At 40.7% G+C, this 57,671-nt stretch carries 54 protein-coding genes and 1 tRNA gene (1 of these 55 only partly in view); 42 read left to right on the top strand and 13 right to left on the bottom strand.

The features are described from left to right. From BMX21_RS02880 to BMX21_RS02790, 19 genes are all read left to right on the top strand, one after another. Positions 1-1,156 carry the 3' portion of an FtsW/RodA/SpoVE family cell cycle protein gene (locus BMX21_RS02880; RefSeq protein ID WP_022752664.1) on the top strand. It extends 17 nt beyond the left edge of the window, so only the last 1,156 of its 1,173 coding nucleotides appear in the window; its start codon lies beyond the left edge, outside the window; the stop codon is at positions 1,154-1,156. Further along, complete coding sequence (locus BMX21_RS02875) at positions 1,149-2,393, top strand: cell division protein FtsQ/DivIB (protein WP_092041102.1); 1,245 nt, start codon at positions 1,149-1,151, stop codon at positions 2,391-2,393. Before BMX21_RS02880 ends, BMX21_RS02875 begins: the two co-directional genes overlap by 8 nt. A gap of 131 nt (positions 2,394-2,524) precedes the next feature. Then, complete coding sequence (gene ftsZ, locus BMX21_RS02870; RefSeq protein ID WP_022752662.1) at positions 2,525-3,826, top strand: cell division protein FtsZ; 1,302 nt, start codon at positions 2,525-2,527, stop codon at positions 3,824-3,826. 92 nt (positions 3,827-3,918) lie between these two features. Then, positions 3,919-4,389 (top strand): transcriptional regulator NrdR, encoded by a 471-nt coding sequence (nrdR, locus tag BMX21_RS02865; RefSeq protein ID WP_022752661.1) that lies wholly within the window; start codon positions 3,919-3,921, stop codon positions 4,387-4,389. A 130-nt stretch (positions 4,390-4,519) separates the two neighbouring features. After that, positions 4,520-6,106 (top strand): ABC transporter substrate-binding protein, encoded by a 1,587-nt coding sequence (locus tag BMX21_RS02860; protein WP_242952856.1) that lies wholly within the window; start codon positions 4,520-4,522, stop codon positions 6,104-6,106. A gap of 71 nt (positions 6,107-6,177) precedes the next feature. After that, a complete protein-coding gene (locus tag BMX21_RS02855) occupies positions 6,178-7,122 on the top strand; it encodes an ABC transporter permease (protein ID WP_022752658.1) in 945 nt (314 codons plus the stop codon). Beyond that, entirely contained in the window at positions 7,115-7,927 is an 813-nt protein-coding gene (locus BMX21_RS02850) for an ABC transporter permease (RefSeq protein ID WP_092041099.1), read from the top strand. Before BMX21_RS02855 ends, BMX21_RS02850 begins: the two co-directional genes overlap by 8 nt. Before the next feature lie 112 nt (positions 7,928-8,039). Then, on the top strand, positions 8,040-8,861 hold the full coding sequence (locus BMX21_RS02845) for an ABC transporter ATP-binding protein (protein WP_092041094.1): 822 nt from the start codon (positions 8,040-8,042) through the stop codon (positions 8,859-8,861). A gap of 30 nt (positions 8,862-8,891) precedes the next feature. Beyond that, the gene (locus tag BMX21_RS02840) at positions 8,892-9,650 is read left to right on the top strand and encodes an ABC transporter ATP-binding protein (RefSeq protein ID WP_027203995.1); all 759 of its coding nucleotides are present in this window, start codon (positions 8,892-8,894) and stop codon (positions 9,648-9,650) included. Positions 9,651-9,699: 49 nt separating this feature from the next. Next, the gene (locus BMX21_RS02835) at positions 9,700-10,239 is read left to right on the top strand and encodes a YqeG family HAD IIIA-type phosphatase (RefSeq protein ID WP_022752656.1); all 540 of its coding nucleotides are present in this window, start codon (positions 9,700-9,702) and stop codon (positions 10,237-10,239) included. Further along, complete coding sequence (aroE, locus tag BMX21_RS02830) at positions 10,236-11,627, top strand: shikimate dehydrogenase (RefSeq protein WP_092041091.1); 1,392 nt, start codon at positions 10,236-10,238, stop codon at positions 11,625-11,627. Before BMX21_RS02835 ends, aroE begins: the two co-directional genes overlap by 4 nt. A gap of 93 nt (positions 11,628-11,720) precedes the next feature. After that, on the top strand, positions 11,721-12,158 hold the full coding sequence (locus BMX21_RS02825; RefSeq protein ID WP_092041088.1) for a type II 3-dehydroquinate dehydratase: 438 nt from the start codon (positions 11,721-11,723) through the stop codon (positions 12,156-12,158). Between the two features lie 377 nt (positions 12,159-12,535). After that, positions 12,536-14,002: a methyl-accepting chemotaxis protein gene (locus BMX21_RS02820; RefSeq protein WP_092041085.1), complete on the top strand. Its 1,467-nt coding sequence runs from the start codon at positions 12,536-12,538 to the stop codon at positions 14,000-14,002. A gap of 137 nt (positions 14,003-14,139) precedes the next feature. Next, positions 14,140-14,697: an elongation factor P gene (efp, locus tag BMX21_RS02815; protein ID WP_022752652.1), complete on the top strand. Its 558-nt coding sequence runs from the start codon at positions 14,140-14,142 to the stop codon at positions 14,695-14,697. A gap of 122 nt (positions 14,698-14,819) precedes the next feature. Further along, positions 14,820-15,782: a DUF5688 family protein gene (locus BMX21_RS02810; RefSeq protein ID WP_092041082.1), complete on the top strand. Its 963-nt coding sequence runs from the start codon at positions 14,820-14,822 to the stop codon at positions 15,780-15,782. 116 nt (positions 15,783-15,898) lie between these two features. After that, positions 15,899-15,970, top strand: a tRNA-Arg gene (locus BMX21_RS02805). A 41-nt stretch (positions 15,971-16,011) separates the two neighbouring features. After that, complete coding sequence (locus BMX21_RS02800) at positions 16,012-17,451, top strand: SH3 domain-containing protein (RefSeq protein ID WP_092041079.1); 1,440 nt, start codon at positions 16,012-16,014, stop codon at positions 17,449-17,451. Positions 17,452-17,938: 487 nt separating this feature from the next. Next, positions 17,939-19,285 carry an NADP-specific glutamate dehydrogenase gene (gene gdhA, locus BMX21_RS02795; RefSeq protein WP_092041076.1) on the top strand — a complete coding sequence of 449 codons (1,347 nt, stop codon included), beginning with the start codon at positions 17,939-17,941 and terminating at the stop codon, positions 19,283-19,285. 475 nt (positions 19,286-19,760) lie between these two features. Next, a complete protein-coding gene (locus BMX21_RS02790) occupies positions 19,761-20,525 on the top strand; it encodes a hypothetical protein (RefSeq protein WP_092041072.1) in 765 nt (254 codons plus the stop codon). A gap of 229 nt (positions 20,526-20,754) precedes the next feature. Here the strand turns inward: BMX21_RS02790 and ptsP are convergent, their stop codons facing one another. The 5 genes from ptsP to BMX21_RS02765 form a co-directional block, all read right to left on the bottom strand. Next, positions 20,755-22,461 (bottom strand): phosphoenolpyruvate--protein phosphotransferase, encoded by a 1,707-nt coding sequence (gene ptsP, locus BMX21_RS02785; RefSeq protein ID WP_092041069.1) that lies wholly within the window; start codon positions 22,459-22,461, stop codon positions 20,755-20,757. Positions 22,462-22,509: 48 nt separating this feature from the next. After that, positions 22,510-22,773: an HPr family phosphocarrier protein gene (locus BMX21_RS02780; RefSeq protein ID WP_022752646.1), complete on the bottom strand. Its 264-nt coding sequence runs from the start codon at positions 22,771-22,773 to the stop codon at positions 22,510-22,512. A gap of 282 nt (positions 22,774-23,055) precedes the next feature. Further along, complete coding sequence (locus tag BMX21_RS02775) at positions 23,056-25,110, bottom strand: PTS fructose transporter subunit IIABC (RefSeq protein ID WP_092041065.1); 2,055 nt, start codon at positions 25,108-25,110, stop codon at positions 23,056-23,058. An 82-nt stretch (positions 25,111-25,192) separates the two neighbouring features. Continuing rightward, a complete protein-coding gene (gene pfkB, locus BMX21_RS02770) occupies positions 25,193-26,104 on the bottom strand; it encodes a 1-phosphofructokinase (RefSeq protein WP_022752644.1) in 912 nt (303 codons plus the stop codon). Between the two features lie 23 nt (positions 26,105-26,127). Next, positions 26,128-26,874, bottom strand: coding sequence for a DeoR/GlpR family DNA-binding transcription regulator (locus BMX21_RS02765; RefSeq protein ID WP_022752643.1), 747 nt, complete (start codon positions 26,872-26,874; stop codon positions 26,128-26,130). A gap of 172 nt (positions 26,875-27,046) precedes the next feature. Here BMX21_RS02765 and fliY point away from each other — a divergent pair, with 172 nt between their 5' ends. From fliY to BMX21_RS02740, 5 genes are all read left to right on the top strand, one after another. Further along, entirely contained in the window at positions 27,047-27,670 is a 624-nt protein-coding gene (gene fliY, locus BMX21_RS02760) for a flagellar motor switch phosphatase FliY (protein WP_022752642.1), read from the top strand. 204 nt (positions 27,671-27,874) lie between these two features. Beyond that, positions 27,875-28,351 (top strand): MarR family winged helix-turn-helix transcriptional regulator, encoded by a 477-nt coding sequence (locus tag BMX21_RS02755; RefSeq protein ID WP_177173892.1) that lies wholly within the window; start codon positions 27,875-27,877, stop codon positions 28,349-28,351. Positions 28,352-28,450: 99 nt separating this feature from the next. Continuing rightward, positions 28,451-30,211, top strand: coding sequence for an ABC transporter ATP-binding protein (locus BMX21_RS02750; protein ID WP_092041061.1), 1,761 nt, complete (start codon positions 28,451-28,453; stop codon positions 30,209-30,211). A gap of 12 nt (positions 30,212-30,223) precedes the next feature. Next, positions 30,224-32,221: an ABC transporter ATP-binding protein gene (locus tag BMX21_RS02745; RefSeq protein ID WP_022752639.1), complete on the top strand. Its 1,998-nt coding sequence runs from the start codon at positions 30,224-30,226 to the stop codon at positions 32,219-32,221. A gap of 23 nt (positions 32,222-32,244) precedes the next feature. After that, positions 32,245-33,012, top strand: a complete 768-nt coding sequence (locus tag BMX21_RS02740; protein ID WP_092041059.1) for a hypothetical protein — start codon at positions 32,245-32,247, stop codon at positions 33,010-33,012. Between the two features lie 182 nt (positions 33,013-33,194). Here the strand turns inward: BMX21_RS02740 and BMX21_RS02735 are convergent, their stop codons facing one another. The 7 genes from BMX21_RS02735 to BMX21_RS02705 all read right to left on the bottom strand — a co-directional run bounded on the left by BMX21_RS02735 (position 33,195) and on the right by BMX21_RS02705 (position 38,313). Further along, positions 33,195-33,689, bottom strand: a complete 495-nt coding sequence (locus BMX21_RS02735; protein ID WP_022752637.1) for a hypothetical protein — start codon at positions 33,687-33,689, stop codon at positions 33,195-33,197. Between the two features lie 37 nt (positions 33,690-33,726). Then, positions 33,727-34,323: a hypothetical protein gene (locus BMX21_RS02730; protein ID WP_092041056.1), complete on the bottom strand. Its 597-nt coding sequence runs from the start codon at positions 34,321-34,323 to the stop codon at positions 33,727-33,729. Further along, positions 34,320-34,814: a DUF4860 domain-containing protein gene (locus BMX21_RS02725; protein WP_022752635.1), complete on the bottom strand. Its 495-nt coding sequence runs from the start codon at positions 34,812-34,814 to the stop codon at positions 34,320-34,322. The genes BMX21_RS02730 and BMX21_RS02725 overlap by 4 nt, the downstream gene beginning before the upstream one ends. Before the next feature lie 101 nt (positions 34,815-34,915). Next, entirely contained in the window at positions 34,916-35,269 is a 354-nt protein-coding gene (locus BMX21_RS02720) for a hypothetical protein (protein ID WP_092041053.1), read from the bottom strand. A 21-nt stretch (positions 35,270-35,290) separates the two neighbouring features. Then, a complete protein-coding gene (locus BMX21_RS02715) occupies positions 35,291-36,355 on the bottom strand; it encodes a type II secretion system F family protein (RefSeq protein WP_027203573.1) in 1,065 nt (354 codons plus the stop codon). 16 nt (positions 36,356-36,371) lie between these two features. Further along, positions 36,372-37,391, bottom strand: a complete 1,020-nt coding sequence (locus tag BMX21_RS02710) for a transglutaminase-like domain-containing protein (protein WP_092041046.1) — start codon at positions 37,389-37,391, stop codon at positions 36,372-36,374. Positions 37,392-37,497: 106 nt separating this feature from the next. Further along, positions 37,498-38,313 carry a histidinol-phosphatase HisJ family protein gene (locus tag BMX21_RS02705; protein ID WP_092041043.1) on the bottom strand — a complete coding sequence of 272 codons (816 nt, stop codon included), beginning with the start codon at positions 38,311-38,313 and terminating at the stop codon, positions 37,498-37,500. A gap of 513 nt (positions 38,314-38,826) precedes the next feature. Between BMX21_RS02705 and gap the strand changes: the two genes are divergently transcribed. The 12 genes from gap to BMX21_RS02645 all read left to right on the top strand — a co-directional run bounded on the left by gap (position 38,827) and on the right by BMX21_RS02645 (position 50,589). Next, complete coding sequence (gap, locus tag BMX21_RS02700; protein WP_027203570.1) at positions 38,827-39,852, top strand: type I glyceraldehyde-3-phosphate dehydrogenase; 1,026 nt, start codon at positions 38,827-38,829, stop codon at positions 39,850-39,852. Between the two features lie 115 nt (positions 39,853-39,967). Next, positions 39,968-41,206, top strand: a complete 1,239-nt coding sequence (locus BMX21_RS02695) for a phosphoglycerate kinase (protein WP_092041040.1) — start codon at positions 39,968-39,970, stop codon at positions 41,204-41,206. Between the two features lie 153 nt (positions 41,207-41,359). Further along, a complete protein-coding gene (tpiA, locus tag BMX21_RS02690; protein WP_022752628.1) occupies positions 41,360-42,106 on the top strand; it encodes a triose-phosphate isomerase in 747 nt (248 codons plus the stop codon). A gap of 99 nt (positions 42,107-42,205) precedes the next feature. Continuing rightward, complete coding sequence (locus tag BMX21_RS02685; protein ID WP_092041037.1) at positions 42,206-43,177, top strand: hypothetical protein; 972 nt, start codon at positions 42,206-42,208, stop codon at positions 43,175-43,177. Between the two features lie 176 nt (positions 43,178-43,353). Next, the gene (locus BMX21_RS02680; RefSeq protein WP_092041034.1) at positions 43,354-43,857 is read left to right on the top strand and encodes a metallophosphoesterase family protein; all 504 of its coding nucleotides are present in this window, start codon (positions 43,354-43,356) and stop codon (positions 43,855-43,857) included. Positions 43,858-43,961: 104 nt separating this feature from the next. Then, positions 43,962-44,486, top strand: coding sequence for a shikimate kinase (locus BMX21_RS02675; protein ID WP_092041030.1), 525 nt, complete (start codon positions 43,962-43,964; stop codon positions 44,484-44,486). Positions 44,487-44,627: 141 nt separating this feature from the next. Beyond that, a complete protein-coding gene (locus BMX21_RS02670) occupies positions 44,628-45,176 on the top strand; it encodes a TetR/AcrR family transcriptional regulator (RefSeq protein ID WP_022752624.1) in 549 nt (182 codons plus the stop codon). 30 nt (positions 45,177-45,206) lie between these two features. Then, positions 45,207-46,586 carry a BaiN/RdsA family NAD(P)/FAD-dependent oxidoreductase gene (locus tag BMX21_RS02665; RefSeq protein WP_092041027.1) on the top strand — a complete coding sequence of 460 codons (1,380 nt, stop codon included), beginning with the start codon at positions 45,207-45,209 and terminating at the stop codon, positions 46,584-46,586. A 34-nt stretch (positions 46,587-46,620) separates the two neighbouring features. Then, positions 46,621-47,280, top strand: a complete 660-nt coding sequence (cmk, locus tag BMX21_RS02660; RefSeq protein ID WP_092041024.1) for a (d)CMP kinase — start codon at positions 46,621-46,623, stop codon at positions 47,278-47,280. Positions 47,281-47,547: 267 nt separating this feature from the next. Further along, the gene (ispH, locus tag BMX21_RS02655; RefSeq protein ID WP_022752621.1) at positions 47,548-48,408 is read left to right on the top strand and encodes a 4-hydroxy-3-methylbut-2-enyl diphosphate reductase; all 861 of its coding nucleotides are present in this window, start codon (positions 47,548-47,550) and stop codon (positions 48,406-48,408) included. After that, on the top strand, positions 48,383-49,516 hold the full coding sequence (gene rpsA / locus BMX21_RS02650) for a 30S ribosomal protein S1 (RefSeq protein WP_092041021.1): 1,134 nt from the start codon (positions 48,383-48,385) through the stop codon (positions 49,514-49,516). The genes ispH and rpsA overlap by 26 nt, the downstream gene beginning before the upstream one ends. Before the next feature lie 287 nt (positions 49,517-49,803). Continuing rightward, positions 49,804-50,589, top strand: coding sequence for a CheR family methyltransferase (locus BMX21_RS02645; protein ID WP_022752619.1), 786 nt, complete (start codon positions 49,804-49,806; stop codon positions 50,587-50,589). 188 nt (positions 50,590-50,777) lie between these two features. On the opposite strand, the gene BMX21_RS02640 is transcribed toward BMX21_RS02645, so the two are convergent. Then, positions 50,778-51,953 carry a ribonuclease H-like domain-containing protein gene (locus BMX21_RS02640; protein WP_242952855.1) on the bottom strand — a complete coding sequence of 392 codons (1,176 nt, stop codon included), beginning with the start codon at positions 51,951-51,953 and terminating at the stop codon, positions 50,778-50,780. Between the two features lie 444 nt (positions 51,954-52,397). Here BMX21_RS02640 and rsxC point away from each other — a divergent pair, with 444 nt between their 5' ends. The 6 genes from rsxC to BMX21_RS02610 are packed head-to-tail and all read left to right on the top strand — an operon-like array spanning position 52,398 to position 57,570. Next, positions 52,398-53,717, top strand: coding sequence for an electron transport complex subunit RsxC (rsxC, locus tag BMX21_RS02635; RefSeq protein ID WP_022752617.1), 1,320 nt, complete (start codon positions 52,398-52,400; stop codon positions 53,715-53,717). A 12-nt stretch (positions 53,718-53,729) separates the two neighbouring features. After that, positions 53,730-54,680, top strand: a complete 951-nt coding sequence (locus BMX21_RS02630; RefSeq protein ID WP_022752616.1) for an RnfABCDGE type electron transport complex subunit D — start codon at positions 53,730-53,732, stop codon at positions 54,678-54,680. Further along, positions 54,677-55,345 carry an FMN-binding protein gene (locus BMX21_RS02625; protein WP_092041018.1) on the top strand — a complete coding sequence of 223 codons (669 nt, stop codon included), beginning with the start codon at positions 54,677-54,679 and terminating at the stop codon, positions 55,343-55,345. The genes BMX21_RS02630 and BMX21_RS02625 overlap by 4 nt, the downstream gene beginning before the upstream one ends. A 1-nt stretch (position 55,346) precedes the next feature. Beyond that, positions 55,347-56,171 carry an electron transport complex subunit RsxE gene (gene rsxE, locus BMX21_RS02620; RefSeq protein ID WP_022757193.1) on the top strand — a complete coding sequence of 275 codons (825 nt, stop codon included), beginning with the start codon at positions 55,347-55,349 and terminating at the stop codon, positions 56,169-56,171. Beyond that, the gene (locus BMX21_RS02615) at positions 56,168-56,752 is read left to right on the top strand and encodes an electron transport complex protein RnfA (protein WP_022752613.1); all 585 of its coding nucleotides are present in this window, start codon (positions 56,168-56,170) and stop codon (positions 56,750-56,752) included. The genes rsxE and BMX21_RS02615 overlap by 4 nt, the downstream gene beginning before the upstream one ends. A 20-nt stretch (positions 56,753-56,772) precedes the next feature. Next, positions 56,773-57,570 carry an RnfABCDGE type electron transport complex subunit B gene (locus tag BMX21_RS02610; RefSeq protein WP_092041016.1) on the top strand — a complete coding sequence of 266 codons (798 nt, stop codon included), beginning with the start codon at positions 56,773-56,775 and terminating at the stop codon, positions 57,568-57,570. The last annotated feature ends 101 nt before the right edge of the window (positions 57,571-57,671 follow it).

The raw sequence follows: 57,671 nt of genomic DNA, 5'->3' as shown, positions 1-57,671 counted from the left end.
AAGGGTAAGGGCAAGATTTAAAAAGACCTATTATGTCAACTACGGTCTCATTTTTATAGTGTTATTCCTCCTTGTATTCGGGCTTATCATGCTTCTGTCGACTAGCTCATATGAAGCTAATCTTAAGTTTGGTAATGCCTGGTACTATTTTAAAAGGCAGATGATTTCTACTGCGGCAGGACTTTTGGTCATGCTTGTTGTATCTTTTTGGCCCAATTATAAGATCTACAAAAAGGTGACGATACTGGCATATGGAGGCGCCTGTGCTGCACCATTTCTTGTAAAGACGCCGCTTGCCTATTCTGCTAACGGTGCTACCAGATGGATCAAGCTCTTTGGTATATCTATCCAGCCTGCAGAGATAAGTAAGATGCTTATGATAATATTCCTTGCGGGATTTGTATCACAGCTTGGTAAGCAGGTATCAACCAGGAGAGGGTTTAGCATAACGCTTATTATGTCGCTTGTTCCTGCTTTTTTGATCTATTCGCTCACAAGAAACCTTAGTTCGGCACTTATTGTTATATGTATAGCGATAGCGATGCTCTTTGTATCCTGTCCTGACTATAAGAGATTTATACTGCTTGGCGGAGGCGCTGCCTGCGTGGCGGCACTTGCCATATATTATGCGGTATCGTCTTCTGCATCATCTGCAGATGGTCTTAACTTTAGATTTAGGCGTATTCTGGCATGGATTCATCCTGAGCAGTTCGCAAGCAGCACGAGCCATCAGACCATACAGGCTCTCTATGCAATAGGTTCCGGAGGTCTTTTTGGTAAAGGACTTGGCGAGAGTATGCAAAAACTTGGCTTTCTGCCGGAAGCTCAGAACGATATGATCTTTTCAATAATATGTGAAGAACTGGGCCTTTTTGGAGCTATAGCTATCATGATAATGTTCATGCTCCTTGTATGGAGACTTAAGCTGGTAGCAGACTCGGCTACGGATATGTTCGGAGCGCTTCTTGTTATCGGAGTACTGGCGCATGTTTCTATACAGGTGATCCTTAATATAGCAGTTGTAACTAACAGTATCCCTAATACCGGTATCACACTGCCATTTATAAGTTATGGCGGCTCCGCAGTCGTGATGCAGCTTGTGGAGATAGGGATAGCACTGAACGTATCAAGGATATCTTCTGCTGAGTATGCATAAGAAAAAGAGTGCAGGTTCCGCCGGTGTAAGGGCTGTCAACAGGAGCCAGACAGCCAGAGCAAGGAAGGCGGCAGGTAATAGTCAGACAGGAAGGACATCCAAAATTGCAAGTGGAGGTCAGTTGGCAAGAACCTCCAAGATGGCAAGTGGAGGTCAGGTAGCAAGAACCGGGAAGATATCAGGAGCCGGCCGTAGTTCAAGGATGGCAAATGATAGTTCATATCAGGTAAGCAGAAGAACGGGTGCTCCGCCAGGATATAAGAAATCCGGAGCTTCCTATGGCTATAAGAAGAAAACTTACAAAGGAAGCGGAGCAGGCAGACAGGGCAACCATAACAGAACAGGCAATTCTCTAAAATTATTGGACGATGCTCCAAGAAGATCTTATCAGGAGAAAACATATCTTGAGAGAAAGTTCGGAGACAGGCCTACTCCGGGATATGTTGATACCGAAAGACCCAAAAAGCCGAAAAAACCAAAGAAACCCAAGATATCACTATATGATATGTTGAGGCTTCACAAAAGTATCCTGATACTGGTGATGACAATTGCAGTCATAGCCCTCTTAGGAGTAGGTGTTATAGAGTATATAAGGTCTCACTACAGGGTACAGACAGTCAATGTATCTGGTAATACTTATTATAGCGATGAACAGATTCAGGATATGGTGATGAACGGTATGTTCTCTCATAACTCATTGTTTCTAGGATTCAAGTATCATGATAAGTCTATTACTGATATACCTTTTATAGAAAAGATAACAATAGATATAAAGTCTGCTGACACCATCGATATACATGTGTACGAAAAAGCGTTGGCAGGATGTATCAGTTATCTTGAAAGCTATATGTATTTTGACAGAGAAGGAATCATAGTTGAAAGCTCGTCTCAGCTTCTTGAAGGGGTTCCTGTTGTAAGAGGACTAAAATATGACAGCGTAGTTATCTTAAAACCTCTTCCTGTGGAAGATAATGAAGTTTTTGCAGAGATCCTTGATCTGACACAGTTACTGTCCAAATACAATCTACAGGCAGATCAGATGTATTTTGATTCTGTATATAATGTGTATCTTTATTTTGACAATATTGAAGTTGCTATGGGATCAAAGAAAAATATTGACGAAAAAGTGATACAATTACCTTATATCCTTCCTTCTTTGGAAGGGAAAAAGGGAACGCTTCATCTTGAAGACTATGATGAGAATACTGATTCAGTCAGATTTGAGGAAGCGACGTAGGTGGGAAAATGAAGTATTTTCTAGCTGTTAAATTACTGATAATATTAAAAAGATAGTTGCGAAATCCCCTAAAAAATCGTATGATATATAAATGGTAGGGTTTTAAAACTGGACGTGAAGGAGGAGTTGTTTTGCTGGAAATCAAGTCGAATGAGGCTGAAGCTGCGTGCAAAATCATCGTAGTCGGAGTTGGTGGTGCAGGCAACAATGCTGTTAATAGAATGGTTGACGAGAACGTTACCGGTGTCGAGTTTATCGGCATGAATACAGATAAGCAGGCTCTTCAATTATGTAAGGCACCAAAACTTCTGCAGATCGGAGAGAAGCTCACTAAAGGATTGGGAGCTGGTGCTAAACCTGAAGTTGGAGAGAAGGCTGCAGAAGAGAGCGTGGAGGATATCAACAGTGCTATCAAGGGCGCTGATATGGTATTCGTTACATGCGGAATGGGAGGCGGAACCGGAACAGGTGCTGCTCCTATAGTTGCTAAGGCAGCTAAAGATATGGGAATTCTTACGGTTGGTATTGTTACAAAGCCTTTCAGCTTTGAAGCACGTACCAGAATGCAGAATGCCCTTATGGGAATTGAAAATCTTAAGAATAACGTAGATACTCTTATTGTTATCCCGAATGATAAATTATTACAGATAGTAGACCGTCGTACATCTATGCCCGATGCTCTTAAGAAGGCTGACGAAGTCCTTCAGCAGGCTGTTCAGGGTATTACCGATCTTATCAATGTACCTGGTCTTATCAACCTTGACTTTGCTGACGTACAGACAGCTATGAAGGGCAAGGGTATCGCACATATCGGTATTGGTACAGGAACAGGCGATCACAAGGCTGCAGATGCTGTTAAGCTTGCTGTTGAAAGTCCTCTTCTTGATACTACTATTTCCGGTGCATCTGATGTTATCATCAATGTATCCGGTGATATCGGTCTTGCTGATGCATCTGATGCTGCAAGTTATGTTCAGGAACTTGCCGGTGAGAGAGCCAATATCATCTTTGGTGCTGTATATGATCAGTCTCAGTCTGATACATGCAACATCACAGTTATTGCTACAGGAATTGAAGATCGTGCTCAGACTATGAATATATCCAAAGCCGCTCCTGCAGAGAATAGACAGGCTGCTAATCAGGCATCTGTTCAGATGCAGGGTGCTGCGAGTGTGACTCCTAGACCACAGGTTTCACAGCCATTTGTAAGACCAATGCAGCCTGCATCTATACCTCAGCCAAGGCCTTTTGTTAATCCTCAGGCTATGGCACCTCAGGTACAGCCTGCTGTACAGCAGCCTACACCTGTTGAGCCTTCGGTTGAAGCAGAGGCACCTACAACATCAAGAACTTTTTTCCGCAGTGATAGCAGTGTAAGGTCTACTGTAGAACCTAAGTCGCTTAAAATTCCTGAGTTTTTACAGAAGAAATAAATATCAGCGAATCAGTTAACAATTTAAACGCTTCAGGTGCCTGCATCTGAAGCGTTTTTCGAAATTAATATCATCAAAGGGAGGACACTGTTATGAAATGCCCGTTTTGCGGTAAAGACGAAACCAGAGTAATCGATTCCCGTCCGGCTGACGACAACACATCTATAAGACGTAGACGTATTTGTGACTCCTGTGGCAAGCGTTTTACAACTTATGAAAAGGTTGAAACGATTCCAATTATCATTATTAAAAAAGACAATAACAGAGAACCATATGACAGATCTAAGATAGAAGCAGGTATTCTGAGGGCTTGTCATAAAAGACCTGTCAGTGCGGAGCAGATCACAAAGCTTGTGGACAGCGTAGAAGCAGAGATCTTCAACATGGAGAAGCGTGAGATCAAAAGCCGTGAGATTGGTGAACTTGTTATGAACAAGATGAAAGATCTTGAGCCTGTAGCTTATGTCAGATTTGCATCTGTATATCGTGAGTTCAAGGATATCAACACATTCATGGATGAGCTTAAGGATGTAATGAACAAAGAGGCCCCCGGTAAGGCTTGATAAACCTTGTATACATCTGTATAGATAAGCTTTATTGGTATTACAATGGCAACAAGATTGAGTTTAGGATTAGCACTAATACTATGATCAAAAGTATTAGTGAAGATATATGATTAAAAGGAGTGATATTATGAAAAAGAAAGTTTGGTCAGGTAACATGCTGCGAAGGGGAGTTGCAGCTGTTTGCACACTGACAATGGCAGCTGCTATGCTTGCAGGTTGCGCCAAGAAGGATGATGAGACAGGATCACAGAATGCTCAGGAATCACAGAATGCTCAGGAGGGCACGCAGGAGACCAGCAGCGTTGATTCTGATGAAGTGTTCACTGTAGGTATTCCTCAGGATCTTGACAGCCTTGATCCCCACATAGCACAGTCAGCAGGAACCAGAGAAGTACTGTTCAATATCTTTGAAGGCCTTGTTAAGCCTGATGAGAATGGTAATCTTAATCCTGCGATCGCATCAGGATATGATGTATCAGATGATGCAACAGAATATACATTTACAATCAGAGACAATGTCCTGTTTCATAATGGACAGACTCTTACTGCAGATGATGTAGTAGCATCACTACAGCGTTACAAGGATACAGGTGCTTCTGTATTCGAAATAGTTGATTCTATCGAGAAGGTTGATGATACTCATGTTAAGGTTACACTTACTAAGGCTAATTCTGAGTTCATCAGTTATTGTACAGTTGCTATCATGCCTGCAGACTGTGAAGATGTTGAGAACAATCCTATCGGAACAGGCCCTTACAAGTTCGTATCCCGTACAGCTCTTGAGAATCTTGTAGTTGAGAAGTTCGATGATTACTGGGATACTGACAATGCTGCGCATATCAAAAACGTAGAATTCAAGGTAGAAGCTAACCCTGACAATATTGTTACTGATCTTGAAGGCGGATCTATTGATATGTACGCTCGTATCACAAGTGATCAGGCAGATCAGCTTTTAGATGCATTCGATATCTATGAAGGTGAGATGAACCTGGTACAGGCACTCTATGTCAACAATGCTGTAGCACCTTTTGATAATGAGCTTGTACGTCAGGCTCTGTGCTATGCTATAGATCCTCAGGAGATCATGGACTTTGTATCAGGCGGCGCCGGTGTTGAGATAGGCTCTGCTATGTTCCCTTCCTTTGGAAAATATTTTGACGAGTCATTAAATGATACTTATAATCAGGATATAGACAAGGCCAAAGAGCTCCTTGCACAGGCAGGCTATCCTGATGGATTCACATTCACTATTAAGGTTCCTTCTAATTACACACCTCACATTGATACTGCAGAGGTAGTAGTAGAACAGCTCGAAGCTATAGGCGTAACAGCCAATATCAAGAAGGTAGAGTGGAATACTTGGCTTGAAGAAGTATATAATAACAAAGATTATGAAGCTACAATAGTTGGCTTTGATGCTTCTACTTTGAATGCTTCTGCACTTTTATACCGTTATACTTCAGATGCACACAACAATATGTTCAATTATGCCAATGCTGATTATGACAAGGCTTTTGCTGCAGCACAGGCAACAGTTGATGATGATGAGCAGGTCAAGTATTATAAAGAGTGTGAAAAGATTCTTTCCGAGACAGCGGCTGCTATTTACATTCAGGATCTTCCTGAGTTTGTAGCTCTTAGCAGTAAGTATACAGGTTATACTTTCTATCCGCTTTATGTACAGGATATAGCCAAGATAAAGCTTGCGGAATAATCTGAAAAATCCGACATTTAAAAGGGTCTGACTTTTTGGAAGTCGGGCCCTTTTTTAAGGAGAATCAACAAGTGAAATACATATTAAAGAAGGCCGGGATGATGATCCTTACTCTTTTTGTAGTATCCATTCTGGTGTTCCTTGCTTTTAACTTAATACCCGGAGATCCTGCAACGAGGATTTTGGGAACGGAGGCTACGCAGAATCAGCTTGCAATGTTAAGACAGGAGATGGGACTTAATGATCCTATATACGTAAGATATTTTAGGTGGGTCACTGGTTTCATTCAGGGAGATCTTGGTACCTCCTATTCATATGGATCAGTATCTGCGCTTATCATGGATAAGATACCGATTACAATATGGCTTGCGGTTATGGCATTTTTGCTCATGTTCTTTATATCAATTCCTCTGGGGATATTTACTGCAAGGCATGAGGGTAGTGTTATAGACAAGTTTGTGGTGGTGATGGATCAGATCATTATGGCTATACCGCCTTTTTTCTCAGGTATAATACTTACTCTTATATTCGGACTGTCATTAAAGCTCTTCGTACCGGGCGGCTTTATATCCTACAAGAAAGATTTCTGGGGGTTTATTGGATATCTGGTATTCCCTGCTATTGCAATAGCTCTCCCAAAGATCACTATGTGTGTCAAGCTCTTAAGAGGAAGCGTGATAGAAGAGATCTCCAAAGACTATACAAGGACAGCTTATAGTAGGGGCAATACTACAAGGGGGGTTCTGTACAGGCATGTTCTTAAGAATGCCATGATCCCTGTTATAACATTCATGGGAATGGCGCTTGCAGATATGGTGAGTGGCTCTATAGTGATAGAACAGGTGTTTAATATTCCCGGGATAGGGCGTATGCTCCTAAGCTCTATCAACAACCGTGATTATCCGGTGGTTGAGGCTATCATCATGGGCATAGCTATTTTGGTAATGGTTGTGAATCTTATCGTAGATATTATTTACAGACTGGTGGATCCTAGAATTGAAACTATCAATGATTAAATATTTTAAAGATAAAAAAATAAATTCTTTTCTCTTATGGGGGATAATCCTTACAGTGATCATGCTGCTTGTGGTTGTGATCGGTATGTTCTGGACTCCTTACGATCCTACTAAGATGAATGCATCCCAGAAGCTTCAGGGGATGTCACTTAGTCACATACTGGGTACAGATAATAAGGGAAGAGATATATTCAGCCGTGTGATGTACGGAAGCAGGATAACTCTTGCTATCGCCTGTGGGACTATGATAATAGGTGCGGGACTTGGAACTTTACTGGGTGCTATCACCGGATACTTCGGGGGATTTCTTGATGAAGTATTCATGCGTATCGTTGATGCGATGCTGGCATTCCCATCTATTCTTCTTGCTCTTGTGATAGTCAGTCTGTTTGATTCGGGCAATATCGTGGTTATGGCTGCTCTTGGAATAGCTTTTATACCTAGTTTTGCAAGGATTGTAAGATCTGAGGTTCTAAGATGCAGGAATATGGACTATGTTGAAAATGCCAGGATACAGGGAGCATCGGATTTTAGGATCATCTTCCTTCATATCATGCCCAATATAAGCGGTGTCTTATGGTCATCGGTTCTTATAGGTTTTAACAATGCGGTTCTGGCAGAGGCAGGCCTGTCATATCTGGGAATAGGTTCGCAGCCTCCGTATGATAGTCTTGGCAATATGCTCTCAAGTGCACAGCAGTTCATGCTCAAAAACCCTATATGTGTTCTTGGACCCGGTTTTGCGATCGTATGGATGGTGCTGGGATTTTCTTTCCTTGGAGAAGGACTTAGAAAAAAGGCATGATCACAGCTTTTTATATCATAGAATCAGTTATAGAAAAGGTATAGATCAGGCCTTTTATAAATCATATATTGAACTAAGAAAAGGGCATTTTGATATAAGCCCGGAGATTATTATGAGTAGTGGTGATAAATTTGAAGTCATTTTATCAGTAAATGATCTTCATATAGAATTTCATGATCATAAGCTTCCTCAGACTGCGGTGGAGGATTTCGATCTGGAGCTGTCCAGAGGTGAGATCGTCGGTATAGTAGGAGAGTCAGGTTCAGGTAAGAGCCTAAGTGCACTGGCTATAGCAGGACTTCTGAGCAGGCATGATATGTACAAAAGCGGACGCATTATGTTCGAAGGAGAGGATCTTCTGACTTGTAATCGTCGAAAGCTAAGGACCTTTCAGGGAGATGAGATTTCTATGATATTCCAGGAGCCTATGACATCTCTTAATCCTGTTAAGAAGATAGGCTGGCAGACTGAAGAGAGCCTTAGGATCCATCATCCTGAAATTGACAAAAAAGAAAGAAGACTCCGTGCCATAAGCATGCTGGCCAAAGTAGGCTTGCACGAGCCTGAGAAAGTATATGATATGTATCCTCATGAGCTTTCCGGCGGAATGAGGCAGCGTGTCATGATCGCTGCTGCTATGATAGGTCATCCTAAGATACTGATAGCAGATGAACCTACAACAGCTCTTGATGTAACGGTTCAGGCTCAGATAGTTGAGCTGTTAAAGAGCATAAACAAGGAAGAGGGGACTTCTATTATCTTCATCTCCCATGACCTGAGCCTTGTAAGGCAGATATGTTCAAGAGTCCTTGTAATGCAAAAGGGTGTGGTAGTAGAGAGCGGAAGCGTTAATGATATCTTTCTAAGACCTAAGAATATATATACAAGGAAGCTTATAGCATCAATTCCTAAGGTTGATATACATACATCATAAATGTATACATTTTTACAAAGAGCGGTTTATATGAAAGAGTGGAATGAAAAGGCGATAGAGATCAAGGATCTAAACGTCTATTATAATAAACGAAGAAAAAGCATATTTGAGAAAAAAGGAAAGACCAGAGCTTTGAATAATGTGTCCCTTGATGTCTACAAGGGAGAAGTTCTGGGACTTGTAGGCGAGAGCGGAAGCGGTAAATCTACTCTTGCAAGAGCCATTATGGGCATTAATAAGGATTACACAGGATCTATTGTCAAAACAGACGAATATCCCCAGATGATATTCCAGGATCCTTATGGAAGTCTTAATCCTGCAAGAACAGTTCACTGGATACTCAAAGAGTCTTTAAAAGTTGACAGGAAGCGTAAGTGGACTGATGAAGAGATGGAAGATAGGATCAGAACAGTATGCGAGCAGGTAGAGCTTCCGGAAGATTATGTTAACAGATATCCGTCTCAGCTATCCGGTGGTCAGAGGCAGAGAGTAAGTATCGCACTTAGCCTTATGCAAAGTCCCAAGATCCTTATAGCAGATGAACCTGTATCTGCTCTTGATGTTACTATTCAAGCGCAGATTCTGGAGCTTCTGGATCATCTTCATAAAAAGCTGGATTTGTCTATTCTGTTTATATCTCATGATCTTAGGGTTGTATACAATCTCTGCGATCATGTTGCTATCATGAAAGATGGACAGATAGTAGAATACGGCGTCACTGATCAGATATACAAAAGTCCGACTGCGGATTATACCAAGACACTTCTTAAATCTGCAGGAATTGTGTAAATTTGATTAAATATTATTGAGCTAATAATTATTATTGTGGGGAGAACCTGTGAGACACTATTTCTATCCGGATGCTACTGCAAAGTCATCCTATGACATACCATATGAACAATTATATAAGCTTGGATATCGCGGCGTAGTATATGATATCGATAATACTTTAGTACCTCATGGTGCTCCTGCTGATGAAAGGGCAATAGCTCTTTTTGACAGGCTTAAGAACATAGGCTTTGAGACTGTTCTTATATCTAACAACAAAGAACCCAGAGTCAGAACCTTCGCAGAAGCTGTGGGAGCAAGGTATGTATACAGAGCCAATAAGCCTTCAAAGCGAGGCTATCTTAAAGCGATGGAGCTTATGAATACAGATAATACCAATACATTTTTTGTTGGCGATCAGCTTTTTACAGATGTATGGGGAGCCAAACGCGTAGGGATAAAATCTTATCTTGTAGGTCAGATAGACAAGAAGGAAGAGATACAGATCGTTATCAAGAGACGCTTTGAATGGATTGTATTATTTTTTTACAAAAGATATATTAAGAAAAATGGCAGTAACTGGCCTGATATTGGGAGGATTGAAGCTTGAACGAAACAGACGGTAAGACTCTTACGTGCGGACTTTTGGCACATCCTGCAGGACATACGCTTTCACCACTTATACATAACAGCCTTGCCGAGATGACCGGCAAGAACCTGGTATATGTCCCTTTTGATGTGGAGCCTGAGAATATAGGAAACGCGGTTAACGGCGCTCTGGCGCTTAATATTCTGGGTATGAATGCAACAGTTCCGCATAAAGAAGCAGTTATACCATATCTAAAAGAGATAGATCCTCTTGCTAAGAAGATAGGTGCTGTTAATACTCTTGTAAGAACTGGTGACGGGACAGGCTTTAAGGGATATAACACGGATATGACGGGACTTAAGAGGTCTCTTGAATGTCAGGATATTACTATTAAAGGGCAGAAAGTCATAATACTTGGCGCAGGTGGAGTGGCAAGAGCTGTAGCCTTTTTGATGGCATCAGAAGGTGCAGATATCATCTATATCCTAAATAGGACTGTTGAGAGGGCTAGAGAGGTTGCAGATGAAGTGGCAGCAAAAGTTCCCAGCAGTAGATTCGAAGTTCTGGCTCTTGATAAGTATGATGAGATCCCAAGGGATAGATATCTCTGTATTCAGGCTACATCAATAGGCATGCATCCTGACAATGACAGGGCTATTATAGAAGATCCTAAGTTTTATGAATTGGTTCATACCGGATTCGATATAGTATATCGTCCCATGAATACCAAATTCATGCAGTTGGCTAAAGGAGCAGGAGCTAAGGTTTGTAATGGTCTTGAGATGCTATTGTATCAGGGCGTGGATGCCTATGAGTTATGGACGGGGTGCAGCATTTCGGATGATCAGAGCAGGGCTATATATAAAGCTATGTGCGAAAGGCTTGAAAATGAGAAGAATATAGTTCTCGTGGGATATATGGGAAGCGGTAAGTCAACTGTTTCCAAAATACTGTCGGATAGGCTTTCTTATGAAAGACTTGATACAGACAGTCTCATAGAAGATACTTACGAAACTTCAATAACAGGTATATTCGCTTCTAAAGGCGAAGGAGCTTTCAGAGATATGGAAACAAAGCTTTTGAAAGCTCTTGGCAATGAGCAACATGACGGACTTGTCCTTGCAACCGGAGGCGGGCTTCCTCTTCGTGAGATCAATAGAAGACTTCTTTCAAAGCTTGGAAGAGTGGTATATCTGCGTACATCGCCCCAGGCTGTATATGATCGTATAAAGCATGATACTACAAGGCCGCTATTACAAGTAGAAGATCCAAAGTCCAGGATAAAAGAGATGCTGGATGAAAGAGCCGGTTTCTATGAGATGGCTGCGGATGTTATTGTCGATACAGATGGCAAGAGCAAAATAGTCATAGCAGATGAGATAATAAAGGCGCTTGGACTTGATAATTAAAGATGTTAGATTAAACTCATAAAGATTTTTGACTTTAGTCTTGAGAATAGACTTGGATAGACAGAGGATAGATATTTAGAAGAGAGGTTGAACGTGAAAATATTAGTTGTAAACGGGCCTAATTTGAACTTCCTTGGAATCAGGGAGAAAGCAATATATGGCGAGCAGAACTATGATTATCTTGTAAAGACTATTAAGGATAAAGCTTTGGAAGTGGGAGCAGAAGTAGAATGTTATCAGTCCAATCACGAAGGTGCTATTATTGACAAGCTTCAGGAAGCATATTTTAATGGTACAGATGCGATTATAATCAATCCCGGAGCATATACTCATTATAGTTATGCGATTCATGACGCGCTTAAGAGTCTTGAAAAGATATATAAGATTGAGATTCATATTTCTGATATCAATTCCAGAGAATCATTCAGATCCAATTCTGTGACGGCTCCCGCCTGCGACGAACAGATAGTAGGCCACGGACTTGCAGGATATCTGGAAGCTATCGACCATGCTATTTTGAACAGATCATAATGAGACTTTATAAAATATCTGCTTCAGTATAGCTGCGAGGAGGTGTTTTTGAGGTCATAAAATTTTAATATATAGATTGTGCAGCCGCAGCTTTGATGAGTATCAGAGCTGCGATTTTTGTTCCTCTAAAACTAATGAGACAAAAGCAGCATATTAGTTGGAGATTATCTGAGCTGCGATCTTAGATTCCTTTAAAAACCATCCAGATATAGTAATGTATAAAAAATATATTTAATAATAGCTTTGAAAATCTTACGTATAAAATAATAATAACCGATATAATAGATGGTTCATTTTGTATTTTAGTAATGAACGAGGTAGCGTTTTAAATGTTTTATAACAAGGACATGTGGGGTCTATGCTAAGGAGAGTACTATATGAATGCTGAACAGTATAAGAGAGCCAATAATAACAGTTTTTATGTGTGTGCAGTAATAATAGTAGCAGGTCTTCTGATGACAATTAATGATATTTATATGAAAGGTATGACGATTGGTAATATCGCTATCATTGGAAACGCATTGCTTGGAGGAGCCATGATATCTCTTGGCAAATTCAAGTTTAGTACCGTCAAAATGGGTTCTATTCTTATAATGGGTGGTTCAACTATTTTCTATTTTGTGCTTCTCATTGCTGAGGACAATATAGTTTACTTTGCCTTTGGACTTCCAATTCTGATCTGTTCCATTATCTATCTGAATGTAAGATTATGTAAAATGGGAATGACTGCTATCACTATTTCATTTACTTTAACTTGTATCAAGACTTATTTTGCCGAAGGCAGCTTGGATATGGTACATGTTCCTGCTTTCATAACTCTTGCTCTTGCTTTTGTTTCATGCCTGTGTACAGTTACTCTTCTTACAAAATTCAATGAAGAAAACAATACTGTGATCACAGAAAATGCAGAGAAATCTCTTGAAACAGGAAAAGCTATGGCTGATATAGCAAATACGATCACTGATCTGTTTAATGAATCGCAAAACGATATGTCATCTCTTCAGGAGATAATGGATGATCAGCAGTCCGGAATGAGAGATATTGCAAGCAGTATGGAGAGCACTGCTCATGCTATTACCAATCAGGCAGAAAGAGTTCAGCATATTCAGGATGAAACACAGGCAACAGAACAGCATAGACAGGAGATGACCAAGGCTTCGGAGAATGCGCAGAAAACGGTACATGAAGGTGTACAGGTAATAGGTGAACTCAAAGAAAAGTCTCAGGAAGTTGCCAGAACAAGCCAGGTTACAGTTGAGACTACTCAGGCAGTTATTAATAAAGTTGAAGAAGTGCAGCAGATAGTCGGATCTATTATGTCTATATCCAAACAGACCAATCTTCTTGCTCTTAATGCAAGCATAGAAGCCGCAAGAGCCGGTGATGCAGGTAAGGGATTTGCTGTCGTTGCTAATGATGTCAGAGAACTTGCAGCCCAGACCAATACAGCATCTACTCAGATCACAAATATTATCAATGAACTCACAGAAGATGTACAGAAAGCTATGGCCAGCATAGATGATACCGTAACATCTGTATCTGAGCAGAATGATATGATAGAAACAGTTGGTGAGAACTTCGATAGTATCAATGACAATGTAACTGAGATGCTTGACAGATTCCAGGAGATAGGAGAAGGTATGAAGTCTATAGCCTCCTCGACTACTGAGATCAATGACAGTATATCCAACCTTTCTGCTACTAGCCAGGAAGTTGCATCACTGTCCAATCAGGGCGCAGAATCCTCCGACCGCGCTGTCGAAAAATTTGATGCTTTTAAGAATACACTTGGACAGATATTCCAGCAGGCCAACAAGCTCAAAGACATGCAGACAAATGGATGATAAGTTGTTGACAAAAGTGTATTCTATAGTTTAAACTATGATATGTTGTTTAAGAAAAGAATTGTTAAATTGGATGAGTGAGCCTGTTTTGGCTAAACATCCGGTTTGCTTTTATATGTTATTATCAGGAGGATTTTATGGTTACAGCCAGTGATTTCAGAAATGGTGTTACAATCGAGGTAGATGGCAAGGTCTGCCAGGTTATCGAGTTCCAGCACGTTAAGCCAGGTAAGGGAGCAGCTTTCGTTCGTACAAAGCTTAAGGATATCATCAATGGTGGTGTTATCGAGACTACTTACAGACCTACTGAGAAATTCCCTCAGGCTCATATTGAGAGAAGAGATATGCAGTATCTTTACAGTGATGGTGATCTTTACAACTTCATGGATACTGAGTCTTACGAGCAGATCGCTGTAAATCAGGATATAGTTGGCGATTCACTTAAGTTCGTTAAAGAGAATGAGATGTGCAAAGTTAATTCTTACAATGGTAATGTATTTGCTATTGAGCCACCTCTTTTCGTAGAGCTTGAGATCACAGATACAGAGCCTGGATTTAAGGGAGATACAGCTACAGGTGCTACAAAGCCTGCTACAGTTGAGACAGGTGCACAGGTTTCAGTTCCGCTGTTCGTAAACCAGGGTGATGTAATCAAGATCGATACAAGAACAGGTGAGTACCTTTCAAGAGTTTAATTCTTAGTATCGTATATCATATTCTCTGAATATTTATATGTCTGTAAGGCAATAGGAATATCTAATAGATGTTTCTATTGCCTTTTTTGCTATTAATATATTTTTATTTGGAGAGTTGGAAGATGGAATTTAAATCGTTTTGTGAACAGGTAGTATCAGTGATGTCAGAAAGACATCCTGAGTGTGATGTTAAAACTTGTAAAGTAGATAAGAATAATGGAGTTACTTATAATTGCCTTAATATAATATGTCCGGGGAGTAATATATCCGAAGTGATATATCTTGAACCAATGTATGAGGCTTTCAAAGACGGTACAAGCTTCATGGAGATTATAGACAGGGTCGAGGATGCAAGGAAGAAGAGTGGTGACAAACATTTTGAAGTTGGATATTATAGGGATTTTGACAAGGTAAGGGACAGAGTCCGGATGAAGCTTGTTAATTACAAGAAAAACAAGGAGTATATAGAAGGATTTCCTCACAGGAGATTCAAAGATCTTGCGGTTTTGTATTACAGTAAAGTTTCAGATAAGGCATTTGAAGGTATCATCATGATCAAAAACGATCACGTATCACTTTGGAATATATCAGAAGAGGACCTCTATGAGGCTGCGTGCCTTAACGCGATGAAATCAGGGGATTACGAACTGGTTCCTATGATGAGCGTTCTGGATGATATCTTTGGATATATCATGTCGGGCAGACGTGAAGCTCAAGATGATGGTAGTGAAGGCGAAGCGAAAGAAGATGATCAGATTCCATTCCTTAAGATCCTGACCAATAAAGATAAAACCTACGGAGCATCAGTGATGCTAAATCCGGGACTTTTGTGCGCGCTTGCCAGAAAATACGATAGGAATTTCTATATCCTGCCCTCATCTGTTCATGAACTTATACTCGTCCTTGATGAAAATGAAAGCTTTGATGAGAATATAGCTGCAGAACTTTATAATATGGTCAGATATGTAAACATGACGGAAGTTGAAACAGAAGATGTGCTTTCAGACAATGTATACTATTATGACAGAGCTCTTGATGAAGTGCTTGATTATTACGAAATAGCGTTAAAAACTGGCCTTGCGTAAAAAAACATAGACACAAATGGTTTAATATGATATTATACATTGGTGCGTAATAAATTTGTAACAATTAAGGTCCCGTATTAATTCGGGACCTTATATGAGAAATAGAAATTATTCCTGCACCCGTAGTCTAATGGATAGAACGAAGGCCTCCGACGCCTTTAATGCAGGTTCGATTCCTGTCGGGTGCATTTTTAGAAGGGTAGTTTATAAAGTAAAGAGGTTGCATGATATGATACGTAAGAATGATAAGAATAAGTTTGAATCATTTCGTAAAAGTGAGTTTAATCTTGCCACTTACATTGCTGATAACAAGAGAATCGTAATGCCGGCTTTTTTGGTGGCATGTCTTCTTATCACTATTCTGCTAGCTGTGCGTGCAGGAAAAAATGATAATGGAACTGGCGTAGCTACTACAGCTACAGCTTCTACTTCTGCTGAGAAGGTAGCTACAGCATCTGCTGTAGAGAGTAGTACTGCAGATGCTGTAGAAGTTGTAATGGAAGAGGATGCCTATCCTGAGATCACATCTCTTATCAATAAGTTCTATGAGGCCCAGGCAACAGGAGATATGGATACTATCAAATCCATAACTGTAGGACTTACAGAACCTGCACTTATCAGATATCAGGTATCGGCAGAATATTATGACAAGTTCGATGCCATCAAGGTCTATACCAAGAAAGGACCTGAAACAGGCGCTTATGTAACATATGTATATTTTGAACTCTATTTTAAAGGTTTTGAACAGCAGGTACCGGGACTTCAGACCTATTACATCAGAACCAATGAAGAGGGACAGTATTACCTCTACTTCGGTGAGCTTGATGAAGAGATCATATCATACATTGAAGCATTAAGTGTACAGGATGATTTTATAGATCTTAGTAATGAAGTAGCTGTTAACTACAACACTATGCTTGAAGAGAATGCTGAGCTCAGCGCTTTCCTTACAAACTTCTCAGAAGAGGTCAATAAGTCAGTAGGTAAGGAGGTTGCATCAGCTACAGCAGAGGCATCAGGAGAATCTACAGATGCTGCAACACAGGATACAAGTGCAGCAGGTGACAGCGCAAGTAATGACGCTGCTTCTACTTCTGAAAGTAAAGAGACTGCTACAGATAGTACTGCCAGTGGTCCTGTGATAATTGAGGCTACTACAGTTGTTAAGATAAGAAGTTCTGATTCTACCAATGCAGATGTTCTTGGTAAGACTGAGGTAGGACAGCAGTTCACTCAGATCGAAGCGCTTGCCAACGGCTGGAGCAAGATTGAGTATGAAGGTAAGACTGCATATGTTCGTACAGAGTACTTCACAGTAGTATCTGACGGAACAGACAATAGTACTAAGACAGAATCAACTGATGATAGTACTGATTCTAAGAATACTGAGTCTAAGGACACTGATACTAAAGAGACTGACACAAAGACTACCGAGACTAAAGATACAGATACAGCATCTACAGAAAATACCGGCGTAACAGGTAACGGAACATATCATGTAAAAGAGACAGTACGTATCAGAAAGTCTGCAAGTACTGAATCTGAGGTGCTTGGTAACGCTTATCAGGGTGACGAGATCAAGGTTACCAACTATCGTGCCGATGGATGGTGTGAAGTAGAATATAACGGCATCAAGGGATTTGTAAAGACTGAGTATCTTACTAAATAATTTATGCTGAGTGCTTAATGAAGTGAGCATGAGTTATTGGGCCTATTTTCAGAAAGTCATAATGGTTTAAAATATAAAGATCGAGTCATTTCATAGTGACTCGATCTTTGTGCAAATTGATAGATAAAACTATTTAAAACGTTGACGTTTTAGTGCAATAAAGCGTATTGAATTATTAGAGGCTACGTAATATAATATTTCACAGATGCGGGGCAGAATTGTATATATGGATACAATGATCCGTGTATGATATTGAATCAGTTCATAATTTGATTTCAACAGTAATATAGAACTTTTGACAAAGGTGTCTGCACAATGGAGCGTAGAGATCGTTAGATCTTTATTGCTCTTTTTTTATAAAACAGCTAATTTCAAGTTGAAAATAGATTTCCAAACTTTGGAATTGCAGATGAAGAAGTTGATTCGGAAATTGATTTTGGCTTGCTATATTATTTTTATCGCGCAAGGCGCGGGAAGGAGTAGTGAAATGTCATACGTAGACGAGATTTACGACAGAGTCGTAGCACAGAATCCAGCTCAGCCGGAGTTCCACCAGGCAGTTAAAGAGGTACTTGAATCTCTTAGAGTAGTTATCGAAGCTAATGAAGAGGAGTATCGTAAAGAGGCTCTTCTCGAGAGACTTACAACACCTGAAAGACAGATTCTTTTCAGAGTACCGTGGGTAGATGATAAGGGACAGGTTCAGGTTAATAATGGTTTCCGTGTACAGTTTAACTCAGCTATCGGACCTTACAAGGGAGGACTTCGTTTCCATCCTTCAGTAAACCTTGGTATCATCAAGTTCCTTGGTTTCGAGCAGGTATTCAAGAATTCACTTACAAGCCTTCCTATCGGCGGCGGTAAAGGTGGTTCTGACTTTGATCCTAAGGGTAAGTCTGATAGAGAAGTTATGGCATTCTGCCAGAGCTTCATGACAGAGTTGTATCGTCACATCGGAGCTGACACAGACGTTCCTGCAGGTGATATCGGTGTAGGCGGACGTGAGATCGGATATCTCTATGGTCAGTACAAGAGAATCAAAGACGTATATGAAGGCGTTCTTACAGGTAAGGGACTTACTTATGGCGGATCTCTTGCTCGTACACAGGCTACAGGTTATGGCCTTGTATATATCACAGATGAGCTTCTCAAGGATCATGGCACAAGCTTCGAAGGTAAGACTGTTACTGTATCAGGTGCAGGTAACGTTGCTATCTATGCTATTGAGAAGGCACAGAGCCTTGGTGCAAAGGTTGTAACATGTTCTGATTCTACAGGCTGGATCTATGATCCTGAAGGAATCGACGTTGAGCTTCTTAAAGAGGTCAAGGAAGTTAAGAGAGCACGTCTGTCTGAGTATGCTGCAAACCGTTCATCAGCTGAGTATCATGAGAAGAAGAATGGCGAGCACGGTGTATGGAATGTTAAGTGCGATGTAGCTCTTCCTTGCGCTACACAGAATGAGCTTGATCTTGAGGATGCTAAGGCACTTGTTGCAAATGGTGTATATGCAGTATGCGAAGGTGCTAACATGCCTACAACTCTTGATGCTACTAAGTATCTCCAGGACAATGGTGTACTCTTTATCTGTGGTAAGGCTTCAAATGCAGGCGGTGTTGCTACATCAGCTCTTGAGATGAGTCAGAACTCAGAGAGACTTTCATGGACATTCGAAGAAGTAGATGAGAAGCTTCACGGAATCATGAAGAATATTTACAAGAACATCTCTGAAGCAGCTAAGAAGTATGGTAAGGAAGGCGATTATGTAGCAGGTGCTAACATTGCCGGATTCCTTAAGGTTGCTGAGGCTATGAAGGCTCAGGGCATAGTTTAATACTAAAATGATCATAAGGCACCAGAGGATATCCCGGTACTTGGATCAATATAAAGACTATCAGGGCAGCACAGACTATTCTGTGCTGCTTTTTTCTTACAGTATATGAAATTAATATAAGCATAAGGACGTGTTTTTCTATTTACCTACTGATTAAGTGATTTTATAATTAATGATATAAACAAGTGTTATTAGAATCGTTAGGTAATGTGACTACTTTGGGCATTCCATTATGTCTTTTATCATAAAAACAATCATAATTACTGCGTTCTTTGTACAATAGTTAAGAATTTACAACTAATTGCCGAAATAAATTTCGAGAGAATATAAGCTTGGTTAGCTATATCTAACATGTTTAATATATATAATGAGTAAATAATATAAACTATGCTCAGGGGAATTTTACGAAAACCTTTTCGTAAAATGCAGCATGAAGATATCATGTATGCAGCATAGGCACAAGGAGGGAAAAGAAATGGCAGTAGCAGGAGTAACAGGAATCGATTCGGTAGAAGATCTCTATCTCAAGACGTATGCAAAACTAAAGGCAGTGTCAGAAGAGGCAGCTGCTTCATTTGCACAGCAGGTGAAACTTAGTGGTGCAGCTATGGACCTTAATGCTGGAGATACTTCATCAAGCTTATCAGCAATAGATAATATTCAGGATACTTATGTAAGGACTATCAATACTATTAAGGCTGCTCAGAATACTACATCAGGTATATATAATGCAAATGGTATATTTACAAGCTCTGTTCTTGGCTCTAACGCCCTTTCAGGTTCCGCTGTAGGTGCTCCTTCTATTGATGTGGATTCTTTCCTTGAATCGGCTGTGAAGATGGCTCTAAATAGCGACCAGCAGAACTTGTTAAATCAGATACATGATACATTCAGAGCAAATACTACTACTATAGTTGATACTATGCAGGCTTTGGGACTTACTTTTAATGATCTGGCAACAAGAGAGAACATGGTAACTCTGGGTAACGCTCTCAATAACAGAGCTATAGAATATGGTCTGCCTGCAGTAGAGAATGTTGATGCATCTGTTGATATGCTCTATGACGGATTTGGCGAAGGGGCTGGTAGTGGCGGTAATGGCGCGGGTAACAGATCAGCAGTGGAAGATGTCAAAGAAGAGTACTCTAATATCATCGTAGAGGGCGATAAGACTTATCTTGAGACTGTAACTATAGAAAATGGAGTTAAGACCGTTGTACGGACTGAGATGAACCATTAACATAGTGTGATCTGAAGATTGGTATCAACCAGTGAACTGATGTGATCATAAGACTGATATGAACCAATAAAATGGTGTGATTATAAGATTGATATTAATCGGTAAGATGATACTACTAAAGTAGATGAATTATTAGATGATAAATGTATAAAAAACAGCTGCCAGATACATGTCCGGCAGCTGTTTGCATTTCAAGATCTATAAAAATTATATGGCTAATACTGATGAATCAGTCTTTGGCAGATGCTTTCAAAAGATCAACGATCTCTTTCTCTGTATCAAGTTCCATAACCTTGTCAGCGAGAGCCTTGGCCTCTTCTACTGACCATTTACTGATAATGCATCTTGCAGTCAGCACAAGAACCGGGTTGACGCTGTATTCATCAAGACCGAAAGCAATGAGAAGCGGGATCATAAGAGGATCTGCAGCTGCCTCACCGCACATTCCTACAGGAATACCTGCAGCATTACCTGCTGAGATGATATTCTTTATAGAACGAAGAACTGACGGCTGGAAAGCAGAGTACAGATATGCAACTTTAGGATTGCCCCTGTCTACGCTCATTGTATACTGTGTCAGATCATTAGTACCGATAGAGAAGAAATCTGATTCTTTAGCAAGCTTATCTGCAATAAGAGAAGCAGAAGCTGTCTCTATCATACATCCAACTTCTATATTTTTGTCATAGTCAATGCCCTGAGCATCAAGATCTTTCTTGATATCTTCAACCATAGCTTTGACATTTCTAACCTCGTCAACAGTTGTAACAAGAGGAAGCATTATCTTGACTTTACCAAAAGCACTTGCACGAATTATCGCACGAAGCTGGATCTTGTAAGTGTCAGGATTGGCGAGACAGTAGCGTACTGCTCTGTAGCCAAGGAATGGGTTGTCTTCTTTCTCCAGATTGAGATATGGAATATCCTTATCACCGCCTATATCAAGGGTACGGATGATAACGGTTTTACCACCCATAGTAGTAACAGCCTCTTTGTATGCTTCAAACTGCTCATCTTCGTTAGGAAGATGTGTGTTGTTCATGAACAGGAACTCTGAACGGAAGAGGCCTATACCTTCGCCATCACACTCAATAGCTTTCTTGGCATCCTTGGGTGTTCCGATGTTACAAAATAGCTCTAATTTCTTGCCATCAGCTGTAACAGTCTCTTTACCGTGGAATTTCTTGAGTTCTTCCTGTTTTCTGATAAAATCTTCGCGCTTTCTGATATATGTTGACAGCACATCGCCTGTAGGATTGATGAATACATGACCCTCTGTACCGTCAATGATGGCAGTATCCTTGTCATTAACAAGATCGATGATACCGGGAACAGAAAGAACTGCTGGGATCTCAAGGGCTCTTGCAAGGATAGCAGAGTGGGAAGTCTTACCACCTATCTCTGTGATGATACCAGCAACGTTCTCTTTGACAATCTGAGATGTCATTGAAGGTGTAAGGTCTTTGGCAACAAGGACTGTTCCAGGTGCGACCTTGCTGATGTTGATATCTTCGATACCAAGAAGGATCTTTAAAAGACTTTGCTTTATATCCTTAACATCAGATGCACGCTGTTTCATAAGTTCATCATCCATAGATGAGAACATATTGATGAACATATCGCAAACTGCTGTAACTGCAGCTTCTGCACATTGATTGTTGTCGATCATCTTGTCCATCTCGCCTACCATTGCAGGATCTGATACCATAACAAGATGACCCTCGAGGATCTCAGCTTCCTTGGGTCCGATTCGCTTTCTGATATCTTCAGCCATTTCTGTTGTCTCTTTTTTGAAAGAGTCTACAGCATTGTGAAGACGCTCTTTTTCAGCACCGGTATCTTCGGGCTTGTGATTTTCATATGTAAGATCGTGTTCGATAATACGGCATACGGAACCTATTCCTATGCCTCGTGAAGCAGCTATTCCTTCGTACATATTTGTCTGATCCTTTCAAATTTGAAGAAGTACGGTTGCTATTGGTTATCAGTCACCAAGTCCGCTGTTTACAAGATCAACAGCTGCCTTTAAAGCTTCGTTTTCATCAGGTCCGTCACATTTGATCTCGATCTCTGCACCACACTTGATGCAAGCGCTCATGAGCATCATAACTGACTTTGCATCGAACTCATTACCATTGTATGAGATTCTTACTGAGCTTGTAAAAGGAGTTACTGTCTGGCAGAAAAGACTAGCCGGACGCATGTGCATTCCTTCTGCATTGATTACTTTAACATTTGCTGATACCATTTGTTATTCCTCCTATGGTTTTGTAATGGTGTAGATCATATATATTACATGTAATTAGTTGCAATATCTGATCGGAAACTTATTCAAGAATCTAAACTATATAAGATTCTTCCTTTTGTGTCAAGAGCGCGGCTTTTTATGCATATCAATTATACACCGTAATCACTTTTATGGCACTAATACCCTGCATGCCTGTGACAGCATGCAGGGCGATGAAGTATTAGTTGAAACCTTTATGGTTCATGGCGTTTTTTATTTTTTGAAAAACTTTGTTTGCAAAAATCATTCCTTGTTCTTCTTGATGAATCCAAGAAGTACTGCAGTGATGATAGATCCTACAAGCCATGCAACGATGTAGAGAATAGGATTACCTACAGTTGCAAATACGAAGATACCACCGTGAGGAGCCATCAGTGTGCATCCGAATACTGCAGAAAGAAGACCTGCAATACCGGAACCGATCATAGTACAAGGAATTACATGAATAGGATCAGCTGCTGCAAATGGGATAGCGCCTTCTGTGATGAATGAGCTTCCCATGATGATGTTAGTGATCCATGTCTCACGCTCAGCTTCTGTAAACTTCTTAGGGAAGAGTTTACAAGCAATCGCGATACCTACAGGAGGAACCATACCACCTACCATGATAGCTGCCATAGCGATGTAGCAGGCTGTAACCTTGGGATCATTCATCTGAGCACCCTGAGTCATATAATCAGATGCTGTAGCAAGCATACCTGTACCGAATACGTAAGCTGCCTTGTTGATAGGACCACCCATATCGATAGCCATCATAGCACCGAGGATGAGACCCAGAACTGCAAGCATGTTAGCATTTGAAAGAGCTGTAAGCATTGCTGAAAGGCCGGTATTGATAAGTCCGATGATCGGATTGAGTACGAAGCACATTGCAACGCTTATAAGGAATACACCGCAGAGAGGATATATAAGTACAGGCTTGATTCCTTCAAGTGACTTCGGGAATCCTGAAGTGATCTTCTTGAGCCACAGTACAATAGCACCTGCAAGGAAACCTGCTGCGATACCGCCAAGGAAACCGGATACTGTATTACCTGATCCCTGGAATGCGAAGTTAGCAATAAACTTATTGAAACCGCCAAGCTGTGGAAGAGCTTCTTCTGAACCCCATACAAAACCGGCTATAGCAGCGTTACCATTTGAAGCAAGAAGTCCGCCTGTAAAACCAACAGCAAGACCAGGTCTGTCAGCGATTGAATAAGCGATATAACCTGCAAGAACAGGAACCATAAGGCTCATAGCAAGTCCGCCTACGTATTTGAAGAAGGCTGACAGAGGAATCATCTGGCCGAAGTTACCACCACCTGTTGTGCCGTATCCTGCGAGAGTATCGATAAGGAATGAAAGAGCTACAAGAATACCGCCACCGATAACGAATGGAAGCATGTGTGATACACCATTCATAAGGTGCTTGTAGAACTTACGTCCAAGTGTCTCATCACCGTCTATAGAAGTGTTTGATTCTACAGCGCCTGTGTGATGATATACAGGAACATTGCCGCTTTCAGCTTTGGCAAGAAGATCACCGGCATTGTGGATGGCATTGGCAGTAGAAGCCTTAATGACTCTCTTGCCGTCGAAACGTCCCATTTCAACATTCTTGTCAACTGCGAGAATGATAACATCTGCTGCAGCAATCTCAGAAGATGTGAGAACATTCTTAGCTCCGCCTGATCCGTCTGTTTCAACCTTGATAGCATAGCCTTTATCTTTTGCAGCCTGTTCAAGAGCTTCAGCAGCCATGTATGTATGAGCTATACCTGTAGGACATGCTGTAACAGCAAGAAGATTAAGAGATCTGCTTGCAGATGAAGCAGCTTTTGCTGCAACTTCCTTATCCTTTGCAGTTTCTTTTTCATCAATTACTTTCATGAATTCATCAACACTTGTTGCTGCAATGAGCTTCTGTGTGAAATTATCATCCATGAGCATTGTCATAAGTTTTGACAGAACTTCAAGATGTGTATCAGCGCCGCCTTCTGGTGCTGCGATCATGAAGATAAGCTTGGAAGGCTGTCCGTCAAGAGACTTGTAGTCAACTCCGGCTGGAACAGTAATAGCTGTAAGTCCTGCCTTAGAAACAGCAGAAGACTTTCCATGAGGAACAGCAATAGCCTTTCCGATTGCTGTAGAACCTTTTGCTTCACGTGCAAGAATTGCATCTTTGAATGCTGCTGCGTCGTTAAGATTTCCCGCTGCATTGTGCAAAGCAATGAGTTCATCGATTGCAGCGTTCTGATCTGCAACTGAAACGCCCAGCTTTACGCCCTGCGGCTGTAAAAACTCTGTGATTTTCATACTTTTAACCCTATCCCTTTCTTAAAAGAATACCTTGTTTTTATATTTGAAAATACTGTTCTTTATAACAGTATCTTCTTACTTAGTTAAGTGTCTTATAGAGTTCGTCTATAAGATCTTTCTTGGCAAGTCCGTCTGAGAATGCAGTAGCACCTCCGCAGGCAGTTCCGAGGTTGAGAGCTACTTTATAATCTCCGCCTGACTTTTCATAGCCAGCTATAAATCCGGCTACCATAGAATCTCCGGCGCCGACAGAGTTCTTAACTTTACCCTTGCATACGCCCTGTCTTAGGATCTGTCCATCTTCTGTAACAAGAAGAGAGCCATCACCAGCCATGGAGATAAGTACATTTCTTGCACCTTTTTCCTGAAGCTTCTTTGCATAGAGAACTGTGTCATCATCAGAATCAATTGTGACACCGAACATCTCTCCAAGTTCCTGCTTATTGGGTTTTATAAGGAACGGATGATACTTAAGCACATTAAGAAGCAGATCCTTGATCGCATCTACTACGAATCTGATTCCCTTACCGTCGAGTCTTTCAAGGATTCTTTCATATACATCACTTGGAAGACTGGATGGGATACTTCCTGCAAGAACGAGAGTATCGCCTTCTTTGAGCTGATCAAGCTTTTTGAAAAGTTCTTTCTGACATTCGTCGGGGATCTTAGGACCCTGACCGTTGATCTCTGTCTCGTCAGCAGCTTTGATCTTGACATTGATTCTGGTGTTTCCTTCAGGGAGCTTTATAAAATCAGTAGTGATTCCTGATGCAGCAACACCTTCGTCAAGAGCTTTGCCGGTAAAGCCGGCAATAAAGCCAAGAGCAGTTGTTGGAAGATCGAGTTCACGAAGTACATTGGAAACATTGATGCCCTTACCACCAAAGTAAATCTCTTCAGCGTCTGATCTGTTAGTCATACCGATAGCCAAATCCTGTGACATGTGTACTACGTAGTCAAGGGCTGGATTAAAGGTAACTGTGTATATCATTATTAAATCTCCTTTCCTGCAAACTATTGCTGGAAAAATTTGATAACCGTTTCATCTGTATACTGTTTGGAGGGCTCCTTGTCAGTGATGATCGCACATGCCTTGAGCTCTGCAAAAGTTACTGAACTTACCACACCGAACTTGGAGTGGTCGGCAAGAATATAAGACATATAAGAATGTTTGATCGCCTCAGCTTTGACCATGGCCTCGTCAACGTCAGGGGTGGTGAACCCTGCTTTCAATGTGATACCATTGGTGCCCATGAAGGATTTGGTGAAGTGATAACGTCTTATAACATCAACGCAATCTGATCCTATTACGGCTTCAGTTCTGGCCTTGACTTTGCCACCTATGATTATGGTGTCGAGATGGCGTTCTATGAGGCGTTTGGCATGAACTATACCATTAGTAATATATTTGGCTTTGGTATTGGTAATATAGTCGATAAGCTTAAGTGTAGTCGTACCGGAATCAATGTATACGAAGTCGTCGTTGACAATGAGAGAAGCGGCGTAGCGGCTTATTTCATCCTTGGCTTCAACATTTTTTAAGAGCTTTTCTTTAACAGCATCTTCGCCTGTATTTATGCTTCCAACAGAAGTTGCACCACCGAAGACTTTGATAATACGATGCTCTTTATCAAGCTCAGTAAGGTCACGCCTTATAGTCGCTGCAGAAGTCTCAAGCTCTTCTACAAGCTCTGCAACAGTTACAGCATTCTTTTCGTTTACGATGCGGGTGATTATGTCCCGTCTTTCCTGTGTCAGCATATATACCTCGGTTTTTATAAAAAGTGTTAAAAAAATTAAAAAAACATCCGATAAACTTAAAGGCAACATTATTATGTTTTACAAAAATATCGTATCACCAAAATCAATCAAAATCAATCACAAATAATCAATTTTAATCATAAATTATACAAAATATAAAGGAGGTATCACCTTGGGCTTAGGTAAACTTACGGATGAACAACTCGATATACTTGGAGAGGTTGCCAATATCAGTATGGGAACATCAGCAACGGCGCTTGGTATGATGATCAATCAGAAGGTTAATATCACAACACCCAGAATTGAGGTCATTAATAGAAGCGAATCCCTGGATGATTATTCCAATATATGTATATTTGTACAGATTCATTACATCAAAGGCCTTGAAGGCAATAATATACTCATTCTCAAAGATCATGATGTAAAATGCATGACTGATCTTATGATGGGCGGGGATGGCTCTAATGTAGAAGGCGAGATTACAGATATTCAGCTTTCAGCTGCTTCTGAAGCCATGAATCAGATGATGGGATCAAGCGCCACATCTCTTTCTTCTATGCTGGGAATACCTGTTGACATCAGTACTCCTGAAGTTAAATGGATTGATGTTGAGTCTGTTAAGATCTTTGAGAGAATGTTCGAGACCAATGTTGAGAAGTTTGTAAAAGTTACCTTTAGGATGGAGATTGGAAACCTTGTTGATTCGACAATGGTTCAGCTCTATCCTGAGAATTTTGCGTGTGATATGTGTGAGAAATTCAAGGAGTCCAAGCTTCAAGCCAAAGATACCGAATGATATATAGATGCCCCTGATCAAAGAATTAAATGATTAAAAAAGTCTAAATTATATAAAAGATGATCTATCTGTATTGACAATATGTAGGAGACTACCTATCATAGTTTATGTAACGTGCTACATAAATGTGAAGGCGGTCTCCTTTACTTTTGGAGAAGCCTTTTTTAACGAGTAAAAATGATAAGGAAAAGAGGTGAGAAGTGTATGGGAGAATGTGATCATCAAGGGCCAAAGAGATTTCGCGAAAGAAATCCTGAAATGGAACCAATCGGTCATAAATTCAAGATGATAGCAGAAAAGATTCATAAGCATCAGGATGAAGCTTTGAAAAAAGATGACCTGACTTTTTCACAGATGAGTGTTCTTTTGTGTATTTTGTTTCATGGTGAAGAACCTATTACAACGGGCGAAATCTGTGGCATATTGCAGATCACGCATCCAAGTGCAGTGGGGCTTATCAACAGACTTGAAGAAAAGAAGATGGTCGAAAGGATTCCTAATCCCAATGATTCGAGATCATCTTATATAAAACTTACGGGCAAAGCCTGTGAATTTCTTCAAAAAAACAGAAAATATAATGTTGAGATGGACCATGAAACAGTAAAGGGGTTCTCAGACGATGAGATAAAGCTTCTAAGAAGCTTTCTTGACAGAATATATCTTAATATCGAGAAATTCTGACAAAAACTGATCAAAGGATCTATATGAAAACAATTATTTTTAAAAAAAGACTATATTTAATATAGTCACAAGACAATAAACAGAAAAGGAAATAACAGTATGCTCAAAACACTAGCTAAGCAGTTAAAGGAATTCACCTTTACTGCTATAATATCTCCCCTTTGGATGATAGGAGAAGTTATCTGTGAGATGATCATCCCTGTCCTTATGGGAAGGATTGTTGATAAAGGAATAGGCACAGATGTTGTACCTGGCAATATGGGTTATATAGCAAGTACTGGTCTTGTCATGGTTGTTGTTGCAGCTCTCGGCCTTATGTGTGGCATCATGGGAGGTGTTACGAGATCCAAGGCATCAGCAGGTCTTTCGAGGAACTTAAGAAAGGCAATGCATGACAATATTCAGTCATTTTCTTTTGCCAATATAGATAAGTTCTCAACTTCGGGGCTTGTAACAAGGCTTACTACAGATGTTACCAATATTCAGAACTCATTTATGATGCTTCTGTCTATGGCTGTAAGGGCACCTATGTCTATGGTAGTAGCTATGGTGATGTCTTTTTATTTAAGCCCCAGGATAGCAAGTATATATCTTGTTGCAGTCCTCTTCCTTGCAACGATCATGTTCCTGCTTATGGGAAGTACTACAAGATATTTCAAAAAAGTATTTGAACGTTATGATGCACTCAATGAAAGTGTTCAGGAAAATGTATCTGCTATACGTGTTGTTAAGGCTTATGTTCGTGAAGAATATGAGAATGACAAGTTCAAAAAAGCTGCCTTCAACATCTATGAGATGTTCGTAAAAGCTGAGAAGAAGCTTGCCAAGGTATCTCCTATCATGATGGGCACGGTATATACCTGCATACTTCTTATAAGCTGGGTAGGCGCTCATATGATCGTATCTGATGAACTTACAACAGGTGCGCTTATGTCACTTCTTGCTTACTGCATGAACATTCTTATGAGCCTTATGATGGTTTCTATGGTATTCGTAATGATAACCATGTCAGAAGCAAGTGCAAGACGTATTTCAGAAGTTATCAATGAGAAGAGTTCTATCACCAATCCTGCAAATCCTGTTATGGAAGTCAAGGATGGAAGCGTAGTATTCGATCATGTGAATTTTGCATATAAAGAGGATGCCAAGGAGCCGGTACTCAAAGATATAAATCTTGATATCAAGTCAGGTGAGACTATCGGTATCATCGGAAGTACAGGTTCTGCAAAGTCTTCTTTGGTCAATCTCATAAGCCGTCTTTATGATGTTACAGATGGAGAAGTCAGAGTGGGCGGAATCGACGTAAGAGATTACGACATGGAAGTTCTCAGGAACGAGGTTGCAGTAGTATTACAGAAAAATGAGCTGTTCTCCGGCACAATATATGATAACCTTCGCTGGGGCAAACCTGATGCAACAGATGAGGAGTGCAGAAAGGCCTGCGAGCTTGCCTGCGCAAGTGAATTCATAGACAGGATGCCTCAGGGCTATAATACATATATCGAGCAGGGCGGATCCAATGTATCAGGTGGTCAGAAACAAAGACTTTGTATTGCAAGAGCGCTTCTTAAGTCTCCTAAGATCCTGATACTTGATGATTCTACATCTGCAGTTGATACTGCGACTGATGCCAAGATAAGACAGGCATTTGCTAAGGAGATACCTAATACTACAAAGTTCATCATTGCTCAGAGAATATCCAGTGTTCAAAACTGTGACCGTATCATAGTAATGGAAGATGGTACAGTCAATGACTTTGGTTCACATGATGAACTTATTGCAAGGAATCCTATTTACAGAGAAGTTTATGAGTCACAGACCGGTGCAAGCGGTGATGCTGACTTTGATGAAAAGAACTAAGGAGAATCAGATATGGCAGAAGAAAAAGTCAGAGAGGTTAAAGGCCCGGGCCCAAGAGGACAGCGCGGAATGCCAAAACCCAAGATCAAAAATCCCGGAAAGCTCTTAAAAAGACTATTGGGGTATGTTTTTAAATTTTATGGATTTCAGATGATACTTGTAGGTGTCTGCATAGTTGTTTCAGTTCTTGCTAATATCCAGGGAACTCTTTTTACCAAGACACTTATTGACGGATATATCGATCCGCTTATCAAAACAGTCAGAGAAGGCGGTGAACCTGATTTTGGACCTTTAGGTTTTGCAATACTAAGAGTTGCTTTCTTCTATGCTGTTGGTATAGCTTCGACTTATATTCAGTCGCTTACAATGGTATTCATATCTCAGGGTACATTGAAAAATCTTAGAACAGCGCTTTTTGAGCATATGGAGAGCCTTCCTATCAAGTATTTTGATACTAATGCCCATGGCGATATCATGTCTATTTATACAAATGATATAGATACTCTGAGACAGATGATATCCCAGAGTATACCGCAGCTTCTTAACAGTGCTATTACTATAGTTTCTGTTTTTATCTCAATGGTAGTACTTAATGTACCGCTTACTATCCTTACGATCATCATGGTAGCTTTAATGCTGTTTGCATCAGGGGCAGCTGCAGCTGCTTCAGGACGTAACTTTGTCAAGCAGCAGAAGAATATAGGTAAACTTAATGGCTACATAGAAGAGATGATGAATGGTGAGAAGGTTGTTAAAGTCTTCTGCCATGAAGAAAAGACGATCGAGGATTTCGATAAATACAATGAAGAGCTCTTCGAGAGTGCTTACAAGGCCAATGCATTTTCATCCATACTAGGACCTATTAATGCACAGCTTGGTAATATCAGCTATGTTCTGTGTGCTCTTTTGGGTGGTGCTCTTGCCCTTACGACTTCAAGCTCAAAGGGAGTTGCAGTTGCATTTTTCCTTGCACTTGTAAATCTCTTCGGAACTCTTTCCGTTGGATCTCTTGCAAGTTTCCTTACATTTAATAAGTCATTCTCAATGCCGATCAACCAGGTGTCAATGCAGTTCAACTCTATTATCATGGCACTTGCCGGGGCAGAACGTGTATTCAGACTTCTTGATGAGAAGCCAGAGATGGATGATGGTTATGTAACACTTGTTAATGTTGAGAATAAGGACGGCAAGATCGTAGAAGTTGACCATCATACAGGCTCCTGGGCTTGGAAGCATTTCCATAAAGCTGAAGGAACTACAGATTACAAGCCTCTTCTTGGCGATGTAACCTTTAATGATGTTGATTTTGGCTATACTGACGAGAAGATGGTACTTCATAATATAGTACTTCACGCTGAACCCGGTCAGAAGATAGCTCTTGTAGGTTCTACCGGTGCAGGCAAGACAACTATCACAAATTTAATTAATCGCTTTTATGATATTCAGGATGGCAAGATTAGGTACGATAATATAAATATCAACAAGATATCTAAGAAGGATCTTAGAAGATCACTTGGTATCGTACTTCAGGATACGCACCTCTTCACGGGAACTGTTGCTGAGAATATCCGCTATGGTAAGCTTGATGCTACTGATGAGGAAGTATATGCAGCAGCAAGACTTGCCAATGCTGATGGATTTATAAGACGTCTTCCGGATGGTTACGATACTATGCTTACAGGTGATGGTGCCAACCTGTCACAGGGTCAGCGTCAGCTCCTTGCTATTGCGAGAGCTGCTATTGCAGATCCGCCGGTACTGATCCTTGATGAAGCCACAAGTTCTATTGATACCAGAACTGAGAAGATTGTTCAGGATGGTATGGACAAGCTTATGGCTAATCGTACGACATTTGTAATCGCCCACAGACTTTCTACTATCAAGAATTCTGATTGCATCCTTGTAATGGAGCAGGGCAGGATCATAGAAAGAGGCAATCACGAAGAGCTTCTTGAGAAGAAGGGACGTTATTACCAGCTTTATACAGGTAATAAAGCAGTAACTGCATAAGTGTCATTTAAAATGGAGGCTTTATGGATAGTTTGAGATTGATTCGTAGCGAGCTTGCATATTGGAACGATGATAAGACCAAAGTTGAACTGTATGAAGAGTTCGTCAGGTTTATTCCTGTGGGAGACAAAGCAATAGATGTCAAATATGGCAATATCGCATCCTGCAAGAGATACATCAAAGAGCTTCTTATTACCAGCAAAGGCTCCACTGAAGATGGCTATTATGATATACATTATATCCCTTTGATATTCGAAAATAAGGATATTGCTGAGTATTATTACAGCTTCATAGCAGAACGTACCCAGCAGTTTGCAGATGTTTCAGAGACTGATCGTGAGAACAAGAAGAAAAAGAATGATAATCCTATCTATACGATCCCTTCCACTATGGGATTTACGGAAGGTGTTCTGTATATCTTTGAGGATCATTTCAGTTTCAGAGTCTCTGGCCAGGGTGAAAATGCAAGGCTTCATTATATGGATGTTAATGATGTTGTAAAGAGCTTTGGAAGTATACGCTTTATATATGGACGCAATGAGACTATGACATTCCAGATTCCTAAGGCTGTTTTTGCAGAGATCTTCAAATATCTGGACAACCGTATCAAACATATGCATGTTCACGAAAAAGATGATGCGTCCGAATACGACAGATTCACAAGAACAGGTAAAGGCGCGGGTGTAAATGATATGGTCATTGCAGAATCAGACGCTGCCAGAGGCATGACTGATGATAAAAAGCGTATGACGATATCGGAAACCGGTGGTCTTAAAAGAAGAGAAATATAGAAAAGAATAATTTCAAAAGAAAATAGTTCAGAAGAAACATCTAAAAAATAATTTTAGAAGAAAAGCCTTCCCCGGTATCACTACTTTGGGGAAGGCTTTTTGCTATTCTGATAAACAGGAATCGCAGTATCTCTAATAAACAGGGATCGCAGTATCATTAATAAACGGGAATTTCGGCATATTTAATAAACAGGGACTTCAGCATCCTTATAGTTTAGAAGATCATCCCTTGTTATGATCCTAAATGAAGAAATCTTATAAAAAGCGGATGACCTGAAAGTATCTTCGCCGGATGATGCGAAGCTTTTTTTATGATTGTTTATATCTGAGACAGAAGGGTATATGATCGAAATCTCGACATGAAGATACTGCATCTCTCCAATCGGGAAGTTGTCTGAAACAGGGCCGAAACCAGCTTTTCTCATATAATCGTTATAATCTGCAGATTCATAATAAAGACTTGATAGTTTGGAATCCATATCTGCAAGGAATCCTTGCGCCTCATGGAATGCTGCATAATAATTCTGTGTATAGTCAGCTGATTTGCTGGTAAGATTCATATCAGCAACAGACGTTTCCAGCGACAGTACTGCAAAAGAGGTAAGGCTTAGTGTAAGGAATATAAGTAGTATTGAGGCTGTTCCTATTGGAAGTCCTATATGTATATTTCTGTTCATAATATCTCCTGCTTAGTTACTGCATCAGTATCTTCTGTTAAGCTCCCGTATCAATGTCTCCAAGATACAGATCGATGGGGAGCGTTAGTACTCTGTTTTCTGCATGCTCTTTTAGATTTTCAAAATAAGCATCAGTTATAAGTGTATCAGATAGCTGTATATCATAAATATATATTGATGCTTTACAGGCATAGCCGGCTTCTGCATAGGAATTTAAACCTTCATATACATCTAAGGCGTCTTCAAGGCTTTGAGTCAGGATCAGTTCATAGGCAGTTGATTCTATAGTCTGATCAATGTTGTCCGTCGGGTGGGGGATAGGCTTGAAATCACTGTCATAGAGGATCAGTATAGTGCCTGTATAGTCTCCTTCCTGAGACAATGTCACAGCATATTCGGAATATCTGGATATGATAAGATCGATGTTTGCACCGCTATTAATAAAAACCTGAGCTATATTGTCGGCTTCAATGTAGCTTTGGGTCAGCACCTGAGAATTTTCTGATACGATATGGGCTTTTACAAAAATACGTATGCAAACCACAGCTGTTATCGCAAAGAAGAAGACTGCAATAATAACTTCTATAAGAAAAAGAGAAGATTGATTTCTGGTGTAAGCAGAGCCATCGTTCATGTCTGGCCTCCCTGACTTAGAGGAGATATCAGTACTTCAGTTAGCTGACCTTCCATATCCGTTATTTCGACTGTTATAAGATTTGAACTGGATATCTTGATGTCCATAGCATTCATTTTGATGATGCGCTGACCTGACTGTGGGGATATATCTATGTCTGTTCTCGCAAATACTTCCATAAGGTATCCGTTATATGCATACATATAAGTAGTATAGGAGCTGCCGCCTATAGTCCTTGTGATAGTAAGAGCAGGAATATCGCCTATATCACCTACTGAGATTGCTCCGTTATCATCACTTTGCCTGACTTTCTGGACTATATAAGTTGAAGCGGTCCTTTTGTCAAAATTGCTGTTACTGCTTGAAACGCCGCGCTCATAGATGCTGGCTCCAAGCGCTATGATCAGAACTGCGCAGAAAACGAATCCGAACAGAAGTGATATTATAAAAAATATATCGATTATGTGCCTTTTGTCGTTATCAGGATTCATGCAGATGTTCCTTTCTGCGTTATATTATGAGGTGGGTGTCAAAAGTTCCTTGTGACGCCTTATGACTAACGGATTGTTCCGTTTCTACGAAACTCTCACAATCATCTTATGGTAGTAGCGGTTTTTTTGGACTTGTTAAGAATGGTAACATCAGGATACATATTAGAACCAAAAGCAGTGTAATCTATATAAAAAATATCAGAATCGTATACAAGTCCGTAGTGGTCTTTCAGATAATCAAGATCCGGAGGATAGAAGCCTTCTATTGCATAGCACTGTGCAATATCTTTTTGAAGAGCAAGGACCAGCGAATCTTCCTGATAGGAGAGTGTGCTTTCAGAGAACATATTGATCCCATATAGGAAAAGAGTTATCAGCACGGTACATAGTACTATGTACATTATATTGGACCTTAGTTTTGGCAAAATGCTGTTATTTTCAAATCTGTTAGCCATATGATCTCCTTTGGCATGGCATCATCCGATTGAACTCATGATGCCCATGAGAGGAAGTATTACCGATAGAAGAATAAGTCCTACGATAAGTGAAAGTACTATGACCAATGTGGGTTCAAGTGTAGAAAGGACGAGGCTTATCTTCTTATTGGTCTTCTGTTCATATCTGGTAGAAATCTGGTGGAGGACTTTCTCCATTGAACCGGTTCTGAATCCAACCATTACCATCCTGGTATAAACATTCGAGAAGATATTGGCGTTTTTTAAAGCTTCGGGGAAGCTGTCTCCTTGTTGAATCTGCTTCTGACATATATCGATCTTCTTGGATATCTCTTCGTTTTCGACTATTGATTTTAACAGATTCAAACTTGTATAGGTGTCCATGCCGCTGGATATTGCGAGAGCCATACCGCTTGCAAAGCGGCTTACACCATTATCTAGGAACAGGTCATTTAGAGGCTTTATATGCTTTGATATCTTCTGGAGAAAAGAAAATCCGTGCCTTGTCTGAGTTGTGAATATCATAAAAGCTCCAAGAAGAACCAGTATGACGATAAGTACAAGCGACCAGCGGTTTAATACGCTTCCAAGACTAAGAAGAGTCTGGGACAGGCCGCTCATAGCAGTACCAAGTTGCGCGAACACTTGACTGAATATGGGCATGACCTTGGTAATAAGTACTATAACTATCATTAGTATCATTATGATCATGATCATAGGGTACATGAGGGCGTTTCTAAAATTGTCGGCAAGGTTATCTTCATGCTCGTAGAAGATCTCCAGAGATTCCAGTACGCTGTCAAGGTTACCTGACTCTTCACCTATTTTGATCATGGATATCACATAGGGCGGGAAAACATTGCACATAGATAAAGCAACATGGAATTTCTCGCCTGTTCTAAGGATATGGAAAAGGTTTGATAATAGTTCCTTGCCTGAAGGATCTGTTGTATCTGACATGAGTATGCCGGCGGCCTCTAATGGAGCGATTCCGCTTTTTAAAAGCATGGCATACTGACCGCAGAAACTTGCGGTTTCCTGATTGCTAAGAGCCTTTTGTTTGGGAGCTTTGGATGCTTTTTTCAATGTCAGCCCTTCTTTCTTAATAGATGTATTTGGCGATGTAGCTATCGTCATCTGTTATATAGTTTCGTAGAACATCTTCTGCAGTTGTAGAGCCGAAGGTGGGATCCATTAGCTGCCAGGAAGTTCCGTCAAACTGGACTATTCCGTTGACCCAGCCTTTCTCATCAATATAACAACTGATCCAGGCGTGGTACTCCATTCCTGCATATCCGACTTCCATGTGTGTTGGGATATTCTGTGATCGAAGCATTGCTGACATAAGGCATGCATAATCAATGCATATCCCCTTTTTGGTTTCAAGGACTTCGTCAATGTCCGGGAGGTAGCCACTTTGAACTGTTTCAGCTTCATCGTAGTCATAGGAGATGTTGCTGATCATAAAATTGTAAACATTGGAGATGACATCAAGATCAGAATTGGCACTTAAGGCAAGCTGGCTCCCCATGTCGATTGCTTTCATATCGCTGGTGAACCATACATACTGATTGGGATACAGATAGGGAAGGAACTCATCTTCAAGTGCGCTTTCGATAGTAGCAGTAAGTCCGAGAGAGTATTGATTTCCGGATATATTTTCGTAGATATTTATAAGATATGATCCGGTACCTGCTGAAAGAGGGAAGACTTCATCAAGCCCTCCTCCTGTAGTCATATCATAAGTATATGTAACCTGATCAGGACCTGTGATCTGTAGCTTGACCTTTTCATTGGAACCTGTGTATTTGGCAAAAATATAGCCTTGATCAGAGTTGGAGGCATCTATTATGGCAATATCGTTCTCGTATACTGTAGTGCCTGGTTTCTCCGGCACAAGAACGTGGGGAGTGTTGTCACGACTTCCTTTGACAGTGCTGATCTCATAGCTTGTGCTGCTGACCTGAGCCTTATCTGAAGGTGTGCCGGTATTTGCGCTGCTTTGAGATCTTGTAGTATCGGCGGGCGTAGACGCAGTATTCGAGCAGGCCGATATTATAAGTAGTGATAGAATGAGTATAGCAGGAGTATATAATATTTTTTTTCTATATAAAAAAATCATATGGATTCTCCTGGGTGTCCCCTGTCCTCTGGTACAAGCCTGAAATGCTATATTACAAAAATAAAATGGGCTATCTATGAACATAAACACCTGATCAGGAAGAAGATCACAGGTCGTGGAAAACAGGCTTTCTGTCTTTGAAAGTACAATAAGATGTAAAGCCTGCTTTTAAGGCGGTCTTCCTGGCTCTGTCAAAAGCATATGCCACATGTTCCGGCTTATGAGCATCTGAACCAAATGTTATGATACGTCCGCCAAGCTCTTTGTATCTTGCAAGTATTTCGCCGCAAGGGTTGGGGTCGTTCATACCACTTTGGAATGATTTGGTGTTCACATCGAGACCTTTGTTTTCAGAAATAAGGATTTTCAAGATCTCATCAATTATATCGGAGAATTTTGTAAAGTTATAATCACTTTGACAAGGAATATATCTGACAATATAGTCAAGGTGCCCCAGAACATCGAAGTTATGGAATATTTTGATATTTTCCAAAGTACATTCATAAAATTCTCTTACGGCATCGTCTATGGATCTTCCTTCATAATATGAGGGGTAGTAAGGGTCTTTGTGGTGGCACAAGTGATTGGAACCTATAACAAATTCAAAAGGATATTTGGAAAGAAAATTTTCATTCTGCTTTGTTATCTGGGGCTGGAGCCCAAGTTCTATTCCATAGCGGATGGTGATCCTGGATCTGTATATTTCCTGTAATCTAAGGAAATCCTGTCTATAAGAATCTGCGTCTATCTCAAAAAAACCTTCCGGGTTATCAGGCCCTATCGGATAGTCCAGATCCATGTGCTCTGTGAAGCATATCTCCTGTAAGCCCTTGTCTATCGAGCTTTCGATCATGTTCTTCATGGGAGCTGTGCTGTCTCCGGAATGTTCACTATGCATATGATAATCGGCAATAATATTCATGGATGTGGCCTTTCTGGGTGAGGAGTGTTTTCGTAATTGGATAAAGATATTATTGTGATAATACCATAAGTATGTAGATGTGGTCACTGTGCGATTTTAATATCTTTTAATGTCTTTTAAAGCGTTGTATAAAAAAGTTAATAAGATGAAAGAAAAACGATAAATAAAGCTTCGTATAAAGAGTTGTATAAAGTGGCATATAAAGTGCTGGTAAAGGGATATATATAGATATTATAACGTGTTTGCGTTAATTTATCTGTAAATGTTATCATAAAAACGATAACTTATCAGAACATGTGCTATATTTTACTATATTGTAAGAGAATGGTCTAAGTTATAAGCAATTTTTAAACTTTTTACATTTGCAGACTTGAATTATTCTAATAACTTTTGTAGAATAGAAATTGCTGATAAAAATTTGTCAATCATGGATGGTTTCGTTTTAGAATTCCGTCTTTGAAATTGGAAATAGCAGCAATATAACCAAATATTTCATTTTAGGAGGAACTTAAAATGGCAGTTAAAGTAGCAATCAATGGTTTTGGCCGTATCGGTCGTCTTGCATTCAGACAGATGTTCGAGCACGAAGGAACAGAGATCGTAGCAATCAACGATCTTACAGCTCCTAAGATGCTTGCTCACCTTCTTAAGTATGACTCATCACAGGGCAAGTATAAGTACGCTGATAAGGTTTCTTACGGCGAAGATTCCATTACAGTAAATGGTAAGGAGATCAAGATCTACAAGGAAGCAGACGCTAATAACCTTCCTTGGGGCGAGATCGGAGTAGACGTTGTACTTGAGTGTACAGGTTTCTACACATCAAAGGAAAAGGCTCAGGCTCACATCAACGCTGGTGCTAAGAAGGTTGTTATTTCTGCTCCTGCAGGAAATGATCTTCCTACAATTGTATATAACGTTAACCACGAGACACTTACAGCAGATGACAACATCATCTCAGCTGCATCTTGTACAACAAACTGCCTTGCACCTATGGCTAAGGCTCTTAACGACTTCGCACCTATCCAGTCTGGTATCATGGCAACAATCCATGCTTACACAGGTGATCAGATGATCCTTGACGGACCTCAGAGAAAGGGTGACCTTAGAAGAGCACGTGCAGGCGCTGTTAACATCGTTCCTAACTCAACAGGTGCTGCAAAGGCTATCGGTCTTGTTATCCCTGAACTCAACGGCAAGCTCATCGGAGCTGCACAGAGAGTACCTGTACCGACAGGTTCAACAACACTTCTTTTCGCAGTTGTTAAGTCTGACAAGGAACTTACAAAGGAAGCAATCAACGAGGCTATGAAGAAGGCTTCTGATCCTGAGACATTCGGTTACAACGAAGACGAGATCGTTTCTTCTGATATCGTTGGAATGACATATGGTTCACTCTTCGATGCTACACAGACAATGGTTACAGCTATCGGCGATGGCCTCTATGAAGTTCAGGTTGTTTCATGGTATGACAACGAGAACTCATACACATCTCAGATGGTTAGAACAATCAAGTACTTCGAGAAATTCGTTAAATAATTATTTTTAACCTAGTTCTTGCAGGAGGTCCGGTCCAATAGGACCGAACCTCCTTTTCATTATCGGGCCTTGTACAGATCCGGTTCAATCAAATTCATTCAGGAGGAAATATACTATGGCACTTAATAAAAAGTCTGTAGATGATTTCAACGCAAAGGGCAGAAGAGTCCTTGTTAGATGCGATTTCAACGTACCACTTAAGGAAGGTAAGATTACAGACGAGACACGTATCGTTGCAGCTCTTCCTACAATCAAAAAGCTTATCGCTGATGGCGGCAAGGTTATTCTTTGCTCCCACCTTGGCAAAGTTAAGAACGGACCTAACGAAGGTGAATCTCTTGCACCAGTTGCTGAAAGACTTTCAGAGAAGCTTGGTAAGAAGGTTAACTTCGTATCTGATTACAACGTAACAGGCGAAGCTGCTACAAAGGCTGTAGCTGAGATGGCTGAAGGCGATGTTGTTCTTCTTCAGAACACACGTTTCAGAGGCAAGGAAGAGACTAAGCCTGAAGATGCTGGTGAGAAGTTCGCACAGGAACTTGCTGATCTTTGTGATGACTATGTATGTGATGCTTTCGGTTCAGCTCACAGAGCACATGCTTCTGTATCAGTTGTTACTAAGTATGTTCGTGAAAAGGGCGGCACATGCGCAGTTGGTTACCTCATGCAGAAGGAGATCGATTTCCTTGGTAACGCAGTAGAGAACCCTGTTCGTCCATTCGTTGCTATCCTTGGCGGTGCTAAGGTTGCTGATAAGCTCAATGTTATCAACACTCTTCTTGAGAAGTGCGATACACTTATCATCGGTGGTGGTATGGCTTACACATTCCTTAAGGCTAAGGGATATGAAGTTGGTAAGTCACTTCTCGATGAGACTAAGGTTGATTATTGTAAGGAAATGATGGAGAAGGCTGATAAGCTTGGCAAGAAGCTTCTTCTTCCTGTTGATGCTGTATGTATCGACGAGTTCCCAAGCCCTATCGACAATCCTTCTATCAACACAACAGTTGTAGATGCTGATAAGATCCCTGCTGACAAAGAGGGTGCAGATATCGGACCTAAGACTATCGAGCTTTACTCAGAGGCAGTTAAGTCTGCTAAGACTGTAGTTTGGAACGGACCTATGGGCGTATTCGAGAACCCTGTTCTTGCTACAGGTACTAAGGAAGTTGCTAAGGCTCTTTCAGAGACAAGCGCTACAACAATCATCGGTGGTGGTGATAGTGCAGCTGCTGTTAACCAGCTTGGTTATGCAGACAAGATGAGCCACATCTCAACAGGTGGCGGTGCTTCTCTTGAATTCCTTGAAGGCAAGAAGCTTCCTGGCGTATATGCTGCAGACGACAGAGCATAATTTGCGCGAATAAGCAGAGTCAGATGAGAAAACATGTAGATGGATGCTTGCATACAGATACATGTTTTCGAATATGACGAGCAACGCGAACGAGGAAATGCGTAGCATTTTCGAGTCTGCTTATGAACAATCAAAATTCGGAGGAATAACATAATGGCACGTAGAAGAATTATTGCCGGCAACTGGAAGATGAACATGACACCTTCAGAAGCTGTAAAGCTTGTTGCTGAGCTTAAAGATTTAGTTAAGAACGACGATGTAGACGTAGTATACTGCGTTCCTGCAATCGACATCGTTCCTGTAGTAGAAGCTGTAAAGGGTACTAACGTAAATGTTGGTGCTGAGAACTTCTACATTGAAGATAAGGGTGCTTTCACAGGCGAGATCTCAGCTCCTATGCTTGTAGATGCCGGTGTTAAGTACGTTATCATGGGACATTCAGAGAGAAGAGATATCTTTGGTGAGAATGATATCCTTATCAACGCTAAGGTTAAGAAGGCATTTGCTGCTGGCCTTAAGCCTATCCTTTGCTGTGGTGAGTCACTTGCTCTTCGTAAAGCAGGTACTTACAAGGAATGGATTGAAAGACAGATCACATGGGATCTTGACGGCGTAACAGCTGATCAGGTTAAGAATCTCGTAATCGCTTACGAGCCAATCTGGGCTATCGGAACAGGCGAGACAGCTACAGCTGATCAGGCTCAGGAAGTTTGCGGATTTATCCGTGAGCTTATCGCTAAGCTTTATGATGATGCTACAGCACAGGCAGTTCGTATTCAGTACGGCGGATCTATGAATGCCGGCAACGCTGCTGAGCTTCTTTCAAAGCCTGACATTGATGGCGGTCTTATCGGTGGAGCAAGCCTTAAGCCTGACTTCGGTAAGATTGTTAATGCTTGATGCATAATGCTTTGAATTTGTAAATGTTTATTAAGAGCTGTTTTCTTTAGGTACTTCCTTTGGGAAACAGCTCTTTTTACTCTCTACATGAGGTTATATATGAAGAAGGTTTGCGATTATTGTAATTCTCAATACGACGATACCTTGGAAAAATGTCCAAATTGTGGTGCTCCTAATGATAATGTCAGGAAAGCAACCGGTGTTCCGACTACAATAGAGGAGCTTAAGAAGTGGTACGATGATCATCATCTGCCACCGGAAGATGTCACGAGATTTTTTATCGGAAAGAATATAAAAGAACCTAAAGCATTCGGTATCTATAAGGATGATTCAGGTGATTTTGTTGTATATAAAAATAAGGCTAACGGCCAAAGAGCGGTGAGATACAAGGGCGGCGACGAGTCTTATGCCGTTAATGAACTGTATCAAAAGCTTAAGGATGAGATTGTAAGGCAAAAGGCAGATAATGCAGCAAGAAGATCCGGCCAGAGCAATCACAGAGTTGGAAAAGCGGTAAACAGGACTTGGAATTATATAAGGTATGGCTTTTGGGGAATCATTGGGCTTTCCTTTGCAGCGGCGTATTCAAATATATTCCAATATGTTGCCTGGGTAGCGGTTCCTGTTATACTCTATTGTGCATGGAGAGCATATAAAAATCCGGCATTTAATAAGAAAAATGTTATAAGGAATGCTATCATAGCCATCATTGCAGCTGTCATCTTGACTCTTGTCGGCGTTTTGCTACAGCCGGTCAATAAAGACGGTTATTACTTAATAAACGGTAATACCTACTACAGCAGGTATGATTCGTGGTATGCCTATGATCCTGAGATTGATGACTGGTACTATTATGGCACAGATCCTTATATAGGCTCTGATACTGAGTACACTGACTATTATGAAGGCTCGTACTCATATTCTGATGATAGTATTGGAACATCATTTACTGATAGTGACTATTATGAGGAGAATTTCAGCTCTTCAGATTCTGACTGGGACTCTGATTCAGACTGGGATAGCAACGATTCCTGGGATTCGGGCGGTTCGGACTGGGATTCCGACTGGTAATCAAGAATATTTATTTGGTGTCATTTCAATATCCCCAAAGGCTATCATTATTTGAGAGTCTTTGGGGATGTTTTGCTGTGCAAGTTTAACTTTGCTGAGCAAGATTTTTGTATCTTTTGAAGGGCAGGTTATGTATAATAAGCGTTGGTATTTAAGACAGTAGGAGATGATGATATATGATAAAAGCACTTGTTTTTAGTGATTCACATGGGAATCAGGCTTATATGAAGCAGCTGATCAAGGATGAAGCACCTTTTGACGTACTGATACATGCAGGCGATCTTGAAGATACACTTGAGAATGTTCTTGGGCCTGTAGACTATCATACGCATATAGTTAAGGGTAACTGCGATTATGGCAGGAACCTACCTCTTGAGAAGATATTCAAGCTTGGCGGAAGGAATGTGCTGCTGCTTCATGGTCATTCCTGCGGCAATATGCATTGCCATCCGGGGATGGATATGAACAGGATGGTATATTATGCTCAGAGTAAAGGCTGTGATATGCTTATATACGGTCATACACATATTCCTCATTACGAAGTTCTTGATGATGGTTTTATAATCCTAAACCCCGGCAGTATCTCACTTCCGAGACAGTCTGATATGAACAGGACGTATGCAGTACTTGAAATTGAGGATACAGAAGTTAAGGTAACACATAAAAAATATCAGGCATAAGGATGGTTGAGTAGCCAAATAGGTCTATCGACGAGAAAGTGGAACACTTTCAAACTTATTCTCATATTTATAAATGCATTAATCGTAACAAAGAGGTTAAATACATGAGTTTTAAGGACAATACTGATAATAACAACATAATCCTAATAGGAATGCCAGCCTCCGGCAAGAGTACACTTGGAGTAATTCTTGCTAAGGTTCTTGGCTATAACTTTATAGATTCAGATATTCTCATTCAGGAAAAACAGGATCGAAAGCTTAGTCAGATCATAGAAGAAGACGGCATAGATTCTTTTATCGAGATAGAGAATGAAGTTAATGCTTCTATAGACGTACAAAGGACAGTTATTGCAACTGGTGGAAGCGCCGTATATGGCGATAAGGCTATGCAGCATTTTAAAAATATCGGAAGAGTTATATATCTTCATGTAGAATATGACCGCCTTGTAAAACGCCTGTCTGATATCAAACAGCGCGGAGTAGTAATCCGTGACGGCCAGACTTTTGAGCAGCTCTATGACGAACGTGTAAGACTATATAATAAATATGCTGATATAACAGTCACAGAGAATTGTGAAAATGTAGAAACAGTACTTGCAGATCTTATAAAAGAGCTTGGTGAGGCATAAAAACCGGTTTTATTATCGGTTTCAATAAACTGCTTTGATCATCAGCTCTTATAAACGTTATTGGCAGGGCTTTGACAATGCACCTTGACACAATGTAAAATAGATAACGGACGTTATAAATATTTCATAAGGGGGAGCACAATGTCACGCAAAGCCACAATAACACAAAAAGAGATTGTAAATGCTGCATTTAAGATCACCAAAAAAGAGGGGTATGAAGCAATAACGTCAAGAAAACTTGCCGCAGCTGCAGGTTGTTCGACACAGCCTATTTTCCGTATTTATGATAATATGGACGGGCTCAAGGAAGATGTATTTAATAAAGCTGCGCTTTTTTATGAAGACTATTATGCATCCTATCCTAAGAATAACAGTACACCTTTTGTAGACCTTGGAATGGCATACATTGAGTTTGCTCAGAAATATCCTAACCTTTTCAGACTTTTGTTTTTGTCAGGCAATAATGATGAAGAGAAGAGTATGTATGCGCTTGTTAACGGTGAACAGGAATATGTTGTCAAGGAAGTTGACCGTGCAAGAAGCCAGGGCGTCAAAGAGCCTGAACAGCTTTTTATGAAGATGTGGATCTTCATCCATGGAAGCGGATGTATGGCTGTTACGGGAGATTATGATCTAAGTCATGACGATTCGATAGGGCTTTTGGAAGCTGCATATCAGTCGTTCAAATAAAGGACTATAAAAAATAAAGAAAAGATATATATGAAAAATATTGCAGTAATTGGCGCAGGCGCTGCCGGAATGATGGCGGCAGCCGCTGCAGCTGAAAGTGGCGCTAAAGTCACTATATACGAAAAAAATGAAAAAGCTGGAAAAAAGATATATATTACCGGTAAGGGCAGATGTAATGTAACCAACAATGTCGATACCGACATGTTCTTTGGCAATGTATGCCGAAATCCCAAATTTTTGTACAGTGCTGTTTATGCTTTTGATCATGACAGTGTGTGCGACTTTTTTGAGAAAAACGGTTGCCGTCTTAAGGTTGAGCGTGGAGACAGGGTTTTTCCTGTTTCTGATCATTCATCAGATATCATAGGAACGCTTGTTAGATATCTTCAAAGATTGCATGTCAAGATCTCATATAATAGTGAAGTTACAGGGATAGAATATGAGGATGATAAGGTAGTAGCTATAACTGTCGGCAGGAAGGAGAAGATACCTGTTGATGCTGTTATAGTATGTACAGGCGGTATTTCGTATGAGAGTACCGGCTCTACAGGTGATGGATACAGATTTGCACGTAAGGCAGGTCACAGCTTGTCACAGCCATTCCCAAGTCTTGTCCCTTTTGAAGTCAAGGAAGCCTGGGTTAAGGAACTTCAGGGCCTTTCTCTTAAGAATGTCAGCATTAAAATGGTTGCCTGTGAAGATGAAACTGAGGATGAAGACGCCAGGTTTGCTAACTCTAAAAATCTCGAAGTCAAGAAGCTTGGAGTTGTAAAAAAGGCGGAAATTCCTTCTGATAATGCTGTAGGCGTTGCAAGTTCTGAAAAGAAGAAAAAGAAAAACAAAAATTCCAAGAGTGTCTATGAAGGCTTTGGCGAAATGCTTTTTACACATTTTGGAATAAGCGGTCCGCTTATACTTACGGCTAGTACCCGCTATGAAGAAGGAACCAGATACAAGATCCATCTTAATCTGAAGCCTGCTCTTACCAAGGAACAGTTGGACAAGCGTATAATACGTGACTTTGAAGAGGGTAATAAGAAAGTTTTCAGAAATGTTCTTGGAGGTCTTTTTCCATCAAAGCTCATACCTGTGATAATAAATCTGTCTGGGATTGCACCTGACAAGAAGGTCAGTGAGATCAGTAAGGCGGAGCGTATGAAGCTTGTGGATCTGACCCAGGATCTTGTGATGACGGTTACAGGGACCAGAGGATTTAACGAGGCTATAGTAACTAAGGGCGGAGTTAATGTCAAAGAGATAGATTCTTCTACAATGGAGTCGAAGTTTCGAAAAGGCTTATATTTTGCCGGAGAAGTTCTTGATATAGATGCTGTGACAGGAGGCTTCAACTTACAGGTTGCATGGTCTACAGGGCATCTGGCCGGAGTTTGTGCGGCTATGGAAGAATAAAAAATATGAACAGTTAACAAGGAGAAGTTATTAAATGAGTCATCAGATTGCAATAGACGGACCTGCAGGAGCAGGAAAGAGCACCATCGCAAAATTAGTATCAGGTAAGCTTGGATTTATCTATGTGGACACAGGAGCTATGTATAGAGCAATGGCTCTGTATCTTTCCAGAATGAATGTAAATCCTGACAATGCAGATGAAGTTGGAGAAAAGGCTCAGTCAGCTGAGATCACTATAAAATATGTGGACGGTGAGCAGGTTGTAATGCTTGGAGATGAGAATGTCAACGGTCTTATCAGAAGCCCTGAGGTAAGCGCTATGGCTAGTAGGACATCTCAGGTAGCAAGACTTAGAGAAAAGCTTGTAGAGCTTCAGCAGAAGCTTGCTGAGACTGAAAACGTAGTAATGGATGGTCGCGATATTGGAACAGTAGTACTTCCAAATGCTGATCTTAAGATCTATCTTACAGCAAGCGTACAGGTCAGAGCTATGAGAAGATACAAAGAGATGATCGCCAAAGGCCAGGAGGCTGTTCTTGAAGAGATAGAAAAGAATATAGAAGACAGAGATTATCGTGACATGCACAGAGAGGCATCACCTCTTAAGCAGGCAGAGGATGCTGTACTGGTTGATACTTCTGATATGTCAATAGAAGAGGTTGCCGATAAAATAATTGAATTGTATAATAGCTAATGGCTTGCGACTTGTTGGGAGCAGATAAATGTCTGCTGATAAGGTAATTATAAAGAAACAGATATAAAGAAACAGATATAAAGAAACAGATATAAAGATGTGACTACCAATAAGTGATCAGATTAGGTATACTAATAGTATGATGACTTTGGGGCCTTTTATAGACTAAGTATCATGCATTAGTTGTCAAAATATGTCTATGGTACCTATATCATAGTATGACCAGGGAGTCATAGTAATACGTTCGCTGAGAAAGGAAGTTTTGGTATGGAAGTAATCTTAGCTGAACATGCAGGATTTTGCTTTGGTGTTAAGAAAGCTGTTGACACCGTATATGAGCAGGTAGAGCATAAAGATAAGAAAATTTATACATACGGTCCTATAATTCATAACGAAGAAGTTGTAAAGGACTTGGAGAGTAAAGGCGTTGAAGTTGTAAATAATGTAGATGACCTTTCGAATGTGTCAGAAGATGGTACAATAGTTATAAGGGCACATGGGATCCCTAGGGAAACTGAGGAGAAGATCAAGCAAAAAGGTATCTCTTACGTAGATGCTACCTGTCCTTTTGTAAAGAGAATACACAGGATAGTTGATGAGGAAAGTCAAAAAGGAAGAACCATTGTCATAACAGGTAATGCAAAACATCCTGAAGTTGAGGGTATCGTGTCATGGGCAAATGGACCGGTTTATGTAATCGAGAGCCTTGAAGATGCCCAGAAATTCGCGCTTCCTGTGGAAACGGAGCTTACACTCGTCTCTCAGACAACATTTAATTACAAAAAATTTAAAGATGTAGTTGAAATTTTCAATGGCAAAGGCTACAATATTAATATTGTGAATACTATCTGTAATGCTACACAAGAGCGACAGACCGAAGCAGAAAAAATTGCTGCTGAGGCTGATGCCATGATAGTAATCGGTGGAACATCAAGTTCCAACACACGGAAACTGTATGAGATTTGCTCCGGCAAATGTAAGCATACATATTTCGTACAAACAGTAGATGACTTACCCAAGGATTTTCCTGAGGGTATATATAAAGTGGGAATTACCGCTGGGGCGTCAACCCCGAAGAATATTATTGAGGAGGTTCAGACATATGTCAGAACAGGAACAGACATTTGAGCAGATGCTCAACGAGTCATTCAAGACAATTCATACAGGGGAGGTCGTTGAAGGTACTATAATCGATGTAAAACCTGATGAAGCCATCCTCAACATTGGTTACAAGTCCGACGGTATTCTTTCCAGAAATGAGTACAGTAACGATAACAGCCTTGATCTTACAACAAAGCTTAATGTTGGAGACAAGATGGATGTCAAGGTTCTTAAAGCCAATGATGCAGATGGACAGGTAGTACTGTCATACAAGAGACTTGCTCTTGACCGTGGCAATAAGAAGATTGAAGAAGCTTTCAATAACAAAGAGACACTTTCTGCTAAGGTTGTACAGGTTCTGGAAGGTGGTCTTGTAGTAGTTGTTGATGAAGTTAGAATCTTCATCCCTGCAAGCCTTGTATCAGATACTTATGAAAAGGATCTTACAAAATATCAGGATCAGGAAATCGAGTTCGTAGTAACAGAGTACAATCCTCGCAGAAGAAGATACATCGGTAACAGACGTATGCTTATCGCTGCTGAGAAGGCTGAAAAGGCTAAGGAACTTTTTGATAAGATCCAGGCTGGTGACATTGTAGAAGGAACAGTTAAAAACGTTACAGATTTCGGTGCATTCATCGATCTTGGCGGTGCTGATGGTCTTCTTCACATTTCTGAAATGAGCTGGGGCCGTGTTGAGAGTCCTAAGAAAGTATTTAAAGTTGGCGATACTGTTAAGGTTCTTGTTAAGTCTATCGAAGGCAAGAAGATCGCCCTTTCCAGAAAGTTCGAAGATGGAAATCCATGGAAGAACGCTTCTGAGAAGTATGCAGTAGGTAATGTTGTAAGTGGTAAGGTTGCTCGTATGACAGATTTCGGCGCATTTGTTGAGCTTGAATCCGGTATCGATGCACTCCTTCATGTATCACAGATCTCTAAGGATCATATTGATAAGCCTGCTGATGTACTTAAGGTTGGTGATGAAGTAACAGCTAAGATCGTAGACTTCAACGAAGATGAGCACAAGATCAGCCTTTCTGTAAAGGCTATGCTTGCTCCTGAGAAGAAGGATGACAACGAAGATGTTGCTTCTGTAGATATCGATCAGGTTATCTCTGAGCAGACAGAAGAGTAATATTTAGTATTACTAATCTATCAATTTAATTGGTAAAGATAAGCTCCGATGGCGATAATGCTATCGGAGCTTTTTTATTTGCTTTTGGTGACGGAACTTGAAAATGAGGCTTAATTAATGCTTTTAATGTTGTTCTAATTATTTTGTCATGTTTCGTATTAATCTTTTGTATAGATCATCCGATATTCTTTATGTAGTATCTGTATAGTAATATATCGTGTGTCTTGACGACACGTATCTCTGAACATAAAAGCAGGGATATATATTCTGTGGAGGTTACAAGTATCATGGCTTATGATTATGAGTGGTTCAAAAAAGCAGTTTACGACCTGACCAAGATAGATCTGAATGCCTATAAGGAAAAACAGATGAAACGCCGTATAGATACTCTTATCGGCAAGTATGAGGTAAAAGGATACGACCAGTTCATGGATCTGATCAAGAAGGACAAAGAAGTACTTCATGCCTTTGTTACATATCTTACCATCAACGTATCGGAATTCTTCCGTAATCCGGATCAGTGGGCTCTTATGGACAAAGATATGGTTCCGGAACTAATGGGCAAGTTTGGCAAGAATCTTAAGATTTGGAGTGCTGCATGCTCGACAGGTGATGAGCCATATACTATTGTAATGCTATTATCTCGTCATGTGCCTCTTAATCAGATCAATATACTGGCTACTGACCTTGATTCTGTTGCTATTGCCAAAGCTAAGATGGGCATTTATGCAGAGAAGGAGATAGCCGGAGTTCCCAAGGATCTTAAGGATAAGTATTTTACCAAGAATTCAGACGGAACAGTAACTATCTCTAATGAGATCAAGAGCCGCGTAACATTCAAACAGGCAGACCTTTTAAGAGATCCTTATCCCAAGGATTATCACCTGATCGTATGTCGTAACGTTCTTATCTACTTCACAGAAGAAGCTAAGGATGAGACCTTCAGAAAATATTATGATTCGCTGGCTCCGGGCGGTATCCTGTTCATTGGTGCTACAGAACAGATAATAAATTATAAGGATATCGGATTTGTAAGAAAGAACTCTTTCTACTACGAAAGACCGAAGGGATAACATATATAGTATCTGGAATTGTTATCAAGGCTATGACCATAAGAAAATGTGCTCGTGTCTGGCTTGTATGACAATAGGATTTGGATTTGCTGAACCAATCCGGGACAATACCTGGATTTTAACTGCATCAACTAAATTTTCCTCTGCAAGAGAAAAGCTCCGGTTAGCCTCCGGAGCTTTTCTTGTTATTATTCAAAAAGATGTGACAGAACATGACATGCGTACAGGCTCATTGCAGATCTGTTGACTTTGATATTGTCTGTCAATTCAAAATATAAGGCGTGTTCCTTGTATTCATGTTTGAAGAAAGGTGTAAATACAAGGTCCCACTGCTTTAAAAACTGTCCGGGTTTCCTTGTGTAGCAGTTCTCTGCTTTGGCCTGAACTCTGTGCGACCTTTCTACGAAGGAAGCTACAGACTTGTGTAGCGCCTGATCTTCATCCGGAAGATAATAATAATCCTTATAATTCGAATAGAAATATTTGAGCTCTTCTTCAAAAAGAGGAATTCTAAGATTTGCCGTATTACCCTCTACATTCAAAAATACTCCGTCAAGATTGCATTTAAACGGTACAGGGAGATTACATGAAAGTGAAAGCTTCATGAATATCTCTTTCTTCTCTTTCCCGTCCATATCTGTATAATAGTTGGCCTGAACTTTGACAGCTCGTAGAGGGAGTGTATCAGACAGTTCGGACTGCTGAGCATCTGTTCGCATGTGAAGAGGGGGCATGTTCTTGATGCTTTCAAAAAAGTCTACATAGTACAGGATAGGAAGCAGTTCTGACATACCCTTGACATCATCCTCGTTGTGAAGCAGGAGAAGCCTGTAGAATTCTTCGTTTTTGGATTCCAGATACTTGTCATAGATTTCGATGAGCTGGCCTCCTGTGAAGACATCTTCGCGATTTATTCCCAGGAACAGTTCTATTGTCTTTTGCTTGCAGTTCTCAAGTCCCAGAACATCCTTGTAGGGCGATATAAGCTTGTATATATCAATAGAATTCATATTATCCAATTGATCTACAATTCCATAATGGTCACACTTGGCTTTGATATAAGGAAGATCGAATCTGTTGCCGTTGAAGTGGATCAGAGTATCATAAGTTGATGCAAACATCAAAAAGGCATTCAGGATCTCTTCTTCATCATCTTTCTTGTCTGCAAACCACTGGGCAAGATGCCAACTGCCCTGTTCGTAGAAGGCACATCCTATAAGATACAGCTTTGAAGTCTTGGCAGAAAAGCCTGTAGTTTCTATATCAATAAAAATGGCTTTTTCGGGATTTTCTACCAGTTTATTGATTGGATACGGTGCGAGCATGACCGGTTTAAAAAGTATATCTTTTTGTATGATTATCATATTAACCTCTGGATTATAGTAAATGAACCGAATATGTATGACTATAAGGGATTCTTATGACATATTTTATGATTCAATTACTATAGTAAACGATAATTGATCAAAATCAAAGTAATGATATTTTATCACATTGTACAAGGTAGTGCATTAGCCGTAGCTAACAATTCTTCTAAAATGTTTTTAAATATATATACAAACGATATAAAAAATGCCGATTATTCATCAAAATATAGATTGTAGTATATGGAATTTTTATAATTTAAGTCGTAAAATATTATTGTGATATTGTGAGTAAATACAATTATGTAAACCTTATCTGAATGGGAGACATTAAAGACTTCAAATATTATCACAGGTCTTGGAATGGTCTTAGTGTGAGGTTTACTATTTGTATTTTTTCCGTATCATAGGCACTGATAAAATCATCAGAAAGAAGGGTAGGAAATGGCGCGACTAACGTTCGTAGGGGGAGTCCATCCATATGAAGGCAAAGAGCTGACTATGGACAAACCCATCAAAAGTGTTCTGCCTAAGGGTGATCTTGTATATCCGTTATCACAGCATATCGGAGCACCTGCATCCCCAATAGTGGCAGTAGGTGACCATGTTCTGACCGGGCAAAAAATTGCTGAGGCTTCAGGTTTTGTATCTGCTCCAATCTATGCGACAGTATCCGGAACCGTTAAGGCGATTGAGCCTAGAAGACTTGCGACCGGCGGAATGTGCAACAGTATCATCGTTGAGAACGATGGACTCTATGAAGAAGTTGAATGGCCTGAAGTAAAACCGTGGGAGGAGATGACCAGCGAAGAGATAGTAGCTGCTGTCAGAGAGGCCGGGGTTGTCGGAATGGGCGGTGCAGGATTCCCAACCGCTGTCAAATTATCCCCTAAAGAACCCGATAAAATCGAATACGTAATAGCTAACTGCTCAGAGTGTGAGCCTTATCTTACCTCAGATTATCGTCGTATGATCGAAGAACCTGAGCTTATTATTGGTGGTCTTAAGATTGCTGTATCTCTTTTCCCTAATGCAAGAGGTATCCTTGCGGTTGAAGATAATAAGCCTGAGGCTATCAAGAAGCTCCGTGAGCTTACTAAAGATGAACCCAAGATTGAGGTTAAGCAGCTCCAGACCAAGTATCCTCAGGGCGCTGAGCGTATGCTGATATATGCATGTACAGGCAGAAGTATCAACTCATCTATGCTTCCTGCAGATGCGGGATGTATCGTTGATAATACTGATACGCTCTGTGCTATATATCGAGCTGTTACAGAAGGAAGACCTCTGATGGAGAGGATCGTAACCATTACAGGTGATGCGATCAAGGATCCTTGTAACTATAAAGTCAGGATCGGTACAAGCTATCAGGAACTTTTGGATGATGCAGGTGGATTCTATAAGACACCTCAGAAGATCATCTCAGGCGGTCCTATGATGGGCTTTGCTGTATGGGATACCGAAGTTCCTACAACCAAGACTGCATCAGCTCTTACATGTCTTACAGAAGATGCTGTTTCTGCTATGGAGCCTACAGCATGCATTAACTGTGCTCGCTGTGTAGAGGCTTGTCCTGAACAGCTTATTCCCAAGAATCTTGCTGATGCTGTAGAGCATGGACAGACAGAGAGATTCCTTAAGGAATACGGTATGGAATGCTGCGAATGTGGATGCTGCTCATTTATCTGTCCGGCACATCGTCACTTGACACAGCTTATCAAAGGCATGCGTAAAATACAGCTTGCTAATCGCAAGAAGAAATAAGGGGAGGACAATATGAGCGAATTTAGAAATGTGTCGTCCAATCCGCATGTCAGGAGTGGCTCTACGACCACCAATATTATGCTTTGGGTGATCATAGGACTATGTATTCCGGCTGCGTTTGGCGTATTTAACTTTGGTCTGTATGCACTTGTTCTCATATTATTATCTATAGCTACAACAGTTATCACTGAGTATGTATATGAGAAACTTATGCACAAACCTAACACTATAGGAGACCTTTCTGCAGTTGTAACCGGTCTTCTTATAGGCCTTAACATTCCAAGTACAGCTCCTTTCTGGCTTCCTATAATCGGCGGTATCTTCGCCATTGTAGTAGTCAAAGAGCTCTTTGGAGGACTTGGACAGAACTTTATGAACCCGGCTCTGGGTGCAAGATGTTTTCTCGTAATATCTTTTCCCAGACTTATGACAGATTTCGTTACAGATACTTATACAGGTGCAACACCTCTTGCAGCACTTAAGGCAGGCGAGGAAGTTGACGTAATGAAGATGATCGAAGGTTTCACAGGCGGTGTTATCGGTGAGACTTCTATGATCGCGATCGTAATAGGTGCTTGTGTACTTATCATGGCAGGCGTCATCGATCTTAGAATTCCCGGATCATACATCGTTTCTTTTGCTATCTTCGTAATGATCTTCGGCGGACGCGGATGGAATCCTGCATACCTTTCTGCACAGCTTGCAGGTGGCGGACTTATGCTTGGAGCTTTCTTCATGGCTACCGACTATGTAACGAGTCCTATCACTAATGTGGGAAAATATATTTATGGTATAGTTCTGGGACTTCTTACCGGAATATTCCGTATCTTTGGATCAAGTGCAGAGGGCGTATCCTATGCGATCATCATAGGCAATCTTCTGGTTCCGCTTATCGAGAGATGGACACTTCCAAGAGCTTTCGGTATTCCGAAAAAATCACGCAAGAAGGAGGCAAAAGCATGAGTAATGAACAGACAGCCGATCTTAAGAAAAATGAGACCGGTGAAATGATCAAAAATGCCCTTATCCTCTTCGTGATCACACTTATTGCAGGAGTCTTATTAGGGCTTGTATATCAGATCACCAAGGAACCTATCGCTTACCAGAATGCTCTTAAGGTTGAGAAGGCCAATAAGGCAGTATTTGCAAGCGCAAGTTCTTTTGGACAGGACAATATCGTTGATAGCTCAAAGGCTAGTGAAGTCTTAGGTACATCAGCAGATTATTCAGGCGTTACGATTGAATCTGTCATAGAGGCTTATGATGGAAGCGGCAATGTTATTGGATATATCGTTCAGGTAACATCCAAGGGATATAACGATGATATCGAGTTCTCTATGGGTATTACAACAGATGGAGTACTTAATGGAATCTCTCTTATATCCATCAGCGAGACTCCTGGTCTTGGTATGAATGCTGAGAAGGTATTGGTTCCTCAGTATTCTGTTGACGGCGGAATCGATGCAACAGTAACATATTCGGTTGTTAAGGACGGAACAGGCAAGTCAAGTCTTAATGACACCTCGATCGAATCTATATCAGGTGCCACTATCACTTCCAAAGCAGTTACCAATGGTGTAAATGCCGGCCTTCTGTACTATACAAACGTTCTGGAAGGAGGTCAGTAAGATGAGTGAAAAAAGAAAAGGCGCTCTCGGGCTTCCTGCAGACACACCGCTTGAGAGATTTTTAAATGGTATAGTTGTAGAAAATCCTACGACAGTTCTTGTACTTGGTATGTGTCCTACACTTGCCGTTACAACATCTGCCATCAATGGTCTGTCAATGGGTCTTGCAACTACTTTCGTTCTGGCTCTTTCTAATCTGGTAATATCACTGCTTAGAAAAGTCATTCCGGATACAGTAAGAATTCCATCATTTATTGTAGTCATCGCTTCGTTTGTTACACTGGTAGACCTTTTGATGCAGGCATATCTTCCTGCTCTCAACGAAGCACTTGGCGTATATATCCCGCTTATCGTTGTTAACTGTATCATCTTCGGACGTGCAGAGTCATATGCCAGCAAACACGGCGCTGTACCGGCTCTTTTTGACGGACTTGGAATGGGACTTGGTTTCACATGTTCTATCACCATCATAGGTCTTGTACGTGAGCTTATCGGCGCAGGAACAGCTTTTGGTATTCAGCTCCTTGGCGAAGGAACAGTTGTTCCCGGACCTGTTGGTACATTCTTTGGAATGTATACTCCTATCAGTATCTTCGTACTTCAGGCAGGTGCATTCCTGGTACTTGGAACTCTTATGGCTACCATGAACAGGATCAACAGAAAGCGTGCTGAGAAGGGCAAGGATGTGTCCAAGTATAAAAGCGGCGGATGCATGAATGTAGATATGGAGATTCCTTCCAAGAAGGATGACAAGAAAGAAGCTTCTAAAGAAGAGTCTAAAGCAGAAGACAATAAAGAAGATAAAAAGGAGGAAGATGACAAATGAATGTAGTAAGTCAGCTTATAGGCATACTGATCATGTCCTCCCTGATCAATAACGTAGTATTATCACAGTTCCTTGGACTGTGTCCTTTCCTTGGCGTATCCAAGAAGGTTTCAAGTGCTGCCGGAATGGGCGGAGCTATCATATTTGTAATAACTCTTGCATCTGCAGTGTGCGGACTTTTGTATAAGTTCATACTGGTTCCCCTGGATCTGGTATATCTTAATACTATAGTTTTCATACTTATAATAGCGATGCTGGTTCAGTTTGTTGAGATGTTCCTTAAGAAATTCGTTAAGCCTTTGTATGAGGCACTTGGCGTATATCTTCCACTTATCACAACTAACTGTGCTGTTCTTGGTGTTGCACTTCTTAACGTAACTAATGAGTACAATATCATCGAGGGTATAGTGAATGGATTTGCAACAGCAGTCGGCTTTACTATTTCCATTACGATTCTGGCAGGACTTCGTGAGAAGATGGAATACAATGATATTCCTGAATCATGGAAGGGAACACCGATTGTAGTTATTACGGCAGGACTTATGGCAATTGCATTCACAGGATTCTCAGTGCTTCGCTGAGCGACTTGGAAGGAGAAACTATGTTAAATGGAATATTGATCGCGGTGGCTGTTGTTGCGGGCTGCGGAATCCTGATAGGTCTGATTCTCGGCTATGCCAACATCAAGCTTCACGTAGATGTAGATGAAAAAGAGGCAGCTGTCCTTGGCGTTCTACCAGGCAACAACTGCGGCGGCTGCGGATATCCAGGATGTTCGGGATGTGCTGCTGCTATAGCTAAGGGCGAAGCTCCGGTTAATCAGTGTCCGGTAGGTGGCGCTCCTGTAGCAGCTCTTATATCCGAAATCATGGGAGTAGATGCAGGCGAGACAGAAAGGGAAGTTGCTTACGTACACTGCGGAGGCGACTGCGAGCAATCTACAAGGCAGTATGAATATACAGGAGCCATGGATTGCCGCGTTATCAACCAGCTTCCCGGAAGCGGTCCTAAGACATGTACTTTTGGCTGTCTTGGCGGCGGCTCCTGCGTATCTGTATGTCAGTTTGATGCTATACATATAGTCAATGGAGTGGCAGTAGTAGATAAGGATAGCTGTAAAGCATGCGGCAAGTGCATAGAAATATGTCCAAGAGGCCTTATAGATCTGATTCCTTACAGCGCTACAGAATCTGTAAGATGTAAGTCTCAGGATCCGGGTCAGAAAGTCAATAAATATTGTAAGGTTGGATGTATCTCATGTCATATATGTGAAAAGAACTGTCCGGTAGGCGCTATCACAGTTGAAAATAACCTTGCTCGTATAGATCAGTCCAAGTGTACTCATTGCGGACTTTGCGCATCCAAGTGTCCGAAGAAAGCAATCGAGAAGATCGGATAAAAAGTAATATAAATCTGATTAAAAAACCTCGTTTCCGTTATGGTAGTGGAAACGAGGTTTTTGCGTTAATGTTATGAATTTAAAATGATTATCAAAGTAGC

It is taken from the genome of Butyrivibrio sp. TB, from assembly GCF_900110805.1.
Lineage (GTDB): Bacteria > Bacillota > Clostridia > Lachnospirales > Lachnospiraceae > Butyrivibrio > Butyrivibrio fibrisolvens_C.
Note: the sequence above shows the minus strand (reverse complement) of the source record. Positions and strands in the feature narration are given on the sequence as shown.

Excerpts from the sequence above, each read along its gene's own strand:
- BMX21_RS02875 (WP_092041102.1), top strand. The coding sequence starts at position 1,149 with ATGCATAAGAAAAAGAGTGCAGGTTCCGCCGGTGTAAGGGCTGTCAAC.
- nrdR (WP_022752661.1), top strand. The coding sequence starts at position 3,919 with ATGAAATGCCCGTTTTGCGGTAAAGACGAAACCAGAGTAATCGATTCC.
- BMX21_RS02860 (WP_242952856.1), top strand. The coding sequence starts at position 4,520 with ATGAAAAAGAAAGTTTGGTCAGGTAACATGCTGCGAAGGGGAGTTGCA.
- BMX21_RS02850 (WP_092041099.1), top strand. The coding sequence starts at position 7,115 with ATGATTAAATATTTTAAAGATAAAAAAATAAATTCTTTTCTCTTATGG.
- BMX21_RS02845 (WP_092041094.1), top strand. The coding sequence starts at position 8,040 with ATGAGTAGTGGTGATAAATTTGAAGTCATTTTATCAGTAAATGATCTT.
- BMX21_RS02840 (WP_027203995.1), top strand. The coding sequence starts at position 8,892 with ATGAAAGAGTGGAATGAAAAGGCGATAGAGATCAAGGATCTAAACGTC.
- BMX21_RS02820 (WP_092041085.1), top strand. The coding sequence starts at position 12,536 with ATGAATGCTGAACAGTATAAGAGAGCCAATAATAACAGTTTTTATGTG.
- efp (WP_022752652.1), top strand. The coding sequence starts at position 14,140 with ATGGTTACAGCCAGTGATTTCAGAAATGGTGTTACAATCGAGGTAGAT.
- BMX21_RS02810 (WP_092041082.1), top strand. The coding sequence starts at position 14,820 with ATGGAATTTAAATCGTTTTGTGAACAGGTAGTATCAGTGATGTCAGAA.
- BMX21_RS02800 (WP_092041079.1), top strand. The coding sequence starts at position 16,012 with ATGATACGTAAGAATGATAAGAATAAGTTTGAATCATTTCGTAAAAGT.
- gdhA (WP_092041076.1), top strand. The coding sequence starts at position 17,939 with ATGTCATACGTAGACGAGATTTACGACAGAGTCGTAGCACAGAATCCA.
- BMX21_RS02790 (WP_092041072.1), top strand. The coding sequence starts at position 19,761 with ATGGCAGTAGCAGGAGTAACAGGAATCGATTCGGTAGAAGATCTCTAT.
- ptsP (WP_092041069.1), bottom strand. The coding sequence starts at position 22,461 with ATGTACGAAGGAATAGCTGCTTCACGAGGCATAGGAATAGGTTCCGTA.
- BMX21_RS02780 (WP_022752646.1), bottom strand. The coding sequence starts at position 22,773 with ATGGTATCAGCAAATGTTAAAGTAATCAATGCAGAAGGAATGCACATG.
- BMX21_RS02775 (WP_092041065.1), bottom strand. The coding sequence starts at position 25,110 with ATGAAAATCACAGAGTTTTTACAGCCGCAGGGCGTAAAGCTGGGCGTT.
- pfkB (WP_022752644.1), bottom strand. The coding sequence starts at position 26,104 with ATGATATACACAGTTACCTTTAATCCAGCCCTTGACTACGTAGTACAC.
- BMX21_RS02765 (WP_022752643.1), bottom strand. The coding sequence starts at position 26,874 with ATGCTGACACAGGAAAGACGGGACATAATCACCCGCATCGTAAACGAA.
- BMX21_RS02755 (WP_177173892.1), top strand. The coding sequence starts at position 27,875 with ATGGGAGAATGTGATCATCAAGGGCCAAAGAGATTTCGCGAAAGAAAT.
- BMX21_RS02750 (WP_092041061.1), top strand. The coding sequence starts at position 28,451 with ATGCTCAAAACACTAGCTAAGCAGTTAAAGGAATTCACCTTTACTGCT.
- BMX21_RS02745 (WP_022752639.1), top strand. The coding sequence starts at position 30,224 with ATGGCAGAAGAAAAAGTCAGAGAGGTTAAAGGCCCGGGCCCAAGAGGA.
- BMX21_RS02740 (WP_092041059.1), top strand. The coding sequence starts at position 32,245 with ATGGATAGTTTGAGATTGATTCGTAGCGAGCTTGCATATTGGAACGAT.
- BMX21_RS02735 (WP_022752637.1), bottom strand. The coding sequence starts at position 33,689 with ATGAACAGAAATATACATATAGGACTTCCAATAGGAACAGCCTCAATA.
- BMX21_RS02730 (WP_092041056.1), bottom strand. The coding sequence starts at position 34,323 with ATGAACGATGGCTCTGCTTACACCAGAAATCAATCTTCTCTTTTTCTT.
- BMX21_RS02725 (WP_022752635.1), bottom strand. The coding sequence starts at position 34,814 with ATGAATCCTGATAACGACAAAAGGCACATAATCGATATATTTTTTATA.
- BMX21_RS02720 (WP_092041053.1), bottom strand. The coding sequence starts at position 35,269 with ATGGCTAACAGATTTGAAAATAACAGCATTTTGCCAAAACTAAGGTCC.
- BMX21_RS02710 (WP_092041046.1), bottom strand. The coding sequence starts at position 37,391 with ATGATTTTTTTATATAGAAAAAAAATATTATATACTCCTGCTATACTC.
- BMX21_RS02705 (WP_092041043.1), bottom strand. The coding sequence starts at position 38,313 with ATGAATATTATTGCCGATTATCATATGCATAGTGAACATTCCGGAGAC.
- gap (WP_027203570.1), top strand. The coding sequence starts at position 38,827 with ATGGCAGTTAAAGTAGCAATCAATGGTTTTGGCCGTATCGGTCGTCTT.
- BMX21_RS02695 (WP_092041040.1), top strand. The coding sequence starts at position 39,968 with ATGGCACTTAATAAAAAGTCTGTAGATGATTTCAACGCAAAGGGCAGA.
- tpiA (WP_022752628.1), top strand. The coding sequence starts at position 41,360 with ATGGCACGTAGAAGAATTATTGCCGGCAACTGGAAGATGAACATGACA.
- BMX21_RS02685 (WP_092041037.1), top strand. The coding sequence starts at position 42,206 with ATGAAGAAGGTTTGCGATTATTGTAATTCTCAATACGACGATACCTTG.
- BMX21_RS02680 (WP_092041034.1), top strand. The coding sequence starts at position 43,354 with ATGATAAAAGCACTTGTTTTTAGTGATTCACATGGGAATCAGGCTTAT.
- BMX21_RS02675 (WP_092041030.1), top strand. The coding sequence starts at position 43,962 with ATGAGTTTTAAGGACAATACTGATAATAACAACATAATCCTAATAGGA.
- BMX21_RS02670 (WP_022752624.1), top strand. The coding sequence starts at position 44,628 with ATGTCACGCAAAGCCACAATAACACAAAAAGAGATTGTAAATGCTGCA.
- BMX21_RS02665 (WP_092041027.1), top strand. The coding sequence starts at position 45,207 with ATGAAAAATATTGCAGTAATTGGCGCAGGCGCTGCCGGAATGATGGCG.
- cmk (WP_092041024.1), top strand. The coding sequence starts at position 46,621 with ATGAGTCATCAGATTGCAATAGACGGACCTGCAGGAGCAGGAAAGAGC.
- ispH (WP_022752621.1), top strand. The coding sequence starts at position 47,548 with ATGGAAGTAATCTTAGCTGAACATGCAGGATTTTGCTTTGGTGTTAAG.
- rpsA (WP_092041021.1), top strand. The coding sequence starts at position 48,383 with ATGTCAGAACAGGAACAGACATTTGAGCAGATGCTCAACGAGTCATTC.
- BMX21_RS02645 (WP_022752619.1), top strand. The coding sequence starts at position 49,804 with ATGGCTTATGATTATGAGTGGTTCAAAAAAGCAGTTTACGACCTGACC.
- BMX21_RS02640 (WP_242952855.1), bottom strand. The coding sequence starts at position 51,953 with ATGATAATCATACAAAAAGATATACTTTTTAAACCGGTCATGCTCGCA.
- rsxC (WP_022752617.1), top strand. The coding sequence starts at position 52,398 with ATGGCGCGACTAACGTTCGTAGGGGGAGTCCATCCATATGAAGGCAAA.
- BMX21_RS02630 (WP_022752616.1), top strand. The coding sequence starts at position 53,730 with ATGAGCGAATTTAGAAATGTGTCGTCCAATCCGCATGTCAGGAGTGGC.
- BMX21_RS02625 (WP_092041018.1), top strand. The coding sequence starts at position 54,677 with ATGAGTAATGAACAGACAGCCGATCTTAAGAAAAATGAGACCGGTGAA.
- rsxE (WP_022757193.1), top strand. The coding sequence starts at position 55,347 with ATGAGTGAAAAAAGAAAAGGCGCTCTCGGGCTTCCTGCAGACACACCG.
- BMX21_RS02615 (WP_022752613.1), top strand. The coding sequence starts at position 56,168 with ATGAATGTAGTAAGTCAGCTTATAGGCATACTGATCATGTCCTCCCTG.
- BMX21_RS02610 (WP_092041016.1), top strand. The coding sequence starts at position 56,773 with ATGTTAAATGGAATATTGATCGCGGTGGCTGTTGTTGCGGGCTGCGGA.